The following is a 57671-nucleotide window of genomic DNA, read 5'->3' as shown; positions in this document are numbered from 1 at the left end:
GGGGCAGTTCACCTGGACCGACGGCCAGGGCCGCGACCTGTTCGTGCGCAACATGGCGATCCTGCTGAACGGCCGGTACCACATCATCCAGGTCCGCGGCCCGGAGTCCCAGCGCGACGCGGTGACACAGTTCTACGAGCAGGCCACGGCGACGTACCGCTACACCGGTTGAGCGCCCCGTATACCGGTTGACCGATCCCGGCCGATTCGGGCGGCGACAACCGTCACAGTGCTGTCACCTTGGTACCCCGCCGGTTCCCTGTTGCTCGACCGGTCCTTAGTCTGACCCTGTCAAGAGCATTGCGGGGCAACGTGAATCAGATGCAGGGCCTGCTCGTAGCGGGCCGCTACCGGCTCGCCGATTCCATCGGCAGCGGCGGCATGGGCCGGGTATGGCGCGCCCACGACGAGGTGCTGCACCGGACGGTCGCCGTCAAGGAGTTGACCGCCGCGCTCTACGTCTCCGACGGCGACCGGGCCGTGCTGCTCGCCCGCACCCGGGCCGAGGCCCGCGCCGCCGCGCGTATCAACCACTCCGCCGTCGTCACCGTGCACGACGTCCTGGAACACGACGGCCGCCCGTGGATCGTCATGGAGCTGGTCGAGGGCAACTCGCTGGCCGACGCGGTCAAGGAGCGGGGGCGGATGGAGCCCGGCGAGGCCGCCCGTATCGGGCTGTGGGTGCTGCGGGCGCTGCGCGCCGCGCACTCCGCCGGGGTGCTGCACCGGGACGTCAAGCCCGGCAACGTCCTCCTCGGCGCCGACGGCCGGGTCCTGCTCACCGACTTCGGCATCGCCCAGATCGAGGGCGACTCCACCATCACCCGCACCGGAGAGGTCGTCGGCTCGGTCGACTATCTCGCGCCCGAGCGGGTGCGCGGCCACGACCCGGGCCCGGCCTCGGACCTGTGGGCGCTCGGCGCCACGCTGTACACGGCGGTCGAGGGCCGTTCGCCGTTCCGCCGCACCTCACCGCTGAGCACCATGCAGGCGGTCGTGGAGGAGGAGGCCGACGAGCCGCGCCACTCCGGTGCGCTCGGTCCCGTCATAGCCGCCCTGCTGCGCAAGGAACCGGAGCGCCGGCCGAGCGCGGAGGAGGCGGAGCAGATGCTCGCCGAGGCGGCGGAGGGCCGCCGCCCGCACGCGGCACAGGCGTTCATCCCCACCCAGAGCTCGGGCCTGCACACCGGCGGCACGGGCACCCCGCCCCGACCGGGTTACGGCCCCACCGCCCACGCGTCCGGTTACGAGCCCGGCGGGACCGTCCCCGGTTACGAGCCCGCAGGAACCGCCTCCGGCCACGGCCCCGCCGCGCCGGGCGGCCCGGGCCGTTCCATGACCGGGCCGACGGCCGTGGCGCCCACGCCCCCGGGTCCGGCCCCCGTACGGCCCCGGCCCCGCCGCCGGCTGCGCACCCTCGTCCTGGTCGTCGCCGTCGCGGCGGTGCTCGGCGGTGGCGCGGCGGTGGCCTTCCAGGAGTGGGGCGGCGGCTCGGCGCAGAACGCCGGGTCGAGCGGCGGCGCGGGCCCGGCCACGCCCTCGCCCTCGGCGAGCGGCAGCGCCACGCGGGGCTCCGACGGCACCGTGCCCGCCAGCTGGGAGTCCTACCACGATCCGCTCGGTTTCAGCCTCTCCCTGCCCAAAGGCTGGAAGCGGACGGTGTACGAGCTCAGCGGCGGCCTCAAACAGATCGACTACAGCCCCGACGGCGGCTACCACTTCGTCCGCATCGCCATCAACAGCTCGCCCGACTTCGCCGACGCCCACCAGCACCAGGTGGATCTGGAACAGCAGTTGCAGCGACTGGTCGACTACAAGCGCGTGGCCTTGAAAGCGAACATCTACCGCGACCGCAACGGTTCGCTGTGGGAGTACACCTGGACCGCGCTGAAGAAGGACCCGCCGCACATCGCCGGTCCGCGCCACGCGATCGAGGAGACGTACTACTCGCGTTCCGGTACCGAGTACGCCATCTACATGTCCACGCCGGAACAGGACTGGGCGAAGACCAGCAAGCAGTTCAAGTGGGTGCTGCAGGGCTGGCAGGAGCCGCCCGCCGGCTGACGGCTGACGGCGGCCGGTGCCGCCGTACGACAGCTGATACGGCCGAAAATGGCTGGTCGATCGGCCCTGCTTGGCCGATCGGCGCCCCGGAGCGGGCGGGTCCGGTGAGGCATGATGGGGCTCATGGGGACCGAGGGCGCCGACTTCCGGGTGATCGCGGGCCGTTACCGTCTGGAGGCACGCATCGGGCGCGGCGGCATGGGCGTCGTGTGGCGGGCCGTGGACCAGGTGCTGGGCCGGCGTGTCGCGGTCAAGGAACTCCTCCCGGACGACTCCCTCTCCGAGGGCGACGCGCGGCGCCGCCGGGACCGTACGTTCCGTGAGGCACGGGCGGTCGCCCAGCTGCGGCATCCGCACATCATCGTCGTGCACGACGTGGTGGAGCAGGACGAACGTCCCTACCTCGTCATGGAGTTGGTCGACGGCGGCTCGCTCGCCGACCGCATCTCCCGGCAGGGCCCGGCCGACGCCGCCGAGGCCGCGCGGATCGGCATCGCCCTGCTCGGCGCGGTCCGCACCGCGCACGAGGCAGGCGTGCTGCACCGGGACATCAAGCCCGCGAACGTGCTGATCGAGTCCGGCACCGGCCGGGTCGTGCTGACCGACTTCGGTATCGCGCAGGTCGAGGGCGCCACCACGCTGACCGAGACCGGCTCCTTCGTCGGCTCGCCCGAATACACCGCGCCGGAACGGATGGCGGGGCTGCGCACCGGCCCGGAGTCCGACCTGTGGTCGCTGGGCGCGCTGCTGTGCACGCTGCTCAGCGGCGAGTCGCCGTTCCGGCGCGACTCGCTCGGCGGCATCCTGCACGCCGTGGTCGCCGCCGAGATCCGGCCGCCCGCCGAGGCCGAGCCGCTGCTGCCGGTCGTACGGGGGCTGCTGGAGCGTGACCCCGACCGGCGGCTCGGCGCGGCCGAGGCCGAGCAGATGCTGCGGACGTTCCTGGAGACGGGCCGGACCCCGGAGGCACCGGACCCGTCCTCCGGCCCCACCGCCACCGGCCGCGCGCACCGGATCACCGGCGGCTGGACCACGAGGCCCGGTGCGACGGGGAGTCGTACGGCGAAGTCGGGTGCGCCGGGGGGTCGTACCACCAAGCCCGGTACGGCGGGGAGTCCGGCGCCGGAGGCCGCGGCGCCGTACTCGCCGACCCAGCCGGACCTCCCGCACAGCGGCCCGCAGCCGCCCGCCGCGGCCGGGTCGGCGGCGGAGCCCCGGGCCCGCTCGTCCGCCACGCGCGGGGTGCTGGTCGCATCCCTGCTGGTCGCCGCGCTGGCCGGGGCAGGCGTGTCGGCGGCACTGCTGCTGCACCGGGACGGGGGCGGGGGCGGCGGCAGCCCGGGCGGTACGGCGACCTCCCCGGCGACCGGGACCGGTAGGGGCGCGACCTCCTCGCGGACCGCACCCCCGGCACCCACCGCCTCCGGCCCGGCGGCCACCGCGACAAGCCCCTCGGCCACCGACTCGGGCTCGGCGGGCCCGCGCACCGCGCCCTCCGGTTACCGCACGGCCCGGGACCCGGCCGGCTTCTCCCTCGCCGTACCGGAGGACTTCACCCGCAGCCCGCAGGGCGAGCGCGTCTTCTACCTCTCGCCCGGCGGCACCTTCCGGCTCGGCGTCAAGGCGGCCGATCCCCAACCGGGCGGCCCGCAGGCCGTGATGGCCCGGTCCGCTGCCAAGGGCCCCTCCACCAACCCCGGTTACCACGACGGCCGGGTCACCCCCACCGAGCACGACGGACACCCGGCGGCGCTCTGGGAGTTCACCTGGAACGGCTTCAGCGCCGCGGAGGGCCCGCGCCACACCTACGACCTGTGCTGGGAGGAGGCCGGGCGGATGTACGACGTGTGGGTGTCGGCGCCGGTCGGCAAGGTGCGGGAGGCCCGGGAGTACTTCGACGTGGCGGTCGACACCTTCCGGGCGGGGTCCTGAACGGCCGCTCGGTCACGGGTCTGTGACCGGTTCGGCTTCCCGGTGGCTGTGGGGGCCGGTGGCGCGATATGGATGACGCATGAGCAGTGACGGGGGAGTCGGTCACGGCACCGACGACACGACGAGTTTTGTTCTGCAACCGCCGCATCCGCATCCGCAGCCGCAGCCGCAGCCGCAGCCACGGCCGGACGCACAGTCGCACCCCATCCCGGCTCAGCAGCAGGATCCCGGCGCCGGGCGGTTGGTCGCCGGCCGGTACCGGCTGCTCGGCAAGCTGGGCCATGGCGGGATGGGCACCGTGTGGCGGGCCCAGGACGAGACGGTGGACCGGGAGGTCGCCGTCAAGGAGCCGCGCGTACCGGACCACCTTCCCGAACGGGAACGCGCCAACGCCTTCGAGCGCATGCGCCGCGAGGCCCGCGCGGCGGCCCGTCTCGACCACCCGGCGGTGGTGAACGTCCACGACGTCGCGGTCGTCGAGGGACGGCCCTGGATCGTGATGGAGCTGGTGCGCGGCCGCGCCCTCGGCGACGTCCTGCGCGAGGGCACGCTGGACGCGCGCGAGGCCGCCCGGATCGGCCTGCAGGTGCTCGGCGCGCTCCAGGCGGCGCACGCGGCGGGCGTCCTGCACCGGGACGTCAAGCCCGACAACGTCCTGCTCGGCCGGCACGACCGGGTGGTCCTCACGGACTTCGGGATCGCGCAGATCGAGGGCGACACGCGGCTCACGGACACCGGCGGCTTCGTCGGCTCGCCCGAGTACATCGCGCCGGAGCGGGTGCTGGGGCAGCGGCCCGGCCCGGCGAGCGATCTGTGGTCCCTGGGCGTGCTGCTCTACACGGCCACCGAGGGCGTCTCGCCGTTCCGCCGCAGCAACACCCCGGCCACCCTCCAGTCGGTCCTCAACTCCACCCCGGCCCCTCCCGCGTCCGCCTCCGGCCCGCTGGCCGAGGTCATCAACGGGCTGCTCCACAAGGACCCGGCGCACCGGCCCCAGGCGGACCGGGTACGGGCGCTGCTTCAGGAGGCGGCCAGGCCCCCGGCGCCGCCGGTGCCCACCCAGCCCGTCCAGGTGGTCGCCCCCGCCCAGGTCAGGCGCCTCGGCCGCAAGGCGTGGCTCGGTGCGGGCGCGGGGCTGGTCGTGGCGGCGGTGGCGGCGTACCTGGTCCTGGCCGATCCCTTCGCGGGCCCGCTGCCCGGCGGCTGGGCCGAGCGCCCGGTCCCCAAGCTCGGCGCCACGCTCGCCGCCCCGGCGGACTACCAGGTGATCATGCCCGGCAAGGACGACCAGGACCAGAACCGGGTGACGTACGAGGACTGGAGCGGCGGCGTCTGGATCACGCTGGAGCTGGCGAAGAAGTCGCAGGACTCCCTGGGCGAGATCAAGAACACCGCGCGGTCCCAGATGTACGCCGACGACGAGAAGTTCCGCGGCGAGGGCGACTACTCCCTCGACATGCCCGGCGGTGCGAAGACCCACCCGGACGACACCGCGACGTACCACGGCAAGGAGGCCGCGAAGAACACCGTCGTCTTCAAGACCAACGACGGCGCGCACCCCAGCCCGCGCGAACTCCAGATCTTCTACTACCGCACGAGCGGCGGCGACCTGTACAAGCTCACCGTCGGCTACCCGAACAAGGGCGACTTCACCGCCCGCGGCCGGGACGTGGCCAGGGCGGCGATCGCGAACCTGGACATCAAGAAGCTCTGACTCCCGGGTGCCGCGACGCGCCCTGGCCGCTTCGCTGTGCCCCGCTTCGACAAGGGCATGGTGCGCACGGTACTCATGTGACATGACTGGAGACGGCGAACTCCCGCCCGACGCACGTCTGATCGGCGGCCGGTACCGGCTGGCCGGACGCCTCGGAGCCGGGCCCACCGGAACCGTCTGGCGGGCCCTGGACGAGCAGCGGCCGGGCCGCCCGGTCGCCGTGAAGGAGCCGCTGCTGCCCGGCGATCCGGCCGACGACGAGGACAGCCGCCGTATCGCCCACCGGCTCTACCGGGAGGCCCGCGCCGCGGCCCGGGTGCGCCATCCCTCGGCCGTCACGGTGTACGACGTCGTCACCGAGGGCCATGTCCCCTGGATCGTCATGGAGTTGGTGGCGGGCGAGTCGCTGCAGGAGGCCCTGCGGCGCGGCCCCGTCCCGCCTGCCGAGGCCGCCAGGATCGGGCTCGCCGTCCTCGGCGCCCTGCGCGCCGCGCATGCCGTCGGCATTGTGCACCGGGACGTCAAACCCGCCAACGTCCTGCTGGAGTCAGGCACCGGGCGGGTGGTCGTCACCGACTTCGGGACCGGTGACGGACATCCCGCGCACGCGCCCGCCGGTTTCGTCGCCCCCGAGCGCGCCGCGGGCCCCGGCGCCGGCCCGGCCTCCGACCTGTGGTCCCTGGGCGCCCTGCTCCGCGCCGCCCTCGCGGACACGGACCCCGGCCCGCTGGGCCCCCTGCTGGAGCGGCTGCACGCCGACGAGCCGGCGGCCCGCCCGGGCGCGGAGGAGGTCACGGCGGCCCTGCGGGACCTCCTCGGGCTCACGCCCGTACCGGACACGGCACCCGAAGTACCCGATGCACGCAAAGTCTCCGAAGCGACCGGAGCCCCCGAAGCCGCACCCGAGCCCCCGTCGCCCCCGCCCTCCGACCGCCCTCGCCGCACCCCGAGGACCGCGCTGGGGCTGCTTCTCGCGAAAAAAGCGGGACTCGGTTGATCCTTCCGTCCGCCACCGTGTCAACGCCCTGATCAGCACATTCACTGCCAGTGATCACTGGCAGTGTGTGAGCACTCGGTGAATGCCCGTTACCGACGGGTACACAAAGCCTGCGCCGCGGCATACCCTGCGCGTCATGACGGACACGCAGGCCCCGGACAGCACCGGCACCAACCCGCTCGCGCCCGCCCCCGAGGGCGCCCGCACCGCCGCCGACGTGGTCACCCCGGAACTGGTGGCCCAGCTCACCAAGGGCGTCGCCGGCTCCGGCCGCACCGCCAACCACACCCCGTTCACCGGCGAGAAGCTGGCCGACCTGCCCGAGTCCACCCCCGAGGACGTACGCACGGCCTTCGAGGCCGCCCGGGCCGCACAGGCGGTGTGGGAGAAGACCCCCGTACGGCAGCGGGCCGCCGTCCTCCTGCGCTTCCACGACCTGGTGCTCGAGCGGCAGGCCGAGGTGCTCGACCTGATCCAGCTGGAGACCGGCAAGGCCCGGCTGCACGCGCACGAGGAGGTGCAGGCCGTCGCCGTCGCGGCCCGCCACTACGGCCGCAAGGCCCCCGCCTACCTGCGGCCCAAGCGGCACACCGGCGCCGTCCCCACGCTCACGAAGGTCACCGAACTGCGCCACCCGCGCGGCGTCGTCGGCCAGATCGCCCCCTGGAACTACCCCCTGGAGCTGTCCGTCGGCGACGCGCTGCCCGCGTTCGTCGCCGGCAACGCGGTCGTGATGAAGCCGGACACCGAGACCTGCCTCACCGCGCTGTGGGCGCGTGACCTGCTCATCGAGGCCGGGCTGCCCGAGGGCGTCTTCCAAGTCGTGCTCGGCGAGGGCCCGGTCGTCGGCCCGGAGGTCGTCCGGCACGCCGACTACGTCTCCTTCACCGGCTCCACCCGCACCGGCCGTGAGGTCGCCCAGGGCGCCGCCGCCCGCCTCGTCGGCGTGTCCCTCGAGCTCGGCGGCAAGAACGCCATGCTGGTGCTGGACGACGCCGACATCGAGAAGGCCGCCGCCGGCGCCGTACGCGCCTGCTTCTCCTCCGCCGGACAGCTCTGCATCTCCATCGAGCGGCTGTACGTCCACGAGTCGGTCGCCGACGCCTTCCTGGAGCGCTTCGCCGCCCGCACGAAGGCCATGCGGCTCGGCAACTCCCTCGCCTACGGCGCCGACATGGGCTCGCTGGTCGGCGAGCGCCAGCTGAAGACCGTCGAGCGGCACGTGGAGGAGGCCGTCGCCAAGGGCGCCAAGCTGATCGCGGGCGGCAGGGCCCGCCCCGACATCGGCCCCTACTTCTTCGAGCCGACCATCCTCGACGGCGTCGAGGACTCCATGGCCGTGTGCGAGGAGGAGACCTTCGGCCCGGTCGTCTCGGTCTACCGGTTCAAGAGCGACGACGAGGTGATCGAGCGCGCCAACGCCACGCCGTACGGCCTGAACTCCTCCGTCTGGACGAAGAGCGCCGCGCGCGGCCGGGACGTCGCCGCCCGCCTGCGCACCGGCACGGTCAACGTCAACGAGGGCTACGCGCCCGCCTACGGCAGCGTGCAGTCCCCGATGGGCGGCATGAAGGACTCCGGCCTCGGCCGCCGCCACGGCTCCGAGGGCATCCTCAAGTACACCGAGGCCCAGACGGTGGCCCAGCAGCGGTTGCTGCCGATGGCTCCCTCGCTGGGCATGACGGACGAGGGGTACGCCCGGTTCATGAGCACGAGCCTCCGGCTGATGAAGGCATTCCGGTTCCGCTAGAAACACCCGTTCTCGACGAGGAGAGCACGTGTCGCAGGAGAAGTCTGTCCAGACCCGGGACGAGGACGGGTACGACTACGACGTCATCGTGGTCGGATCGGGGTTCGGCGGTTCGGTGTCCGCCCTCCGCCTGACGGAGAAGGGATACCGGGTCGGTGTGCTCGAAGCCGGCCGCCGCTTCACCCGGGACTCCCTGCCGAAGAACTCCTGGGACCTCAAGAACTACCTCTGGGCCCCCAAGCTCGGCATGTTCGGCATCCAGCGCATCCATCTGCTGGGCAATGTCATGGTGCTGGCCGGCGCGGGCGTCGGCGGCGGCTCGCTCAACTACGCCAACACCCTCTACGTACCGCCGAAGGCCTTCTTCGAGGACCCCCAGTGGCGGCACATCACCGACTGGCAGGAGGAGTTGAAGCCGTACTACGACCAGGCCCAGCGCATGCTCGGCGTACGGCTCAACCCGACCATGACCCCCTCCGACGTGCACTTGAAGGCGGCGGCGCAGCGGATGGGCGTCGGCGACACCTTCCACCTCGCCCCGGTCGGCGTGTTCTTCGGCGACGGCAAGGACGCGGACGGGAAGGCGAAGGCGCGGGCCGGCGAGCAGGTGGACGACCCGTACTTCGGCGGCGCCGGTCCCTCCCGCAACGCCTGCACCGAGTGCGGCGAGTGCATGACCGGCTGCCGGCACGGTGCGAAGAACACCCTGAACGAGAACTACCTCCACCTCGCCGAGAAGGCGGGCGCGGTGGTCCACCCCATGACGACGGTCGTGTCCGTCACGGACGACTCACGGGGCGGGTACGCGGTGGCGACCCTGCCGACGGACCGGAAGAAGAAGGGCGAGGGCCGGCTCTTCACCGCGCGCCGGGTCGTCCTCGCGGCCGGCACCTACGGCACGCAGACCCTGCTGCACCGGATGAAGGCCGGCGGCCAGCTGCCGTATCTCTCCGCCCGGCTCGGCGAGCTGACCCGCACCAACTCCGAGGCGCTGGTGGGCGCGCAGACCGACAACCGCCGCTACCGCAGGGCGACCGGCGAGGACAGGGCCGACTTCACGCGGGGCGTCGCGATCACGTCCTCGATCCACCCCGACGAGAACACCCACATCGAGCCGGTCCGCTACGGCAAGGGCTCCAACTCGATGGGCGGCCTGTCGATCCTCCAGGTGCCCTACGCCGAGGGCTCCTCGCGCGCGCTGGCCTGGCTTGCGAACGCGGCCCGGCATCCACTGCTGGTCCTGCGCTCGCTCTCCAACCGGCGCTGGTCCGAGCGGACCATCATCGGCCTGGTCATGCAGTCGCTGGACAACTCCCTGACGACGTACCTGAAGCCGGGCGGCGTAGGAAAGGGCCTGCTCACCGCCCGCCAGGGTCACGGTGCCCCCAACCCCAAGCAGATCAAGGCCGCCACGGAGGCCGCCTCCGCGCTCGCCGCCGAGATCAACGGCTTCGCGGGCAGCAACGTCGGCGAGCTGATGGGCACCCCGCTCACCGCGCACTTCCTCGGCGGCTGCCCCATCGGCGACTCCCCGGAGACCGGCGTGATCGACCCCTACCACCGCCTCTACGGCCACCCGGGCATCTCGGTCGTGGACGGCGCCGCGGTCTCGGCGAACCTGGGAGTGAACCCGTCGCTGACGATCACCGCGCAGGCCGAGCGCGCGATGTCCTTCTGGCCGAACCGGGGCGAGGACGATGCGCGTCCGGCGCAGGGCGCTGCGTACGAGCGGCTGAAGCCGGTGGAGCCGCAGGCCCCGGCGGTACCCGCGGAGGCGTTCGGCGCGCTGCGCCTGCCGTTCCTGGGGATGCCGGCGGTACCGCCGAAGAAGTAGTGCGGGCATGCCGAAGGGGCCTGCGCCCCCCTCCTGGCGCAGGCCCCTTCGGTCGTACGAGCGTGCTTGCGCGGCGGTGCCGCTGGTGTGGCGGCGTCGCCTACATCGCCTACACGGCGGCGTCGCCTACGCGGCGGTGCCCGAACCGGCGCCCTTGCGGCGGCGGACGGCGAACACAGCTCCGGCGCCGACGACGACGGCGACACCGCCGACGAGACCGATGGTCGGCAGCATGGAGCTGGAACCGGTCTCGGCGAGCGAGCCGGTGACGTCCTGGGTGTTGGTCTTGCTCGGCTTCTGCGCGGGAACCGGGACCTGGCCGCCCTCCTGGGGCTTCGTCCCGCCGGTGTCGGTGCCGGCCTTGACGATCTTGATCAGGTAGCTGGCCTGGTCCGCGCCGATGCAGTTCTCCTCGTCGTCGAAGTACATGCCGCCACCGATGGTGAGGCCCTCCCCGACGGGCGCGTTGGCCTTGACGTTCAGCCGGAGCTGGTAGTCGACCGTCTGTCCGGCCTTGATGTCGGCGAGGTCGAGGTAGCCGTTGGAGTGGCCGGCGCCGTCCTCGACGTCGTACCAGGCTCCGTCGTACTTCACCTGGAGCTGGACCTGGCTGGTCTTGAACGCGTACTGGGCGTTGGGGTCGCTCGGGCCGACACCGGCGTAGAAGATGACGTCCTTGAGGTTGCTCGACGTCGGGTTCTTGACGCTGAGCGTGAAGGGGTGCCAGCCGCTGCCCACGGCGATCTCGCCGGGCAGGCCGCCGAGCGAGGCGTGGATCTTCGACTTGTAGGTGGCGTCGTCCTCCTCGCAGATCCCGGACGGCGTGCTCGGCTCGTCGCTGGGCTCGGCGCTCTCGCTGGGGCTGGAGGACGCGGACGCGGAGGCGGAGGCGGATGCCGACTCGGAGGCGGATGCGGAGGCGGACGCGGACGTGCTGGCGCTCGCCGACCCGGAGGCGGACGGGCTGTCCGACGACGGGGCGGCGGACGAGCTCTGGTCGGCGGCCGGGCTGGTGCTCGGGTCGGCCGCGGGAGACGTCTCGGTCGCGGCCGGGCTGCTGACGGAGCTGCTCGGGGACTCGTCGGCGAACGCGGCCGGGGCGGAGACCAGTGCGAGCGGCGCGAGGGCAGCCGTCGCGGCCGCGGTCATCATGGCGCGGCGAAGCTTCATTGAGGACCTCTTGTGGGGCTCGCGTGCTGCCGCGCGGCAGCACGTGGTCGGAGGCCTCCGTGTGTGGGGCACGGTCGTGGCCGTTGGTTTGCGTAGGTGAGACCCGTGACCTGTGAGGAGGGTTGTGCGTCCCCCGACGCGCGGGAGCTGTGAAGTGAGTCACATTCCCCGGGTATGTCGAAGGGCCCCGCGGGACGGAGAGGCCGCGGGGCCCTTCTTCTGGTCAGCACCGACGTCAGGGCAGCGCCGGTGCCTGGGGCGGCGCCGGGGGGCTGCGCCGCTGGTTCACGGTCCCGGCCTCGGGTCGTGCTTCGGCGAGCCGAGGCGGCCGGAGTGCAGCAATGCCATTGACTGCGCGGGGACTTGGGGCAGTTCGTATGTGGTTTTCCGCCGGTCGGCCCCGGGCGTCCCCGGAGCCGACCGTTCTCTTGGGTGACCGGGCTGCTGTCCCCTGCCGTCCGGTCACTTCCTGGAGCGAGGTCCCACGGCGTACGGCACGACCCGTACGCCTCATCGCTCCAGCGAGCCACGCGTGGTTCTGTCGGGCCCGCCCCTGGCTGGCACGGACACCCCGCTCAACGAAGCGCCGCGCGAGCCGGTCACGCGCCGTACGGGTGAGACGGCGTTCGCACTCAGATACGACCCCGGCACAGTTCGAGCAGGGTCATGGCGAGGCCGGTGCCCGGCTTGCCGAGGGCCTCGCGGTAGCGGCCGAGGATCTCCATCTCCCGGGAGAGGTGCACCCGGCGTCCGCCGGAGGCGATGCGGGTCTGCTGGACGACGGCGGAGACGGCCATCCGCTCCTGGATGAGACCGATGATCCGGTCGTCGAGCACGTCGATGCGCTCACGGGCGTCGGCGATGGTCTCCTCCGGGGTGGTGGTGGTCTCTTCCGGGGTGGTGGTGGTCATGTAGGGGCTCCTGGTGAGGTGACCGGACGCCCCGGACCGGCAGGACCCGAAAACGACAGACGCCCCGGGCCTTGTCGGCCCGGGGCGCCTGGGAAGTCGCTTGGCGTTGCGCTCAAGCAGCACGACCGTGGCAGCCGGCGGGCCGGATGCCATAGGTAAAGAGGAAGGTCGAGTGCACGAGCATGGCGCCAGTATGCCACGCCCCTGACACACACGGTGTCCAGGCGCGGAGCCTCCGGTGGCGGGAGCTGTCCCACCGGCACCCCGTTAGAATCGGTACTACCAGACCCCCGCCCCACCGCCGGAAGGCAAGGCACCCCGTGTCATCAGCGACCCCCGCTGCCGCCACCCCCGACACCGTCCTGGTCGTCGACTTCGGCGCGCAGTACGCCCAGCTCATCGCCCGTCGCGTCCGCGAGGCCCGGGTCTACAGCGAGATCGTGCCGAGCACCATGCCGGTGAAGGAGATGCTCGCCAAGAACCCCGCGGCGATCATCCTCTCCGGCGGCCCGTCCTCCGTGTACGAGGCGGGTGCCCCCCGCCTCGACCGCGGGATCTTCGAGGCCGGCGTCCCCGTCTTCGGCATGTGCTACGGCTTCCAGCTGATGGCGCAGTCCCTCGGCGGCACCGTGGACAACACCGGCGCCCGCGAGTACGGCCGTACCGACCTGCACGTCTCCAGGACGTCCTCCACCCTCTTCGAGGGCACCCCGGACGAGCAGCACGTGTGGATGTCGCACGGCGACGCCTGCTCCGCCGCCCCCGAGGGCTTCACGGTCACCGCGTCCACGGACGTCGTCCCGGTCGCCGCGTTCGAGAACGACGAGAAGAAGCTCTACGGCGTCCAGTACCACCCCGAGGTCATGCACTCCACGCACGGCCAGCAGGTGCTGGAGCACTTCCTGTACCGCGGCGCGGGCCTCAAGCCGAACTGGACGACCGGCAACGTGATCGAGGAGCAGGTCTCCGCGATCCGCGAGCAGGTCGGCGACAAGCGCGCCATCTGCGGCCTGTCCGGCGGCGTGGACTCCGCCGTCGCCGCCGCGCTCGTCGCGCGCGCCATCGGCGACCAGCTGACCTGCGTGTACGTCGACCATGGGCTGATGCGCAAGGGCGAGACCGAGCAGGTCGAGAAGGACTTCGTGGCCGCGACCGGCGTCAAGCTGGTCGTCGTGGACGCCGAGGAGCGCTTCCTGACCGCGCTCAAGGGCGTCTCCGACCCCGAGGAGAAGCGCAAGATCATCGGCCGTGAGTTCATCCGCGTCTTCGAGCAGGCGCAGGCCGACATCATCGCCGACGAGGGCCCGGCCGTGGAGTTCCTGGTCCAGGGCACCCTCTACCCGGACGTGGTCGAGTCCGGCGGCGGCACCGGCACCGCCAACATCAAGTCGCACCACAACGTCGGCGGCCTCCCCGAGGACCTCGAGTTCCAGCTGGTCGAGCCGCTGCGCAAGCTGTTCAAGGACGAGGTCCGCATGGTCGGCCAGGAGCTCGGCCTGCCGGACGAGATCGTCCAGCGCCAGCCGTTCCCCGGCCCGGGACTCGGCATCCGCATCGTCGGCGAAGTGACGAAGGAGCGTCTGGACCTCCTCCGCGATGCCGACGCCATCGCCCGCGAGGAGCTGACCGCGGCCGGCCTCGACCGTGACATCTGGCAGTGCCCGGTGGTGCTGCTCGCGGACGTCCGTTCCGTCGGCGTCCAGGGCGACGGCCGCACCTACGGCCACCCGATCGTGCTGCGCCCGGTGTCCTCCGAGGACGCCATGACCGCCGACTGGTCCCGGCTGCCGTACGACGTCCTGGCCCGCATCTCGACCCGGATCACCAACGAGGTCCGGGACGTCAACCGGGTCGTCCTCGACATCACCTCGAAGCCGCCGGGCACCATCGAGTGGGAGTAGGCCCTAGGTGCGCTTGAGCGTGCGCAAGGGCATACCGGGCTTCCAGACCTGGACGACGAGGTACGTCTCGTCCTCGACGTAGGTCCGCACGACCTCCGTCAGCTCGGTACGGAAGAGGTGGAACGGCTCCGGCGGTTCCACCTCTTTCGCGTAACCGGACTTCCGCTCGCCCTCGACCTCGTACGCCCGCCCCGCGATCCGGACGTCTCCGCCGCCCGTCCCCGTGCCCTCGCCCGGGTTCGCCTGCAGCGCGAAGCGGGGATCGCGCCGCAGGTCGAGGGCCTTCAGCGAGCCCGCCATCATGCCGAGCCACAGCTCGCCGCCGCGGAAGTCGGCCTCCAGAGCGGAGGTGCGCGGCGAGCCGTCCTTGCGCAGGGTGGCGAGGACGTGATGGCGGAAGGCGCCGAAACGCTCCTCGACGAGACGCGCCGGCCCGGGTTCGGCGGCGGCGAAGCCCGCCCAGTTCACAGATGTCATGCGCGCCAGTCTCACCGGCAAACCCGACATCCTCTGTCCTGTATCCGTCGCGTACGTCATCTTTACAAAACAGCTCTGCCCTTTTGCGCTGACCGGCGGTAACTTCCGGCGCGTACGGCAATCCCAGTGCTGGAGGACCTATGCACGGGCCCACCCCGCCCCTGCCGCTGCCCACCGATCAGCTGCGCTTCGCCATGCCGCCGATGTTCGACTCGGTGGAGGACGAGCGCCGGCACCGGAAGGAGCGGCTCGCCGGTGCGCTGCGGATCTTCGGGCGGGCCGGGCTCGAGGACGGGGTCTCGGGGCACATCACCGCCCGCGACCCGGAGTTCACCGACTGCTTCTGGGTCAACCCCTTCGGGATGCCGTTCAAGCACGTCACCGTCAGCGATCTCGTCCTCGCCAACCAGGACGGGCAGGTCGTCGAGGGCCGCTACCACGTCAACCAGGCCGCCTTCACCGTGCACGCCCAGGTCCACGCCGCCCGCCCGGACGTCGTCGCCGTCGCCCACTGCCACTCCGTGTACGGCCGTGCCCTCGCCGCGCTCGGCGAGCTGATCGACCCCATCACCCAGGAGAGCTGCGCCTTCTACGAGGACGTGGCGCTCTACGACGCCTACACCGGCGTCACCGTCGACGTCGAGGAAGGCCGCCGGATCGCCGGGGCCCTCGGCTCCCGCAAGGCGCTCGTGCTGCGCAACCACGGACTGCTCACCGTCGGCGACTCGGTGGACGCCGCCGCCTGGTGGTTCCTGTCCATGGAGCGTTCCTGCCAGGTGCAGCTGACGGCGAAGGCGGCCGGACGCCCGGTCCTCATCGACCACAAGCCGGCCGTCGCCACCCGCGAGCAGCTCGGCGGCGACCTGGTGGCCTGGATCAACTACCAGCCCCTGTGGCAGGACATCAGCCGCAGCGAGCCGGACCTGCTCAGCTGACGCGAAGCCCCGGCGGGCAGGCCGGGCCCGCTCAGCCGAAGCCTCTGAGCACTGCGGCCTTGGTCATCGCGAACTCCTCGTCCGTGAGCACCCCGTCCCGGTGCAGCTCCCCCAACTCCCGCAGCCGGCGCAGCAGCACGTCGTGGTGGTCGGCCCGCTCCGGTACGGCCGAGCGCTGCCGGTCCCGGCCGCCGTAGGCGCCGCCCGTGCGGGTGGAGGGATGCGGCAGCCGGGCGGTGACGGCCGTCGCGACCAGCGCGGTCAGCAGATCGCGCCGCACGCTGCCCCACAGGTCCAGGGTGTACGGGTCCCGCTCGGGCGGCAGCTTGGAGAACACCGTCTCCGGGGTCACGAACCGCAGGAAGCCGTCCTCGTACCCGGAGTTGGGCAGCCACTCCACCTGCACCAGGTCGCCGAGGGCGATGATCCGCGGGCCGGTCGCGCGCTTGACCCGGTCGGAGGTGTCGGCCCAGTCGATGCGCACCTGTGTGCCGTCGAAGGACACCGTGCCGTCGGAGGACCGCACGGACACCGGCACCGGCGGACCCGGCAGCAGATAGGCGGCCGTGGGTTCCTTGGGGATCCGGTCGAGGAGCAGGGCGTGCCGGATCTCCTCGGCGACGTACTCCGCGACGCCGCCGCGGTCCGCGTCCACCGTCAGCCGGTAGGGGTCGGCCGGGTCCGGCAGCCGCCCGCCCGTCGCCTGCAACAACGGGTCGGCGCCCTCGCGCAGCCGCATCCGCAGCCGGCCACGCCTGCGCTCGGGCTCCCAGACCACCTCCGAGACCGCCTCCAGCGGCACGGAGATCTCCCCGTACGTCTGCCGGAACAGCGGAACGCAGCGATGCAGTCCGGGGGTGATCCGGATCGTGCTGCCGTCGAAGGCCCAGGTCCCGTCCCGCTGGATGATCTCGGCCATACGGAAATTCTCGCAGCCGGGTCAACACGGCGGCCCGTACTTCACCCGCCGTGACCCGGTCCGAGGACCCCGGACGGCCCGGCGTAGGGCACAATTCGCTTTCGACGCAGGGCAGTTGCGCGGCGGCGAGTCCTTCCACCGAGGGCCCGTCCGCCGTGCCGGAAGGTCGTGGGGAAGGCGGGCGCCGGTCGTGGCGGTGCAGGAGGCGAGACAGGGCACGGGTGCCGAGGGGATCCACGAGGGCAGCTGCACCTGCGGGGACTGCCCGCACGGCGCCCGGGAGGGGCACCGGCGGGCCGTCGCCGCGTTCCTGCGCCGACGGGACGAGTTCGCGGCCGGGCAGGGTCTGCCGGCGGCCGTGGCGCACTCGGCCTCGGCGTCCCGCCAGTGGGTCTCCGAGGAGCTGACCCAGCGGGCGGAGGCCGTCGCCGCACGCGGCCGTGCCGAGGGCGAGGCCTGGCTCGCCCGCCTGTGGCTGCGCACGGTGTGCGTCGTGTGGGGCGCGGTGGTCGCGCTGCTGCTCGGTGAGGCGCTCACCGCGGTCGGCGCGGGCTGGACCGGCGCCCGCACCGCGGCCCTGGCCGCCGCGCTCGCCGTCGCCGGTGTGCTCAGCGCCGCCTCCTTGCTGCACCGGGCGCGCGGCGGGGCGCTGGCCCCGGTGATCGGCGAGGACAACCGGATGTCCACCTCCCGTACGGTCGCCACCTGCTGGGTGCTGTTCGTCGGCTACGCCGTCCTGCTGCTGGCCGTCCGCCTGGCAGCCGCCTCCGACCACGCCGAACGCGACGCCCTGATCTCCGGCCTCGACCTCGCGCGCGGCGCGGGCGTGGTGACCGTCCTCGCCGTGGTGTGCGGCATCGCCGTGCTGGTCCGCCGGGTCGTGGGTCTGCGCATCCTGGCGCAGCGGCTGCAGAAGGTGCCGGCGCACCGGCCGCGCGCAGCCGACCTGCTCACCGACGACTCCGGGCGGGGCGCCTTCACCGACATCCAGTACGTCGCCATCAGTGCCGTCGCCCTGCTGTTCGCCGCCGTGCGGCTGGCCCGCCGCCCCGACCAGCTGCCCGACCTGCCCTGGGGGCTGGGCGTGGTGGTGCTGATCTCGGCTCTGACCTACCTGGCCGGCAAGTACACCGAGGGCGGCCGTCCGGTCGTCCTCTCCGTGGTCCGCGCCCGTGAACCCGGCGACCTGGACGGGCCGATCCGTACCGGCGACGACATCGAGATCCGTGGCGCCGGTTTCGTGCCGCCCGGCGCCCACAGTGCCGACCGGCTCTCCCGCATGGTGGTCCGCATCGGCAGCGTCGACGTGCACGTCCCGCTGGTCCCCGTCACCGGCGGCTTCAGCAACCCCACCGACAGCGCCCTGACCGTGCCCGTACCGGCCGAGGTCGAGCCCGGCGCGGTGGAGGTGCAGGTGGTCACCGCGGCCGGGGTGGCGACCAACCGCTGTATCGTCCAGGTCACCGAGTGAGCGGCGGGGGAGCGGCCGGCCGGTGAGCGGCAGAGTCCTGGCGGTGATACCGGCCGCTCCGCACCGGCAGCCGCCGCCGGACGCCGGGAAGCGCCCCGCAGCCCCAGTCCTCCTGGAGCTGCTCTCCGGCTCCTCCACCCCCGAGTGGTAGCGGCACCTGCTCGACGCGTACGACGAGCACGGCCACGGCCTGCCCAGCCTCAACATCACCACCCCCTCCTGGCCCGCATCCGGACAAGATCCGACGGCCCTCTCCGGCCTCTTCCCACGAGGTGCCGAAATCCGGAAAAACATCCGGGTTGGGATTGAACTGCGCCCTCTTGCCGTACGTATGGTCAAGTGAGGGGCGGGACGGCGGGCGAGAGGGCGGTTTACGACGATGACTCACGGCATTCGTACGGACACGCACATGAACCGGCTGAACGGCCCGGGCGGCTGGCGGGACACCGCCGCCCACTACGCCCTGCTGCCCCTGCGCGTCTTCCTCGGCGTCACCTTCATCTACGCCAGCCTGGACAAGCTCACCAGCAGCTCCTTCCTGAAGTCCGGCGGGGCCGGATCCATCGGCGACACCATGCGCTCGGCCCGCGACTCCGCCGCCATCCCGGCCCTGGTCGACCTGGCCCTCAAGGCCCCGGTCGGCTTCGGCTACGCCATCGCCCTCGGTGAACTGGCCGTCGGCATCGGCACTTTGCTCGGTCTGCTCGGCCGGCTGGCCGCGCTCGGCGGCGCGCTGATCTCGTTCAGCCTGTGGATGACGGTGAGCTGGTCGACGACCCCCTACTACTACGGCAACGACCTCGCCTACTTCATGGCCTGGATCCCCCTGATCCTCGCCGGCGCCCCCTACCTCTCCGTGGACGCGGCCTGGCGAGCCCGCCGCGGACAGCGACTGGGCGGCTACCGCTGAGCGCTCCGCGACAGCGCGGTGATGATCCCGCGGGCCGAGCGGGGGCGCCACCGCCACCGCTCGGCCGACGGCCGGACCTCACCGATGGCCGGACACCCACCAGCCCGCCGGACCGCGAAGGTCAGCCGCTCTCGGCGTCGCCCCGTCTGCGTATGCCCCGGGCCACGGCTGCCGTGGCACCGGCGAGGAACAGGCCGCCCACGATCAGCGGCACGACCGCGAACCACGGCGTCTCCCACAGGCCGCCCGCATCCCCCGCGAAGACCACCCCGGTGGCGGTGAGGAAGAGCCCGGCGACCAGCTTCCCGGGCTGGAACTCATGACGCAGCACGATCGACCTCCACCTGTCCCGCACCGACCCTCAGCGTGAGGTCCAGCGTGCCGGCGTCCTTGGCACCCTTGGCCGGCGCCAGCGTCACGTTCTTGAGCCTGCGCGGCTGCACGTCCACGTCCTTCCTGCTGTCCCCGGGCAACCGGATGTCGCCGACGCCCACCTCGATGTTCATCCGGACGGTCGCGTCCGCCGGCACGATCACCTTCAGCTGTCCCGCACCCACGTGGGCGTCCGTCGCGACCGTCCGCCCCTTGCCCGGACGCACCCGGCTCAGGTCCAGCGTGCCGCGCCCGGTGCCCAGGTCGTACGCCGGCCGTACCTGCGCCGTCGCGGCGGGCGTCCAGGAGGTGTCTCTCCAGTGGGTGGTGATGTCCTTGGGCATGGCCGCCGCTCCGGCGAGCAGCGCGGCTGTGACGATCGCCAGGAAGACTGTCCCGGCTCCCGTCCGGCCCAGGAACGCGCTGATCATGACGCCCAGGCCGAACACCGCCAGCGCACACGCCAGACCGGTCTGCAGACTGGTGCCCAGCGGGTGCGTGTCCCAGGTCAGCCGGGTACCCAGGCCGCCCGCCACCAGGGCGAGCAGGAACACCCAGCCGCCGATCCAGCGCGGGCCGCGCGGTCTCGGGGGCGCACTGGGCCGCGGCTGTATGGAGCCCTGGTGGCCGGGGTGGGTCCAGGGGGTGGCGATGCCGACGTCGACCACCGAGGTGAGGTCCCGGTCGCGGGCGTCGCCGGGCCCCCACAGATAACCGGTGCCGCCGACATGGCTGCCGTCCTTGACGATCGGGTCCCGCCACCACGACGGGTAGACGGTGACGACCGGCGGCGCCTGGGCCTCCGGCGGCGCGTCGGCCGCGGCCTGGGCGGCGAGCGGGTCGGGGTCGGTGGCGCCGCGGCGCCGCGACCAGTACCCGGCGCCGGCCAGCAGCAGGGAGAGCACCACGGCGAAGGCCAGCACCCCGCCGTTTCTCAGCATGGTCAGCAAGATGCCGCAGCCGACCAGGGCGAACAGCACGGCGGCCAGCGCCTGGCCGTCGACCCGGCCCGTCAGCAGCTTGCGGACCTCGTTCTCCTCCTTGTCCTCGTACGGCACCAGCAGCCAGGCGAAGCCGTAGAAGATGAGGCCGATGCCGCCGGTCGCGGACAGCACGGCCAGGGTGATCCGGAAGATCACAGGGTCCATGTCGGTGTGCCGGCCCAGGCCCGCGCACACGCCCGCGATCATCTTGTGCCCGCGGTCGCGCCGGAACCGCTCGGGGGCTCCGGCGGCGGGCTGCTGCTCCTGATCCTGCTGCTGTGCGTCGGCGGGTGTGCCGACGCCGGCCGCTCCCGTCCTCTGTGTCGCGGCGGGCGCGGCATCCGTCGGCCCGGTGCCCGGTGCCGGGCGCGGGCCGGTGCCGGGTCCCGGACCCGTCGCGGCGTGCTCGTGATCCGTCATGCGTCCATGGTGACGGCCCGGCCGCCGCCGCGGCAGTCGGGACGACCCTGGCCGAACCCTGAAATCGGCCCTGAGACGAGGCGGGGAACCGTTCGAGCCGCACGCAACCACCCCCGCCCGGCGCTCCCCGACCCGCCCCCGAGGAAGATCAGGGGCGTCTCGGGGGCCGACCCTGATGCCTGGCCCCGCCGGGCATGTGACCATCGTTGGCATGCCGGAAGCCGCAAGCCTGCCAGCCGACGACCCGCGGCCGCCGCGCAAGCTCTACCGCAGCAGCGACGGACGCTGGCTCGGCGGAGTGGCGCGGGGCCTCGCCGGGCATCTCGGGCTGCCCGTCATCTGGGTCCGGCTCGCCTTCGTCGGCCTGTTCATGGCGAACGGCCTCGGCGCGCTGCTCTACGCGGCGTTCTGGTTCTTCGTCCCGCTCGGCGTCGGCGGCGTCGGCGGGCACAAGCCGCCGTTGGTCGCCACCGAGACCGCGCCGGGCGGCCGCCGCAGACTCGTGGCCCGCAAGCCGGACCGCGGGCAGATCGTCGCGCTGCTCCTCATGGTCGTCGTGTCCGTCGTGTTCGTGGGCAGCGTGAACCTGACCAGTGCGGCCAAGGCCTATCTGCTGCCCGCCGTCCTCGTCGCGGCCGGTGTCGCGCTCGTCTGGCGCCAGGCGGACAACGCCCGCCGGGCCCGCTGGGTCGAGGTCGGACGCCGGCGCCGCACCCTCACCCTGCTGCGCGCGGCCGGCGGCGTCCTGCTCGTCACGGCCGGTGTGTCCGCCGTCTTCGTGCTGCAGGGCTCGGCCGCCCATCTCGGCGCGGTCCTCCAGGCGGCCCTCGCCGTCATCGTCGGCATCACGCTCCTCGCCGGCCCGTATCTGGTCCGCATGACCCAGGACCTGTCCGAGGAACGCCTGATGCGCATCCGCGCCCAGGAGCGAGCGGAGGTCGCCGCCCACGTCCACGACTCCGTGCTGCACACCCTCACGCTGATCCAGCGCAACGCCGACAACGCGGGCGAGGTGCGCCGCCTCGCCCGCGCCCAGGAGCGCGACCTGCGCACCTGGCTGTACAAGCCGGAGGGCACCGGCAAGGACGAGGCCGACGAGCCGGACACGGTCGCCGAGGCGGTGCGGCGCAACGCCGCCGAGGTGGAGGACAAGCACGGTGTGCCCATCGAGGTCGTCATAGTCGGCGACTGCCCGCTGGACGAGAGAACCGGCGCGCAGATGCAGGCCGCGCGTGAGGCGATGGTGAACGCCGCCAAGTACGGTGGCGAGGGCGGTGCCGTGCAGGTCTACGCCGAAGTCGAGGGGAGGACGGTCTTCGTGTCCGTACGCGACCGCGGCCCCGGCTTCGACCTCGACTCGATACCCGCCGACCGCATGGGCGTCAGAGAATCGATCATCGGCCGCATGGAGCGCAACGGCGGCACGGCCCGGCTGCGGTCGGTGCCGGGCGGCGGCACGGAGGTCGAGCTGGAGATGGAGAGGGCGGAGAAGACGTCATGAGCGAGGCGAACGGCACGGCGGGCACCCCCGAGGGGGCCGGTTCCGGGGCTGCCGACGGCGGCGCGGGCGGACGGCACGTACGGGTGGTGCTGGTGGACGACCACCGGATGTTCCGCACCGGTGTCCAGGCCGAGATCGGGCAGACCGCCGAGACCGGTGTCGAGGTGGTCGGGGAGGCCGCGGACGTCGATCAGGCGGTCACGGTCATCACCGCGACCCGGCCCGAGGTGGTCCTCCTCGACGTGCACCTGCCGGGCGGCGGTGGCGTCGAAGTGCTGCGCCGGTGCGCGGCGTTGATGGCGGACGCCGAGCGGCCCGTGCGTTTCCTCGCGCTGTCCGTGTCGGACGCGGCGGAGGACGTGATCGGTGTGATCCGCGGCGGCGCCCGCGGCTATGTCACCAAGACCATCACCGGCACCGACCTGGTCGACTCGATCTTCCGTGTCCAGGAGGGCGACGCCGTCTTCTCCCCGCGCCTGGCCGGGTTCGTCCTGGACGCCTTCGCCTCCACCGACGCCCCGCCCGTGGACGAGGACCTGGACCGCCTCACCCAGCGCGAGCGGGAGGTGCTCCGGCTGATCGCCCGTGGCTATGCCTACAAGGAGATCGCCAAGCAGCTGTTCATCTCGGTGAAGACGGTCGAGTCCCATGTCTCGGCGGTCCTGCGCAAGCTCCAGCTGTCCAACCGCCATGAACTGACCCGCTGGGCGGCGGCCCGCCGGCTGGTCTGATCCCTGCGGGCCCGCCCCTAGGCCACCCGGGTCGCCCCGGCGAACGGCATCAGGTCGAGCGGGGCCAGCCGGACCGGTGCCGAGGGGTTCGGGGCGTGGATGATCTGCCCGTTGCCCACGTAGATCCCGACGTGGCTGATCCCGGAGTAGAAGAACACCAGGTCACCGGGCTGGAGTTCGGATCGGGAGACGCGCCGGCCCGCGTTGATCTGGGCGTAGGTGGTGCGGGGCAGGGAGATGCCGGCGGAGCGGTAGGCGGCCTGGACCAGACCCGAGCAGTCGAAGGAGTTCGGGCCTGCCGCGCCCCACACATAGGGGCTGCCGAGCTTGGCGTAGGCGTAGTCGACGGCCGCCGCGGCGCGCGCGTTCGAAGCGGTGGCCGACCCGGCCTGCTCCAGGGCGTCCCGGGTGTCCGAGGCCGAGCGGGAGGCACGTCCCGGCGCGGTGCCGCCACCGGTGACCTCGGTCCGCTGCTGCGGAGGGAGCAGCGCCAGCAGCCGCCGGGCCTCGTCCAGCTTGCCGGTGATGGTCTTCTTCCGGCGTCGCAGCTCGGCCTGCCGGGACCGCAGCGACTTCAGCTCGATGCGTGCCGCGCCCCGCAACTGCTCGATCTCCCGCAGCTGTCCGCGCACCTGGGACACGGCGTCGGCCTGGCGGTCACCGGCCCGCTCCACGAACGCGGCGTCGTCCAGGTACCGGTCGGGGTCACCGGACAGGGCCAGCTGCCAGGTCGGTGCGAAGCCGCCCGCGCGGTACTGCGCCGCCGCGAACGAACCCAGTGCGTTCCGGGCGGTGTTGAGCCTCTGCTGCTTACGGGCGGTCTCGTCCCGCAGCGCGTTCAGCTGCCGCTGCTCCGCGTCCGCCATCTCCTTCGCGCCGTCGTACTTCTCGGTCGCGGCCTCGGCCTCCTGGTACAGCTTGTCCACCTCGGCCTTCACCTGGGTCGGCGTCAGCTGTGGCTCGGCGTGTCCCGTTCCGTCGAACCCCGTCGCGGTGGCGGCGCCCGCCAGGGCGATCGTGGCGGCCGTCCGGCCCGTATGGCCGCCCAGCGAACGTTGCCGGGGCTTGCGGTGCGCTGCCACCTGGACCGTCACGTCCTTCCGTACGACTCGCACGACCGCGCGGTCCGTGCGTCCGGCGGCGGCCCGCACAGGGGAAGCGGGCCACCGCCGGACCCTTCTCGGCGGTGGTGGCCGACGGCCGCCCCTGGCCCGGGCGGCGGTGGGGAGCCGGTCACCTGGGGGAGGACGCTAGGCCCGAGTGTGACGAGTGGGTAACGCAGTGTACGGAACTGGCCTCGACGGACCGGAATGTGACCGTAAGTGACCGCATGGTCGCTCCGGGGACGTCGCCTTTACGCAGCGTGGTGACCGAAGCGCGGAAAGCTGGACGGACGGGAGGTCTGCGGTGCTATGGGGCGCATATATGCAAGAACTGCAGCGTGCTCGCCGACCGCTGCCACCGGGGCCGGTGGCAGGAGGCTGCGGGGCCCTGGTTAGGCTCCGGCCCCATGGACGTACTCATCCATCTCTTCGTCGGCCTGCACATCATCGGCATCGCCGCGCTGCTCGGCGGTTTCCTCACCCAGATGAAGGCGATGGGCCAGGGCACGGCCCGGTTCGTGCCCGGGATGCTGCACGGCGCGCTGACGATGCTGGTCACCGGCGTGGCCCTGGTCGGCTTCAACCAGGCCGACCACCACCACGTCAACACCATCAAGATCGGCGTCAAGCTGGCGCTGCTGATCGTGATCCTCGGGCTGGTCTACGTCAAGCGTGACGAGGAGAAGATCGACAAGAGCCTGTTCGGCGTGGTCGGCGCGCTGACCATGACGAACATCTTCATCGCCGTCCTGTGGACCTGACGGTCATCCGTCCCTGCCGCCGGCGCGGGCCGCGCGCACCGCACCGGCGGCGACCACCAGCCACAGCGCCACCGCCGCCCACAGCAGCACCCGTCCCGGCCGGTCGAGCCACGGGACGCCGAGTGCGGTGCCGACGGACAGCGCCGCCACCGCCGTCATCCCCATCGGGAACACCGTCGCCCACCGCAGCACGTGGTAGCCGGGCCGGGGCCGCGCCGCCTCGGCGGCCAGCAGTACCGCGTACCAGACCAGATCCAGCACGAGCAGCGCCACCGTCACAGTGCGCAGCACATCACGGTCGTCGTCGTTCCACAGGTACATGCCCCTGTCCCCGGCGATGAGCAGGTCCGCCCCGGCCAGCGCCGAGATCGCGAGCGCACCACCCGCGATCCAGTGGTCGCCCGCCCCCTCCAGCACCTGCCGCATGTCGAAGCGGACCAGCGCCAGGCCGTAGAGCACCAGGCCCAGCCAGAACAGCACCAGCGCCGTGTGCGCGAGCCACGCCATGCGCTCGGCCGCGGCGAGCGTGGCGCCCAGTACGGCGAGGCTCTCTGTGGCCACACAGCACAGGAACACCGCCCCCGGCATGCGCGGCCTCCAGCGCCGTACGACCAGGACCAGCAGCACCGGCCACAGCAGCGCGGCCAGCGCGAGCAGCGCCTCGGCCAGGGTCTGCCGGCCCAGCGCCGAGATCCGGTTGCCGAGCACCGCGGTCGCGGCGACGGAGGTCAGCGCGCCCGGGCTTTCCGCCTCGGTCACCCAGCGCTCCCGCTCGCCGACGAGCCGCAGGACGAATTCTGCGGCCAGCGCGATCCAGGAGACGCACGCCATCGCCAGCGCCACCCGCGAGACCGACTCGGCTCCGGTCATGTGCAGCCCCACCGACACCACACCGGTCGCCATCACGGCGGCCCCGGCCGCGGGGGACCGCTCCGCCCACCACGCGCGCAGACCTGAGATGCCGGGCATGGGCCCGATGCTAGGGAGCCGCGGCGCCCCTGCCCGGAGGGCACGCGCGCGTGGAGAACAAAAACGCCGGTACGCGCGTGGAGGCGGGCCGGATGTGTGCGTGGGGACGGGCCGGACGTGTGTGTGGGGGCAGGGGAGGCGGTGCGTGGGCGTGGGAGCCAGCGGCTCGTGCGGGAGGCCGAGGGCGCTGGTACGCCGTGCGTGAGCCTGTGCGTCGGCGTCCCGTACGGCGAGGCCGAGGGCGCCGGTATGCCGTGCGTGAAGCCCGTGAGCCCGTGAGCCCGTGAGTCGGCGATCCGTGCGGGGAGGCTCAGGGTGCCGCAGGCCGCCCGTGGACAAGGTGATTCAGCGACCCCGGGCTCGGAGCCCGTGACCCCGTACGCGCGCGTGCACGGGCAATTCGGCGGCACGCGCGCGTGGAGCGGGCAGGGCAGGGGCGCGCCCGCGCCCGGGGGGTGTCAGCCCGGTCGGACCACGCTGTGGATGATCGACTCACCGCCGTAGTAGATCGACTCCTCACGGACGTACGCGCCCGGCTTCGGGGCATGGATCATCATGCCGTTGCCTATGTAGACGCCGACGTGGCTGATGTCGTCGTAGAAGAAGATCAGGTCCCCCGGCCGCGCGTCGGCGAGCGAGACCGTGGTGCCCACATTGACCTGGTCGTACGTGGTGCGCGGGAGCGTGACGCCGGCGGCCCTCCACGCGGCCTGGGTGAGGCCCGAGCAGTCATAGGAGTCCGGCCCGGTGGCGCCCCACACATACGGCTTGCCGATCTGCGCGCGGGCGAAGGCCAGCGCCTTCTCGGCCTTCGTGTCGTACGAGCTCGTCGTCGTGGACCCGGTCGAGCCGGAGCCCGTCGAACCGGATCCGGAGCCGGACCCCGTGGGCGATGACGACGAGGAGGACGACGATGAAGACGATGAGGCAGCCTGTTGCGCAGCCGCCTGCTGCTTCGCCAGCTCGGCCGCCTTGCGCGCCGCCTCCTGCTGCTTCTGCCGCTCGATGGCGGCCAGCCGCGCCTTCTCCTGGACCGTCAGCTGCGAGAGCAGCTCGCGCGCCGAGGCCAGTTTCCTCTGGACGGTGGTCTTGGCGGTCTGCAGGTCGTGCTGTGAGTCGGTCAGCGTCTGCAGGCTCTCCGCTGCCTCCCGCCGCTTCTTCATGGTCGCGGCCTGCTCGCCGATGTAGTCGTCGACCGCGCGCTTCTCCCGTGAGGTCAGCCGGTTCATCAGCTGGGTCCGGTCGAAGTAGTCCTGCGGGTCGTTGGCCAGCAGGAAGGTGGCCGTGTCGGGAGCGGCGGCACCGGTGCGGTACTGGGCCGCGGCGAAGGAGCCCAGCTCCTCGCGGGCCTTGTTGAGACGTGCGGTGCGCCGGGCGACGTCGTCGCGCAGGGCGTCGACGCGGCCCCGCTGTCTGCCGGACCGCTCCTTGGCCGCGTCGTACTTCTCGGTCGCCGACTCCGCCTGGCGGTAGAGGTCGTCGACCTTCTTCTCTACCTCCTCCAGGCTCGGCTTGGCGTGATCGGTCCGGGGGGCGGCCTCTGCGGTCTGTGAGAGCACGGCCATGGAGGTGAGGGCGGCGGTGGCGAGGGCGGGGGTGCGAAGGCCCGATCCGATGGTTCCGCCGGGGCGCGTCTTGCGGTGCGACGCCAAGGGAGGCGACTCCTTCCAATGGGCCGCCTACCGGGTTAGCTGTCGGGTTCGGGCGGTGGTTCGGAAGGGTTGCCCTACGGCGGCGTCCCGGGTGGGAGCCGGCCGATTCACCCCAAAGGTCGGTGGGTCCCCGGCTCCGGACGCCCTGAGGGGCGCGCCGGACTCGGCGGAGGCCGCGCGGCCCGGCGAGGTTCGCCGGTAGGGGTCGTACGGCCCGGACGCACGCTAGCCAACTCGTGTGACTCCTGTGAAGGTTGGTGCGTGATATGTCCGATACATTTTCGTGACCTGAGGCGGGTTTCGCTCCTGTGTCATCGGACGGTTCCGTTGTGTGAGCAGGCGGCGGGTCATTCGGCGGCCAAGATCAACCCCCTTCCGGAACCGGCCATGTTCCGGGGACGGCGACCGGTTGTCCGTGGGGCGCCCTAGACTCGGAGAGCGATGAGCAGCCTCTTTGACGACAGCTTCCTGGCGGACCTCCGGACCCCTCGCGGGCACGAGGAGGAGCCCCCGCCCCCGCCCGAGGACGATCACGCTCCGGAGCAGCTTCCGGACGATCTGTTCGGCGGGAAGTTCGACGTGCCGCCGGACCGGGACGCGTACTACCGCGACGGCGCCCCGCGCCCCGCGATCGACTCGGCGGCGCTGTTGCAGGGGCTGAACGACAACCAGCGCGCCGCGGTCGTGCACGCCGGCTCCCCGCTGCTCATCGTCGCCGGCGCCGGCTCGGGCAAGACGCGTGTGCTCACCCACCGCATCGCCCATCTGCTCGCCGAGCGGCATGTGCACCCGGGCCAGATCCTCGCGATCACCTTCACCAACAAGGCCGCGGGCGAGATGAAGGAGCGCGTCGAGCATCTCGTCGGCCCGCGTGCGAACGCGATGTGGGTCATGACCTTCCACAGCGCGTGCGTGCGCATCCTGCGCCGCGAGTCGAAGAAGCTCGGCTTCACGTCGTCGTTCTCGATCTACGACGCCGCCGACAGCAAACGCCTGATGGCCCTGGTCTGCCGCGACCTGGACCTCGACCCCAAGCGCTTCCCGCCGAAGTCGTTCAGCGCCAAGATCAGCAACCTGAAGAACGAGCTGATCGACGAGGAGGACTTCGCCGCCCAGGCCACCGACGGCTTCGAGAAGACCCTCGCCCAGGCCTACGCGCTCTACCAGTCGCGCCTGCGCGAGGCCAACGCGCTCGACTTCGACGACCTGATCATGACGACGGTCAACCTGCTGCGCGCCTTCCCGGACGTCGCCGAGCACTACCGCCGCCGCTTCCGGCACGTCCTGGTCGACGAGTACCAGGACACCAACCACGCCCAGTACGCGCTGGTAAGGGAACTCGTCGGCACGGGGGAGCGCTCCGCCGAGGAGGTCGGCACCCCGCCCGGCGAGCACGACCTCCCGCCCGCCGAACTGTGCGTCGTCGGTGACGCGGACCAGTCGATCTACGCCTTCCGGGGCGCGACGATCCGCAACATCCTGCAGTTCGAGGAGGACTACCCGAACGCGACGACGATCCTGCTGGAGCAGAACTACCGCTCCACGCAGACCATCCTGTCCGCCGCCAACGCGGTCATCGAGCGCAACGAGTCCCGCCGCCCGAAGAACCTGTGGACCAACGCGGGCGCCGGCGCGCGGATCACCGGTTACGTCGCCGACACCGAGCACGACGAGGCCCAGTTCGTCGCCGACGAGATAGACCGCCTGGTGGACGCCGGCGATGCCAAGGCCGGCGACGTCGCCGTCTTCTACCGCACCAACGCCCAGTCCCGTGTCTTCGAAGAGGTCTTCATCCGCGTCGGCCTGCCCTACAAGGTCGTCGGCGGTGTCCGCTTCTACGAGCGCAAGGAGGTCCGGGACGTCCTGGCCTACCTGCGCGTCCTCGCCAACCCCGAGGACTCGGTGCCGCTGCGCCGCATCCTCAACGTGCCCAAGCGGGGCATCGGCGAGCGCGCCGAGGCGATGATCGACGCCCTCGCCCAGCGCGAGAGGATCAGCTTCCCGCAGGCGCTCAAGCGCGTGGACGAGGCGTACGGCATGGCCGCGCGCTCCACCAACGCCGTCAAGCGGTTCAACACGCTGATGGAGGACCTGCGTACGATCGTCGAGTCCGGCGCGGGCGCCGCGACCGTCCTGGAGGCGGTGCTCGAACGCACCGGCTACCTGGCCGAGTTGCAGGCCTCCACCGACCCGCAGGACGAGACCCGTATCGAGAACCTCCAGGAACTCGCGGCCGTGGCCCTGGAGTTCGAGCAGGAGCGCGGCGGAGGCGCAGTGGCACCGGGGGCCGCCGCCCCGGGCGCCACGCTGGCCGACTTCCTGGAGCAGGTGGCGCTGGTCGCCGACTCCGACCAGATCCCCGACGAGGACGAGGAAGGCTCCGGCGTCATCACCCTGATGACCCTGCACACCGCCAAGGGCCTGGAGTTCCCGGTCGTCTTCCTGACCGGCATGGAGGACGGCGTCTTCCCGCACATGCGCGCCCTCGGCCAGACCAAGGAACTGGAGGAGGAGCGGCGCCTGGCGTACGTCGGCATCACACGCGCGCGGGAGCGGCTCTACCTCACGCGGTCCACGATGCGCAGCGCCTGGGGCCAGCCGTCGTACAACCCGCCCTCCCGCTTCCTGGAGGAGATCCCGGGCACCCATGTGGACTGGAAGCGGACGGGCGCGACGGCGCCGGTGTCCTCCGGGCCTGCCTCGGGGATCGCGGCCTCGCTGTCCTCTACCCGCTCGCGGTCGTCGGCGTCGGGCGCGTCCGGGTTCGCCACGCGGCGCACCGCGGAGAAGCCGGTGGTCGCGCTGAGCGTCGGGGACCGGGTCACCCACGACCAGTTCGGGCTCGGCACGGTCGTCGCGGTGAAGGGCACGGGTGGGAACGCGGAGGCGACGGTCGACTTCGGCGACGCCAAGCCGAAGCGACTGCTGCTGCGGTACGCGCCGGTGGAGAAGCTGTAGGGGTCCGGGGGTGAAAGCCCCCGGGTTCTACGTCGGGTCGAGCCCGTGGCTGCGCAGCCACGGCAGCGGGTCTATGGCCGCCCCGCCCGCGGGCCGTACCTCGAAGTGCAGGTGCGGGCCGGTGGAGTTGCCGGAGTTGCCGGAGTAGGCGATCGGCTCACCGGCCTTGACCGACGTCCCGGCGGGGACGCGGTAGCTGGACAGATGGCAGTACCAGGTCTCCGTGCCGTCCTTCGCCGTCACGATCATCATGTTGCCGTAGGCGCTGTTCCACTTGGTGGAGACGACGCCGTCGGTCGCGGCCATCACCGTGGTGCCGTACGAGACGGGGAAGTCGATACCCGTGTGCACGGACATCCAGTTCACCCCGGCCTGGCCGAAGTAGGCGCTGAGCCCCCGCTGTGTGACCGGCAGTACGAACTTGGGGCGCAGCCGCTCCTTGAGCGCGGCCGCGGCAGCCGCCTTCTTCTTCTCCAGCTCCTGCTGGTTCTTGAGGTCGAGCCGCTCCTGCGTCCGGCTCGCCCGGTCGGCGAAGTCGTGGGCGCCGGCGGACAGGGTGTTGAGCTGGGTGTCCAGCTTGCTGTTGGCGGCCGAGGCCTTGACCGTGTGCGCGTCCGGGGCGGAGGCGGAGGTGTCCTGGCCGTCGTCGGTCAGCGCCCCGACCGAGGCGGCGGCGATGCCGGCTACGCCCATCACACAGGCCGAGGGCACGGCGACGGTCAGCAGCGCGGAGCGCTTGGGGGTGGTACGACGCCGGGAGCGCGCGGCGTTGCGCGCGCCGGCGCGGGTCGTCGGCGCGCTCTCTTCCTGGTCGTCCAGCAGGCCGGGCCCGGCGGGCGGTTCGCCCGTGGCCCCCGACTCGTCGTCCCCGGCGTGCTGTTCGCCGAACGCGGTGTCCTCGTACGGCGCCTCGTCCTCGTACGGGCCCTGCTGGTACGGCACCTGCGGGAAGGCCGCGGTCGACTGCGGGTCGCCGAGCTGGTCGAAGACGGTGGTGGCCTGCTGGCCGAACGGTTCGCCGGCCTGCTCGGCCGCCGCCGGCACTGCCTGGCCGGCGGAATTCCACTGCGTGGCGTCGAACGTGCCCGACTCGAAGGTCTGGGTGCCCCACGCCCACTGCTGGGTCGGTTCGGCGATGCCGGACTGGTCGGGCTGCAGCCAGGCGCTCGCGTCCCACTGGCCGCTGATGTCGTTGCCCGTCGCCTGGGCGGGGATGGTCCAGGCGGTGGAGTCGTACACGCCGGAGTCGTAGGCGGCGTGGTGCTGGGCCGCGTACGGGTCGTAGTTCAGGGTCTGGCCGGTCTGCCACTGCGTGCTGTCGTACGCGCCGGTGTTCTGCTCGCCGGGCAGGCTGCCGAACAGCGGGTCCGCGGAGAAGGTGCCGGTGCCCTCCGGAAAACCGGTGGTGCCGTAGCCGCCGTACGTGGTGAAGTCACCGTAGGGGGCTCCATGCGTTCCGTACGGCGCGTAGTGCGCGTCGGAGGCGTCGGAAGCCGGGGCCGGGGTGGTCATGGTCCCCGACGGGTGACGGTCGTTCACCAACTTCTCTTTCGCCTCGACAACAGGGGCTGCCAGAGCAGTGCGGTGACTGTACCCGCCGGTACCTGGGCGCGACAATCTTCGGCTGGTTTCGCGCCCGCCGTAAACGGGCATTCGGCGGCGTTTCGGGGGGCGCCAGACACGAGTTTGGCCGAGAGTTCGATTGGCGTTCGATGTGCGGTGACTGTTTGTCACCTGTCCGTCACTCCACCGCCGGGTATGTCACGCCACCGTCAGATCGCCAGGAACCCGGTCCCCGGGGTGCGGGGTGTCGAGGGCCTCGCGTATCCCGGCCGCGACGGCGGGGTGCACGGGCAGGGCGAGATGCCCGATGCCGGTCACCCGGACGTTCTGCGCGTCGAGGTCGGGGTGCTCCAGGCAGGCCGTCTGCAGCGGCACCATCACGGAGTCCAGGTCGCTCCAGAAGCTGACGAACCGGGTGCGGCAGCCGGGTGCGGGCCGGGTCAGCTCCTCGATGACCCCCGAACCGGGCCGCATCTGGCGCACGATGGGATGTGCGTTGGCGAGAGGTGCCGCGCTGGTCCCGGAGTGCGGTGTACCCAGCGTGACGAGGGTGCGCACCCGCAGGTCACCACCCAGACACTGAACGTAGTAGCGGGCGATCAGTCCGCCGAGGCTGTGCCCCACGATGTCGACCCGGTCGCTGCCGGTGCGTTCGCAGATCTCCTCGACGTGCCGGCCGAGCAGCTCGGCCGCGGCGCGGATGTCGCAGGTCAACGGGGAGTAGTTGAGCGAGACGACACGCTGCCTGCCGTGCTGGGCGAGGTTGCGGCGCAGTAACACGAACACCGAGCGGTTGTCGATGAAACCGTGCAGCAGCAGCACCGGCAGGCCGGACCGGACCGGCAGCTGGGCGGTGCCGTCGTCGGTTGGTTGGGCGGGGCAGCGGCGCTCCTGGGTGAGGCCGGTCGGATACAGCAGGAGATGGCCGGCCAGGATCGCGGCCTCGAGGGCGGTCGCCTTCAGCAGCGCCACGGAGATTCCGGCGATTCTGCCGGGCCACAGGCGCCGGCAGAACGGGAGGAAGAGTGGCAGTACCCCGGTGACCTTCATGGGCCGACCTCCTGTCGGCACGCCGGAGGACGGCTCTATCCCCCGTGTGCCCTGATGTCCCACCATGTGATTTCCCCCTCGCTGCGCACCGTAAAACTGCCGGTTGCGGGATGCTGGAGATAACGTTCGTTCACTTCGCGACGGGTGGCGGAACGCGCCAAAAGTGCGGTACTTGTCGTTACGGACGGAAGCGATCGCTTCCGTGGTCGTTTGATGGAGGCAGTGATGGGTGTGGCAGCCGGTCCGATCCGCGTGGTGGTCGCCAAGCCGGGGCTCGACGGCCACGATCGAGGGGCCAAGGTCATCGCGCGGGCCCTGCGCGACGCCGGCATGGAGGTCATCTACACCGGGCTCCACCAGACGCCGGAACAGATCGTGGACACCGCCATCCAGGAGGACGCCGACGCGATCGGCCTGTCCATCCTCTCCGGCGCGCACAACACGCTGTTCGCGGCGGTGATCGACCTGCTCAAGGAGCGTGACGCCGAGGACATCCTCGTCTTCGGCGGCGGCATCATCCCGGAGGAGGACATCCCGCCGCTGAAGGAGAAGGGCGTCGCGGCGATCTTCACGCCGGGCGCGACGACCGCGTCGATCGTGGAGTGGGTGCGGGAGAACGTCCGTCAGCCGGCTGGGTCCGGCGGCTGAGCGGCTGCCCCCGGTGACTGAGCGGCTGCCTCCGGCGGTTGAGCGGTGGCATCCGGCCGTTGGGTCGGCGGCTCGGTGCGGTCGTTGAGCGGGGGCCGCTCCGGGGTGAGTTCCGCGGCCATCTCCGCCCGCAGCCGCAACGTGGTCACCAGACGCTGGAACGCCTCCGCCCAGTAGCCTCCGGCTCCCGGCGCGGCGTCCTCCCGTTCGTCCGGTATCGCCAGCAGCGCCTCGAGCCGGGTGGCCTCCGCGGGGTCCAGGCAGCGCTCGGCCAGCCCCATCACCCCGCTGAAGCTCCAGGGGTAGCTGCCCGCGTCCCGCGCGATGTTGAGCGCGTCCACGACCGCCCGGCCCAGCGGCGCCGCCCAGGGCACCGCACACACCCCGAGCAGCTGGAACGCCTCCGACAGCCCGTGGGTGGCGATGAACCCGGCCACCCACGCCGCCCGTTCCGCCGGATCCAGGGCGGCCAGCAGCTTCGCGCGTTCCGCCAGCGACACCGCGCCCGGCCCGCCGGCCTCCGGCGCCGACGGTGAGCCGAGCAGCGCCCTCGACCACTCGGCGTCCCGCTGGCGCACCGCCGCCCGGCACCAGGCCGCGTGCAGTTCGCCCTGCCAGCCGTCCGTCACCGGCAGCGCCACGATCTCCTGCGCCGTCCGTCCGCCGAGCCGTCCCGGCCACGTGCCCAGCGGTGCGGCCTCCACCAACTGCCCCAGCCACCATGAGCGTTCCCCTCTCCCCGTGGGAGGTGTGGCCGCCACACCATCGCGCTCCATGCCGGAGTCGCACTCGAGCGGCGCCTCCACCACGATCGCCGGCGGGTTCCCCGTGCGGTCGAGGGCCACACACGCCGCGGCCCGTACGGCCATGCGCGCGGCGAGCGCCGAAGCGGGCAGCGCCGAGAGCAGTTCCGCCGCGGTCGCCCGCACATTGCGGCTGCGGTCACCCAACGCCTGCTCCAGGAAGGGTTCGTCCGCGGCGGACAGGCCCGTGCGCAGCGAGTCGAGGAACATCAGCCGGTCCTCCGCTCGCTCCGTCGGCCAGGTCGACGCGAGCAGTTCGCGCGCGAGCGCGGGTGTACCGGCGCGCAGGGCGCCCAGCAGGGCCACCCGCTCGGCGAACAGTCCCTCCTGCCACAGCCTGCGCACCGCCTCGGTGTCGCCGGGCTCGGGCAGCGTGGCGCCACCGCCGGGTGCCGCGCGCAGCGCGAAGCGCCAGTCCGCGTTCAGCCGGGCCAGCCACAGCGCCCGCGGGCCCGCGAACGCCAGCGCCGCCGGGCGCAGGTCCGTACGGCCACGGGCCGCGTCCAGCAGCGCGGGGAGCGTCTGCGGGGGTGCCGCGTACCCGTGCGCGTTGGCCGCCGCCAGCCACTGCGGGAGCAGCTCCATGAGGTCCGGCGAGCTGCCCCGGCGGCCACCGCTTCCGCCACCGGAACGGTCGGCCAGCAACGTGGTGAGTCTGCGGGCCGCAGCGGGAGGCAGGGCCGGACGGGGATCCTCGGGCGCCGGGTCCGGCCGGCGTGCCGAGCGCGCGGGACGCAGCCCGGCCCGCCGCCGTACGGTCGCCACGGCGGCCTCGTCGAGCAGCGCCAGGGGTGCCTCGCGGCCGGACCCGGCGTCCGCCACGGGGCGCCGGTCGGTACCGAGAAGAGCGGTGGTGACCAGGTCTTCCCAGGAGCCGGCCGGGGCCCTGCTGTCCAGGTCGGCCGGGGTCGTCGTCCCGTTCATCGCTTTCCCTTCCCTGCGAGTGCCCGAGGAGTGCCGGTGCATTCTGCGTTCCGGCACGCCGGTCAGCACGGCGGTGTTGCTTCGGTGGGGTGTGCCCAGTGGTGTTGGCGCGGTACCGGTGGTTGGTCCGTGGCACCGGTCCGGCTCGGTGTGTGCCTGGCCGTGCCGTCATTGCCCTGGCAGGTCGTTTGGCCGTGTCGGCTCGGCTGGGTGCGCCTGGCCGCGTTGGCGCGGTGCGGACGGGTTGGCCGGTGCGCCGGGCCGGGTCGGTGTGTCCGGACGTGCCGGTGTCGGGCCGGCAGGCCGGTCAGCACAGTGGAACCGGCTCGCCCGTGCCGCTCGGCCAGGCCGTGAGCGGGGTGAAGCCGCGGTGGCCGCACTCGCCGAAGACCGTGACCGGGGTGCCGCCCGACAGGGCGACCAGCCGCCACAGGCCGGGGCGGGAGCGGGCGGCCCGGGTCAGCGGCAGGGCGGAGTCCGTGTCGGCGTCGGCCAGCTGCCACTCGTCGCCGTCCGGGACCGGTATCACCCGGCCAAGCGTCACCGGGACCGACTCCAGCCAGGGGTCGTCGCGCAGCGCCTCGCCGTACCGGGCCGCCGCCTCGGCCGTGCTCGTGCCCGGCGGACGGAAATCGGCTGGTGCCGGAGGGGCGAACCGCTCGCCCAGGGCGGACCGGGACCGGCCTGCCCCCGGATAGGCGGACAGCTCCGCGTCCAGGGCCAGTCCGACCGGCAGGGACAGCTCCGGAGCCCGGCCCGCCGCGCCGTAGGACAGCAGCAGCCGGGTCCGGCCCGAGGTGGCGCCGTGCAGCCATATCCGGCGGGTCGTCAGTTTCGGGTCCGCCGTGTCGTACTGGGCGAGGACCAGCCAGCGGTCGCGCAGCGGCGTGCCGTCCGCCGTGGCGGGCAGGCCCAGCCGGGAGCGGACCGTGGCCGCGAGGGCGTCCGGCAGGCGGTCGCGGCGCAGCCAGCCCTGGTCGAGCAGATGCAGCAGCGCGCACTCCTCCAGCAACCGGGCCGGCCAGCCCGCGCCCGATGCCGGGACGGCCCCCAACTCCCGTACCTGGGAGGCCAGTCCGGGGGCCTGGGCGTCGACCATGCGGGCCGCCGTCTCGTCCCACAGGCCGTACCCCGCCTGTTCGGCCGCGGCCAGGCCGCCGCGCAGCAGGTCCGCGAGCCGCTGCTCCAGCTCCGTCGCGCCCGCGGTGACCCGCTCGGCCCGGCGCTCGGCCCGCCGCCGAGCCGCCTCGGGATCGGCGGACCCGCCCCCGGAACTCCCCTCGCTCGGGCCCTGCTTGGTCTCCGCGCGTCTGCGTCTGCCCGCGAGCCACTGCTCGGCCCAGTCCGGCGGCTGCGCGGAAGCCGGCACCGAGCCGTCGTCACCCGCCCACAGCAGCAGCAGTCCGAGCGCGTGCTTGCACGGGAACTTACGGCTCGGACAACTGCACTTGTACGCCGGTCCGCCCACGTCGGCGAGATCGACCACCGTCTGGTACGGCCTGCTGCCACTGCCCTTGCACAGTCCCCACACCGTCCCTTCTCCGCTCCCCGCCTCGGACCACGGACCGGCCGTGCCGAGCTTGCCTCCCGCTTTGCGTGACGCGGCGTCAGGCGCCAGTGACAGCACCTGCTCCGCGGTCCAGCGCACCCCCTGCTCAGTCATGCCTCCGACGGTAGGCCCCGCCACTGACAATCCGTCCGGAGCGGGCGTTCGTGCAGGTCAGAGCGATTGTCAGTGGCGTGGTGCACGGTGGATGCCAGATCCGAACCGGCCGAGCTGGAGGGGGCCTCAGCCATGTCAGCCATGTCTGCGTCCGTGCGACCGACGACCGCCGAACCGACCGACGACGAGAGCGCATCCGAGAGCGCACAGGCGCTCCGACCGCACGCCGAGCAGGCCTTCGCCGCCGAACTCGCCTCACTCGCCGCGCAGGACGACCGCCCGCGCCCGGCCCGCTGGAAGCTGTCGCCGTGGGCGGTGGCGACGTACCTGCTCGGCGGCACCCTGCCGGACGGCACGGTGATCACACCCAAGTACGTGGGCCCGCGACGGATCGTCGAGGTCGCCGTCACCACCCTCGCCACCGACCGCGCCCTGCTCCTGCTCGGCGTGCCCGGCACGGCCAAGACCTGGGTGTCGGAGCACCTGGCGGCCGCCGTCAGCGGTGACTCCACCCTGCTGGTGCAGGGCACGGCAGGTACCCCGGAGGAGGCGATCCGGTACGGCTGGAACTACGCGCGGTTGCTCGCGCACGGACCGAGCCGCGACGCCCTCGTGCCCAGTCCCGTCATGCGCGCCATGGCCGAGGGCATGACGGCGCGCGTGGAGGAGCTGACCCGTATCCCGGCCGATGTGCAGGACACGCTGATCACGATCCTGTCCGAGAAGACCCTGCCCATCCCGGAGCTGGGTCAGGAGGTCCAGGCGGTCCGCGGGTTCAACCTCATCGCCACCGCCAACGACCGGGACAGAGGGGTCAACGACCTCTCCAGCGCGCTGCGCCGCCGCTTCAACACCGTGGTGCTGCCGCTGCCGGAGAGCGCCGACGCCGAGGTGGACATCGTCACCCGCCGGGTCGAGCAGATCGGCCGCTCCCTCGACCTGCCGGCCGCGCCCGACGGCATCGAGGAGATCCGCCGGGTCGTGACCGTGTTCCGCGAGCTGCGCGACGGCATCACCGCCGACGGCCGCACCAAGCTGAAGTCGCCCAGCGGCACGCTGTCCACGGCCGAGGCGATCTCGGTCGTCACCAACGGCCTCGCTCTGTCCGCCCACTTCGGCGACGGCGTGCTGCGCCCGGGCGATGTCGCCGCCGGCATCCTCGGCGCCGTCGTGCGCGACCCGGCGGCCGACCGGGTCGTCTGGCAGGAGTACCTGGAGACGGTCGTCCGGGAGCGCGAGGGCTGGACGGACTTCTACCGCGCCTGCCGGGAGGTAAGTGCATGACCGACGACGACAGCCGCTGGCCCAAGGCGCACGGCTCCGGACCGCTCCTGCTGGGCGTGCGGCACCACGGCCCCGGTTCCGCCCGCGCGGTGCGCACGGCCCTGGACGCTGCCCGGCCTGCCGCCGTCCTGATCGAGGGCCCGCCCGAGGCCGACGCGCTGATCCCGCTGGCCGCCGACCCGGACCTGCGGCCCCCGGTCGCCCTGCTCGCCCATGCCGTGGACGAGCCAGGCCGCTCGGCGTTCTGGCCGTTCGCCGAGTTCAGCCCCGAGTGGGTGGCGATTCGCTGGGCCCTGGCACACGGCGTCCCGGCCCACTTCATCGACCTGCCGGCCGCGCACACGCTCGCGTGGGAGGAGAAGAAGGAGAAGGAGAAGGACCAGGACCAGGGGGACGCCGATGACGGCCGGGGCAGCGGCGAGCAGGTCCGGATCGATCCGCTCGCCGCGCTCGCCGAGGCCGCCGGACACGACGATCCCGAACGCTGGTGGGAGGACGTGGTCGAACACCGGGGCCCGGGGGAGCGGGACCCGTTCGCGCCCTTCGCCGCGCTGGAGGAGGCGATGGGCGCACTCCGCGAGCGGTACGGCGTCGGCGGGCACTCCCGGGACCTGGTCCGCGAGGCGCACATGCGGCTCCGGCTGCGTGCCGCACGCAAGGAGTCCGGTGACGAGGTGGCCGTGGTCTGCGGGGCCTGGCATGTGCCCGCGCTGCGCGAGAAGACCACCGTCACCGCCGACCGGTCCCTGCTGAAGGGGCTGCCCAAGGTCAAGGCGGACCTGACCTGGGTGCCCTGGACCCACCGCAGGCTCGCCCGGTCCAGCGGGTACGGCGCGGGCATCGACTCGCCGGGCTGGTACGGCCATCTGTTCCACGCCCCCGACCGGCCCGTCGAGCGGTGGCTGACCAAGGTGGCGCGGTTGCTGCGCGAGGAGGACCGGATCGTCTCCTCCGCCCACGTCATCGAGGCCGTCCGGCTCGCCGAGACCCTGGCGGCACTGCGCGGGCGCCCACTGCCGGGGCTGGGCGAGACCACCGACGCGGTGCGGGCGGTGATGGGGGAGGGCTCGGACGTGCCCCTGGCGCTGGTGCACGACCGGCTGGTGGTCGGGGACGTCCTCGGCGAGGTCCCGGAGTCGGCGCCCGCGGTGCCGCTGCAGCGCGACCTGGCCCGGCAACAGCGTTCGCTGCGGCTGAAACCCGAGGCGCTGGAGCGCGAACTGGAGCTGGACCTGCGGGGTGACACCGACGCCGGCCGCAGCAGGCTGCTGCACCGGCTCCGGCTGCTAGGCGTCGGCTGGGGCGAGCCCGCGCGGTCACGAGGGAGCACGGGCACGTTCCGGGAGACATGGCGGCTGCGCTGGGAGCCGGAGTTGTCGGTGCGGGTCGCCGAGGCGGGCGTGTGGGGGACGACCGTACTGGGCGCGGCGCAGGCCAGGGCCGAGGCCGACGCGACGGCCGCGGGCACCCTCGCCGACGTCACCGCGCTCGCCGAGCAGTGCCTGCTGGCAGGGCTGCCGGACGCCCTGCCCGTGGTCATGCGGGTCCTCGCCGACCGCGCCGCGCTCGACGCCGACGTGGGCCATCTCGCCCAGGCCCTGCCCGCCCTGGTCCGCTCCCTGCGCTACGGCGACGTGCGCGGCACCGACACCGGCGCGCTGGCCGGCGTCGCCGCGGGCCTCGCCGAACGCATCTTCGTCGGCCTGCCCCCGGCGTGCACCGCACTCGACACGGACGCGGCGGCTGAGATGCGCGCCCATGTGGACGCCGTGCACACGGCGGTGGGTCTACTGACGGAGACGCTGGCCGCGGCGGGCGCGGGTGGGAGCGCGGGTTCGGGAGCGGACGAGCACGCCGGTGCCGGTGCCGGTGAGAGCGCCGGTGAGACGGGTGGCCCTGGTACGGGGGCCGGTGCGGGCGAGCGTGCCGGTGTCGGTGGCCCGGCCGGCCCGGGTGCGGGTGCCGATCAGGGTGTTGGTGTGGATGCCCGCGGTGGTGGCGGGGCCGGCGTCGTCGGGGCCGGCGATCCCGGCGCGGATGCTGGAGCGCGTGCCGGGGTCGGTGCGGGTGGCGTTGGTCTCGTCCGTGCCGGACGCGGTGATCTGCGTGACCGTTGGCGAGCGGTGCTGCGGACCTTGTCGTCGCGCGACAGCGTGCCCGGTGTGCTGCGCGGGCGGGCAGTGCGATTGCTGCTGGACAACGGTGAGTTGGGGTCCGACGAGGCGGCCCGGCTGATGGGGCTCGCGCTGTCGCCGGGGACTCCGCCCGCCGACGCCGCCGCCTGGATCGAGGGTTTCGTCGGCGGCGGGGGCGGACTGCTGCTGGTGCACGACGAGCGGCTGCTCGCCCTGGTGGACAGCTGGCTGACCGGGGTCTCGGCGGACGCGTTCACGGACGTGCTGCCGCTGCTGCGCCGCACGTTCGCGGCGTATGAGCCCGGGGTGCGCAGAACGCTCGGCGAACTTGTCCGGCGCGGACCGGGAGACCGGTCGGCCGGCCGGGCGGCCCCCGGGGCCATGACACCCGGCTTCGCCGCCGAACCGGACACCGAGCGCGCCGATGCCGTACTGCCGGTGCTGCGCCTGCTGCTCGGCCTGACCGACCCGACCGACCGGGACCGGACCGACCGGGACCGGACCGAGCGGGACACGGCCGACCACGACACGGCCGACCACGACACGGCCGACCGAGACCCGACCGACCACGACACGGCCGACCACGAAACGGCCGAGCGAAAAGCGGTCCGGGGGGAAACGGCCCAGCAGGAAACGGCTCCGCGGTCATCGGCCGAGCGTGCCCCCGTCAGGCGTGGCCCGACCGAGTGCGAGCCGCCCGCGCGGGGGATTTCCGGGACGGGGACACCCGAGGCGGGAATTCCGGGGATGGGGAAGGCCGAGACGAGGACGGCCGAGCCGGGTACCGCCGAACGAGCCGGGTGTCAGGCGGCCGGGCCCGGCACGAGCGGGTGTGACAGGACCGGGCCCGGCACGAGCGGGTGTGACACGCGTGGGTGTGGGGCGGCCGAGGACAGCAGCCTTGCGGGGGTGGGTGTATGACGGGCGAAACGGTGTCGTTGGAGGTCGACGGGCCGACGCGGGAGCGGTTGCGGCGCTGGCGGCTGGTGCTCGGCGGGGATCAGGCCGACGGGACCGGATGCGCGCTGTCCGGAAGGGACGCGGCGATGGACGGCACACTCGCCGCGCTCTACGGCAGGGGCGACAAGCCGCAGGCGGGACGGGACCGTTCGGCGGGGCTCGGGGCCTCGGCGCCGTCGGTGGCGCGCTGGCTCGGGGACATCCGCACGTACTTCCCGTCCTCCGTCGTCCAGGTCATGCAGCGCGACGCCATCGACCGGCTCGGCCTCGCCTCCCTGCTGCTGGAGCCGGAGATGCTGGAAGCGGTCGAGGCGGACGTGCATCTGGTCGGCACGCTGCTCTCGCTGAACAAGGCGATGCCGGAGACGACGAGGGAAACGGCACGCGCGGTCGTGCGCAGGGTCGTCGAGGACCTGGAGAAGCGGCTCGCGAACCGTACGCGGGCCACACTCACCGGCGCCCTCGACCGCAGCGCGCGAATCAGCCGCCCACGGCACCACGAGATCGACTGGAACCGCACCATCGCGGCCAACCTCAAGCACTACCTCCCCGAATACCGCACGGTCGTGCCGGAACGGCTCGTCGGATACGGGCGGGCCGCCCAGTCCGTGAAGAGGGAGGTCATCCTCTGTATCGACCAGTCCGGGTCGATGGCCGCGTCCGTGGTCCACGCGTCCGTGTTCGGCGCGGTCCTCGCCTCCATGCGGTCGATCGGCACCCGGCTGGTCGTCTTCGACACGGCGGTGGTCGATCTCACCGACCAGCTGGACGACCCGGTCGACGTCCTCTTCGGCACCCAGCTCGGTGGCGGCACGGACATCAACCGGGCGCTGGCCTACTGCCAGTCGCGGATCACCCGGCCCGCTGAGACCGTGGTCGTGCTGATCAGTGACCTCTACGAGGGCGGCATCCGCGACGAGATGCTCAAGCGGGTGGCGGCGATGAAGGCGTCCGGGGTGCAGTTCGTGGCGCTGCTGGCGCTGTCGGACGAGGGCGCGCCCGCCTACGACCGGGAGCACGCGGCGGCGCTCGGCGCGCTCGGTGCACCGGCCTTCGCCTGCACGCCCGATCTCTTCCCCGAGGTCATGGCCGCCGCGCTGGAGAAGCGGCCGTTGCCGATACCGGACACCGTGTGACGCCGGACACGAAAGAGGCGAGAACCGGACACGAGAGAGGCCAGAAAAGGGACATGACTACCTATCGGTAACAGCGGGCTTGCGCGGCCTCGGGCGCGCCGTGCAAGGATCGGCGGAGCCCATGTCGTGCCGAGCCGAGGATGTCCAGCTCCTTGACCTTCCCAGCAGCCCTTCTTGGTACCACCGTGCGCGCGCTGCGTACGGCGGCCGGGCGGCGTGCGCTCCAACTGGTGCTGCTGGTGGGCGGACTCTTCGCGCTGGGTTTCCTCTGTGGCGAACAGGCACACGCGGCCGACGGGACCCTGGTGCCGGCGCAGGCGACGTCGGTGCGGTCCGCGGGGACCGCCGCGCAGGGAGAGGGCGCGGTACAGGCCGTAGAGGCGGTCCGTACGGCGACCGGGCGGGTCGTCGGCCGGGTCCACACCGTCGGCGAACGGACCGTCACCCCCGTGCGCGACGTGCTCGACACCGTTTCCCGGACCGTCGAGACCACGGCCGCCCAAGCCGTGGCCGACGAACCCCGGACCTCGGCGCCCTCCCTGCCGCTGCCCGACGTCACCCAAGTCGCTGACGTGCCCGGCCGACCGACGCCGGAGCCGAAGTCCACGGCACCCGTCCCGCAACGGCACAGCGGTGCGGCGGCGCCCGCTCCGGTGGAGCGGCAGAAGCAACGGCACGCCCGCGCCCATGGCCGTACCGCCGTCGGCGCACCGGCGCCGGTCGCCGTGTACGGCCCCGAGACCGCCGCCGTGCCGCGGCCCGTGATGCACACCTTCGCGCGCCACGGCTCCGCCGCCCTCGGCGTCCCCGGCCGGCCCACGCCCACCGGAGACTCCGACGGCGTGCTCGGCAAGCAGGCCGCCGACGGCGGCGCGTCCCGCCACGGTGACGCGCACGCCGTCACCCTCGACGACCGGGCGCCCCTGCGGCTCGCGCCCGGCGCCGCCGCGCGCGTCGACGCGCCCCATACCCGGGACCGGCACCGGGACATCCCCGTCTTCCCCGGCTAGGCAACAGGGCCGACCTCCCCGCCACGGACCTGTCGCGCGGGGGCGGAACAGGTCTGCCCCGTCCGTCCGGACCCTTCCAGCGATCAGCGCTGCGGCCGTCGACGCGTTCAGCGCGACCGGCGGTCAGCGGTCTCCGGACGGCACCCCCAGCCGATTCCAGACGTTCCAGACGTTTCCAGCCGTTTCCGAAGGGCTTGACGCACGCCATGAACAAGAACATCCGTCGTTCGATCGTGATAGCCGCCGGTGTCACCGGTGCCTGGGCGCTCGGCTCGACCGTCGCCAGCGCCGACGAGCTGTCCGCCACCTCCGTCACCGTGCCGGACGCGGGCACCGCGGCCGACGGCGTCACCGACTCCGTCGCCGGGACGGTCGACGGCGTCCTCACCGGCGTCCACGACACCGTCTCCGGCGTCCGGAACACCGTCACCAGCACGGTCACCGACACGGTCTCCGGCCTGACAAGCACGGCCGGCTCGGCCGCCTCGACCGCGAAGACCGGCACCGGTACCGGCACCGGCACCACCGACCAGGCCCGCCGCTACGTCGACGCCAAGGTCCCGACCGCCGCGAGGATCCGGGGTGCAGAGGCCTTCCAGGGCGCTCAGGCGGCCCGCAAGGCGCGGGTGCACATCCAGGCCGACGGCGCACAGGTCGACAGCGCGCACGTCGGCGGCACGCACCTCGACGGCGGCGTCGCCCATGCCGCCCACACGGCCGCGCATGCCGCCTCGACCGCGTCCCGGGCCGTTGCCCAGGGCGCTTCCGAGGACGAGATCGACTACCTCTTCGGCCCGCTGTCCTCCTTCGCTCCCGAGGTGGAGGAGGCCCTGGCCGCCGTCCAGAGCAAGCTCCAGGCCACCCAGGCGGCCGCGCGCCTGAAGGCGCGGGGCGTCGAGGGCGTCGTACGGACGACGGCCCAGCAGACCGTCGTCGCGGCGCAGGGCCGGACCTCCGGTGCCACGAACGCCGTGCGCGGCACCGCGGCCGGGGCGGTCGGCGCGGGCGAGGCCTCCGTCGCCGGTGTGCCCGCACATCTCACCGGTACGGCCACCGGCGCCGAGGAGCGCGTCGTCGGCACGGTCCGGGCCGTGCCCGGCGCCGTCACCCCGGTGGTGGACGAGACGACCGCCGCGGCTGTCCCGCCGGTGGCCGCCACGGCGGTGAACGGCGCCGTGCCGGTCGCCGGCCGGGCGGCGACGGGCGTCCGGGGCACGGCCGGGCACGCGGTGGCGGGTGGGTACGGAACCGCCCAGGGCACCGTCACCGCCGTGCACGGGGTCGCCGGGGGCGCCGTCGCCGGGGCGCTGGGCGTCGCCGAGGGATCCGTGTCCGGTGGGTACGGAACCGTAGAGGGCGCCGTCCACGGCGTGCACGGGGTCGCCACGGGCGCCGTCGGCGATGTGCGGCCGGTGGGCGCGGGTGCGACGGCGTACGCCGGTGGGCCGGCCGGGCAGGTCGGGCGGGACGCCATGGACGCGGTGCTGCCGCCGGTGGCCGCCGGTGCCGTGCACGGGGTCGTGCCGGTCGCCGGGCAGGCCGTCGTGGACGCGGGTGCCCTCGGTCACGGCCTGGCCGGTGACGTCCCCCCCTTCGCGGGCGGCATCGTCGGCGCCGTACCCCCGCTCGCGCACGGTGTGACCACGCAGACCGGAGCCTTCGCCGAGGGCGCCACCGCCCAGCTGCCGCCCTTCACGGCCGGGGTCACCGGTGCGACGGCACCGCTCACCGGCACCGCGACGTACGCCGCCGCACAGACGGCGGACACGGCCACGGGGACGGTGCACCAGGCGGCCGGCACTGCGACGGGTGCTGCCCACCAGACGGCGGACACGGCCACAGGGACGGCGTACCGGGCGGCCGGCACTGCGACGGGTGCTGCCCACCAGGTGGCGGGTACGGCTGCCGGGAGGGTGTACCAGGCGGCCGGCACCGCGACGTACGCCGCCGCACAGACGGCGGACACGGCCACGGGGACGGTGTACCAGGCGGTCGGCACTGCGACGGGTGCTGCCCACCATGTGTCCGGCACCGCCACCGGAACCGTGGCGCCCCTGGCCGGTCAGGTCACCGGGGTCGTGCTGCCGGTGGCCGGTGGGGTCGGCGGGAGCGCCGGCGGGCTGGGCCGTGGTGTCGCGGGCGAGGCCGGGGCCTTCGCGGCCGGTGTCGCCGGTGCGGCCGCGCCGGTCGGCCGGCAGGCCGGAGGCCTCGCCCACGACGTCCACGGCACCGTCCGGGACGCCGGTGGCTCGCTCGCCGGGCACGCCGTCGGCGGGGCCGAAGGGGTCGCCCGTCCGGCCGTACCCCTGCGGGACTTCCGGGACGGGTACGGCGTGCGGGGCTCCGCACAGGGCATCCCGTACCAGGGCTGAGCTCCGAACAGGGCTGAGAGCCCCAATCGCTCCGCGGGGTGTCCGGACCCGGATGGCCGAATGCCGTCGGCCCGTCCGGCCGGGGCCCCGCGGCCCGGGCGGGTGGTCCCCATTGGGGTGGGGATCAACCGCCCCGGCCCCGGTGCCACCGGGGCCGCCCCAGAGGCCTCACCGGGTCAACCCCAGCCCGGTGAGGCCTCGCACATCGCCACCAAGGCCGCCCCTCTCGGCACGCCGTGCCAGGAAACCAGGCATCATGTGACAGGTATCACCGCTCGTGTGTGACCCTCGATTTAGGGCGCCCCCGCAAGCGGCGATAACCTGCGAGACGGACATGCCGCGCGCTCGGACACCGTGTGCGCCTCCCTTGTGACAAGCGGACGTCACGTTGCCCTTCGCGGCACGCCCACGCATCCAACGAACCGCGAGATCACTGATAGGGACGGAAGCGCGTGGACCTGTTCGAGTACCAGGCGAGGGACCTCTTCGCCAAGCACGATGTACCGGTGCTGGCCGGTGAAGTCATCGACACGCCTGAGGCGGCGCGCGAGATCACCGAGCGTCTGGGCGGCAAGTCCGTCGTCAAGGCGCAGGTGAAGGTCGGTGGTCGCGGCAAGGCCGGTGGCGTCAAGCTGGCCGCCTCCGCGGACGAGGCCGTCGCCCGCGCGACGGACATCCTCGGCATGGACATCAAGGGCCACACGGTCCACAAGGTCATGATCGCCGAGACCGCTCCGGAGATCCTCGAGGAGTACTACGTCTCCTTCCTCCTCGACCGTGCCAACCGCACCTTCCTCTCCATCGCCTCCGTCGAGGGCGGCATGGAGATCGAGGAGGTGGCGGCCACCCGTCCGGAGGCCGTCGCCAAGACGCCGATCGACCCGATCGACGGTGTGGACGAGGCCAAGGCCCGCGAGATCGTCGCGGCCGCGAAGTTCCCGGCCGAGGTCGCGGACAAGGTCGCGAACGTCCTCGTCAAGCTGTGGGACACCTTCATCAAGGAGGACGCCCTCCTGGTCGAGGTGAACCCGCTGGCCAAGGTCGCCTCCGGCGAGGTCATCGCCCTCGACGGCAAGGTGTCGCTCGACGACAACGCCGAGTTCCGCCACCCCGACTTCGAGGAGCTCCACGACAAGGCCGCGGCCAACCCGCTCGAGGCCGCCGCCAAGGAGAAGAACCTCAACTACGTCAAGCTCGACGGCGAGGTCGGCATCATCGGCAACGGCGCCGGTCTCGTCATGAGCACCCTGGACGTCGTCGCGTACGCCGGTGAGAAGCACGGTGGCGTCAAGCCCGCCAACTTCCTGGACATCGGCGGCGGTGCCTCCGCCCAGGTCATGGCGAACGGCCTGGAGATCATCCTGGGCGACCCGGACGTCAAGTCCGTCTTCGTCAACGTCTTCGGTGGCATCACCGCCTGTGACGAGGTCGCCAACGGCATCGTGCAGGCCCTGAAGCTCCTGGAGGACCGCGGCGAGAAGGTCGAGAAGCCGCTCGTCGTCCGCCTCGACGGCAACAACGCCGAGCTGGGCCGGCAGATCCTCACCGACGCCAACCACCCGCTGGTGCAGCGCGTCGACACCATGGACGGCGCGGCCGACAAGGCCGCCGAGCTGGCCGCCGCCAAGTAAGCACTCAGGACGAGGACACCAACACACCATGGCTATCTGGCTCAACAAGGACAGCAAGGTCATCGTCCAGGGCATGACCGGCTCCACCGGCATGAAGCACACCAAGCTCATGCTCGGTGACGGCACGAACGTCGTGGGCGGCGTGAACCCGCGCAAGGCGGGTCAGACCGTGGACTTCGACGGCACCGAGGTACCCGTCTTCGGCTCCGTCAAGGAGGCCATCGACAAGACCGGCGCCAACGTCTCCGTCATCTTCGTGCCGGAGAAGTTCACCAAGGACGCGGTCGTCGAGGCCATCGACGCCGAGATCCCGCTGGCCGTCGTGATCACCGAGGGCATCGCCGTGCACGACTCGGCGTCCTTCTGGGCGTACGCCGGCAAGAAGGGCAACAAGACCCGCATCATCGGCCCGAACTGCCCCGGCATCATCACCCCGGGCCAGTCGAACGTCGGCATCATCCCGGGCGACATCACCAAGCCGGGCCGCATCGGCCTGGTGTCGAAGTCCGGCACGCTGACGTACCAGATGATGTACGAGCTGCGCGACATCGGCTTCTCGACGGCCGTCGGCATCGGTGGCGACCCGATCATCGGCTCCACCCACATCGACGCCCTGGCCGCGTTCCAGGACGACCCGGAGACCGAGCTCATCGTGATGATCGGTGAGATCGGCGGCGACGCCGAGGAGCGCGCCGCGGCGTTCATCAAGGAGAACGTGACCAAGCCGGTCGTCGGTTACGTCGCGGGCTTCACGGCGCCCGAGGGCAAGACCATGGGTCACGCCGGCGCCATCGTCTCCGGCTCCTCCGGCACGGCGCAGGCCAAGAAGGAGGCCCTGGAGGCCGCGGGCGTCAAGGTCGGCAAGACCCCGACCGAGACGGCGAAGCTCGCCCGCGAGATCCTGGGCGGCTGAGCTTCTCGGTCGACCGTTGGCAGGCCCGTCCCGTCGGCCGGGGCGGGCCTTCCGGCGTTTCGCGTGCCGCACCGCAGCTCCCCAGGGGCGCGGGGAACCGCACGATCAGCCACCATGCCCCCGCGCCCGGCCACGGGTGAGCACCCCCACGGCGGCCGGCCCTATCGTGCCTCCGCAGTCAGCCGGTCCGGCCCCTTCGCGGCAGCGCTCCGCAACTTCGCCCGCAACGCCTGTTGTTCGCGCGACAGCGGCCCCATCACCCCCACCGGCGGAACCCCCTGCACCGCCTGCGCCGGCGCGATCGGCGCCTCGTAGTGCGTCGGTGCCGACCGCACCGTGAGCGTCGTCGCGCCGATGATCGCCACCGTGAACGCGATCGCCGCGCGCGTCCAGAACACGTTCCGCCGTTCGCTCTCCCGGCGTACCGGCTCCGGCCCGGCCGCCGGCAACCGCTCCGCCGAGGCCAGCACCAGCAGCCGGCGATGCAACTCGGCGGGGTCGGCCAGTTCCGGCAGCCGCGCGGCCAGCGCGTCGCGGGCGTGGGTCAGCCGGCTCGCGGCGGCCGGCGTGCTCGCCTCGGTCTCCGCCGCCGTCTCCGGCAGGTCGAGGCCCACACCGTCGTACAGGACGAGCGTGCGCCGGTACGTCGGCGGCAGCTCCAGCAGGGCCCGCAGCAGCGCCCGGTCGGCCGGGTCGGTGGGCGCCGGCTCCGGGTGCCGGTACCGGGGCCGGAAGGGGTGCCAGGGGGAGAGCGCGCAGTCGTGCGCCGCCGCCCGCACCCAGCCGCCCGGATCCCGGTCCCGGGCCACCTCGGGCCAGCGCTGCCAGGCCAGCTGGAACGCCCGCTCCACGGCCTCGCGGGCCAGCTCCCGGCGTCCGGTGAGCAGATAGGTCTGGCGTACGAGGGCGGGGGCGCAGAACGCGTAGAGCGCGTCGAAGGCCTGAGCGGGCGTCAGCGGATCGGGAGCGTCCGCCAGAGGGGTCTCCGGGCCGGGGTCCGGTTCGACGGCTGTCGCCCTCTCGACGGTCTGCTGGAGGACGAACGTCGTCAGCAGCCGGGCGTACGCCTCGCCCTCGTCGCCCCGCGGGACGCGGCGGCCGGCTTCCCACGCGCGCAGCGTCGAGCGGCTGACGCCGACCCGGGCGGCGACCTGAGCCCGCGTCAGCGACCGGGAGCGGCGCAGGCGTCGGCGCTCCGGCGGCGGTGGCAGCGGACTGGCAGCATTCTGCGTCGTCACCGTACGCCCTTCCGTGCGGAAAAGAACATAAACGTATATTGAGCGACACTACGGCGGTTCGCCTGTTACGACGGGAATGTGTGTGCCGTTGGGAGCATGGCGTACGTGAATCTGATGACCGCTCGCCGACCCTCGCTGTCGCCGTTGCTGACCCGGATGCGGGACCGCGAGCCCGGACTGGCCGCGAGCCTGCTGGGCGGCGCCGTCGCCGCCGGACTCGGCTTCGCCTCCTTCGCCGCGCTGCTGATGGTGCTGTGGGTCAGCTCGCCGTATCCCGACAGCGGTCCGGGCGGCGCACTGCATGTCGCCGGGGCGCTGTGGCTGCTGGCCCACGGCGTCGAACTGGTCCGCACCGAGACGCTCTCCGGCGCGCCCATGCCGGTGGGGGTGACTCCGTTGTTGCTGCTCGTGCTGCCCGTGTGGCTGGTGTACCGGGCGGCCAGGGACGCGGTGGACGCGCCCACCGAAGCCGACGGCCCGCCGCCGGTACCGGCGCACACGGCGTGGACCGGGGTCGTCCTCGGCTACCTCGGCGTCGGCGGCGCGGTCGCGCTGTACTGCTCGGGCGGCGAACTGCAGCCCTCCTGGTCCTGGGTGACGGTGTGTCTGCCGCTGGTCGCGGCGGGCTCGGCGGCGGCCGGGGTGTGGTCGGCGTACGGCCGTCCGCGCGAGCCGGTGCTGAGCGCGCTGGGCGTGCTGCCGGGGCGCGTGCGGCGGGTGCTGTTCGGCGCGGACGAGCGCGCCCGGCTGGGTACGGCCGTACGCGCCACCGGTGCCGCCACGGCGGTGCTCCTCGGCGGCGGGGCGCTGCTGCTCGGGGTGTCCCTGGTGTGGCACGGCGGAGTCGCGCGGGCGTCCTTCGTCCAGCTGACGGAGGGGTGGACGGGGCGGTTCGCCGTGCTCCTGCTCGGCGTCGCGCTGATCCCCAACGCGGCGCTGTGGGCCGCGTCCTACGCCCTCGGCCCCGGTTTCCTCCTCGGCGTCGGGCATGTGGTGCAACCCTTCGCCTCCGACCCGGCCCCGCTGCTGCCGCCCTTCCCCCTGCTGGCGGCGGTGCCGGACGCCGGAGCCGGTACGCCGCCGAACTGGGCGGCGGGGCTGGTGCCGGTGGCGGCCGGGATGACGGCGGGGTGGTTCGTGGCGCGCGGGGCGGTAGGACGGCCGGAGGGTGCACCGGCGTCGGCCCGCTGGTCGGTCGCCGGTACGGCCGGGGTGGTGCTGCTGACGGCGACGCTCTGCGCGGCCTGCCTCGCCCTGCTCGCCGACCTGGCCGGCGGCCCGCTGGGCGTGTCCGCGCTGGCCCGCTTCGGGCCGGTGTGGTGGCAGACCGGGGGAGCGGCGGGGGCGTGGACGGCGCTGTTCGGGATGCCGGTGGCGCTGGTCGTACGGGCGTGCCGGCTGTGGGCCGGGCGCGCGCGGGGCGGGCAGATCCCGGCGCAGGGGACGGGGACGGAGACCTCCGGGAGCGGAAAGGAACAGGGGAGGACGACACAGGCGGCGAAGGCGCAGGAGAAGCAGGAGAAGCAGGAGAAGCAGGAGAAGACCACCACCGCCGAGGCCGAGAAGGCGGGTCGGGAGGAGGAGGCGACCAAGGGAAAGGAATCAGCCAAGGCGAAGGAGCCGGGCAGGACCAAGGACTCGGGCAGGACCAAGGACTCGGGCAGGACCAAGGACTCGGGCAGGACCAAGGAGTCGGGCAAGGACAGGACCCCCGCCCCCCGGCCAGTGGTGGCCGTTCCCGACGAAGAGGAGATGTACGACTTCCTCCCGGCCGACGACGCGTTCCCCACGGACTGGCACGACGACCTCGCCCGCGCCTCACGCTGGGCGGCCCTGCGCGAGGCAGCCGCCCCCTGCGACCTGCCCGAAGCCTGGGCAAGCCCCGCAGCCCCTCCAGCGTCCTCCACGGAATCGACGGATCCGGCCGAGCCGCCGCCAGGCGCGGAGTCGACGCCCGGCGCGGAGCCGACGCCACGTGGGGAGTCGATGCCGCGTGCGGAGTCGATTCCCCCGGCAGAGTCGAAGACCACGGCAGGCTCAACGCCCATGGCGGATTCATCGGCCACTGCAGGCTCGCCCACTGCAGACCCCACGCCCACGGCAGGCTCGGACCCCACCGCAGACGCAACGCCGCAGCCGGAGCCTCGACCCGACCTCACCGGCCCGTCGCCCGGCGCCCAGGAACCCCCTGACACGGCGACGGCCCGTTGACCGACCGGCGTGCGCCGAGCGGAGCCTCAGCTGTTGCCGACGCCCAGGACCCCCCGCAGCTCCTTCGGCAGCAGCTGCTGGCAGGACTGTTTGGCCTCGTGGGTGAGGGCGTCGTTCACGCACGTGTAGTAGTCGCGGTAGACGAACTGGACCGTGAATGTCGAGGCCACGAGGACCAGGGCCAGCGACGCGGTGACCAGGCCGCCGACGGCTGCCGTGATCTGGGGGCGGCCGCCCGCGGGAGCCGCGGTGTTCGGGTCGGGTGTCCGCGGCTTGGCGCGCAGGGCGCTGACGCCCCAGTACAGGGCGAGCGCGCCCAGCAACAGGGCCACGTACGGCCAGCTGAACAGGGCGAAGAAGACGGCCCACATGCCGGACAGCAGGGCGTAGCGCGCGCGGCGCTGGGCGGGGTCGGTCGGGTCCCAGCGCATGCCGCCGGGGCCGGCCGGCCCGCTCGGACCCTGGGGGCCACCGCCGGGCCGCTCGCCGAAGCCGCCGGGGGAGCGCCCGGGCTGGCGGTCGCTCCACTGGTCGCCCCACGGCGAACCGCCGCCGTGACCGGAGCCGTTCCCCTGGCCTTGACCGGAGCCCTGCCCCTGTCCGTGTCCGTGCGAGCCCTCGGGGTGGCGCGGCTGCCAGGGCCGGTCCGGCGCGCCCTCGGGCGGCGGCGCGAAGGGATTGTCGTCCTGCGGCCCGCTGCCCCGTCCGTCACCGTCACGCCCGCCCTGGGGCGCCTCCGGCGGCGAGGCCGGCCGCTCCCGCAGCAGTACGGCACGACGCTCGCCTCCCTGGGCCGGGCGCAGAGGGAACGTCAGGAGTCGCAGGCTGCGATCGGGCATCAAAAGAGCGTCTTCCCCTAGGTCAATACGGCAGTCCGACGTGAGCTTCCACCCCGTGAACGCGCCGCATGACGACCGCGTTCCCGGGGCTGCCGGAGACAGCCCCCTTCTTGATTCCCCACGAACGCTACCTTCCGGCCACGCCCCCGTCCCGTGGGGGCCTTCCCGTGTGCCGGTATCGTTGCTGACGGTCGGCCGCTTCGTAGACTTCCCTGTATCGAGGGGCGTGACGCATTCGTACGAATGTACAAAGCGCTGGCCGGAATCGTCGCCACCCCAGAAAGGGCCCCATCGTGGCCGCCACCCCCGCTGGCCCAGCGGTCAAGCGCCTCGTCGTGCTGGTCTCCGGATCCGGCACCAATCTGCAGGCGCTCCTGGACGAGATCGAGCGCACCGGAGCCGAGCGGTACGGCGCCCGGATCGTCGCCGTAGGGGCCGACCGCGCCGGCATCGAGGGGCTCGCCCGCGCCGAACGGGCCGGGCTGCCGACCTTCGTGTGCAAGGTCAAGGACCATGCGAGCCGCGAGGAGTGGGATGCCGCCCTCACCGAGGCCGTGGCCGCGTACGAGCCGGACTTCGTGGTCTCCGCCGGGTTCATGAAGATCGTCGGCAAGGAGTTCCTCGCCCGGTTCGGCGGGCGGTTCGTGAACACGCACCCCGCCCTGCTGCCCAGTTTTCCGGGGGCCCACGGCGTCCGTGACGCGCTCGCGTACGGCGCCAAGGTCACCGGCTGCACCGTCCACTTCGTCGACGACGGCGTCGACACCGGCCCGGTCATCGCCCAGGGCGTGGTCGAGGTCCGGGACGAGGACGACGAGAGCGCGCTGCACGAGCGCATCAAGGAAGTCGAGCGAAGGCTGCTCGTCGAGGTCGTGGGGCGGATCGCCCGCAACGGCTATCGCATTGAGGGACGAAAGGTAGTTATCCAGTGACCGCCGAGAGCATCGAGAGCGGCAAGCGGGCCATCCGTCGCGCGCTCGTCAGCGTCTACGACAAGACCGGGCTGGAAGACCTCGCGCGCGGGCTGCACGAGGCCGGTGTGGAGCTGGTCTCCACCGGGTCCACGGCCGGCCGTATCGCCGCCGCCGGCGTCCCCGTCACCAAGGTCGAGGAGCTGACCGGCTTCCCCGAGTGCCTGGACGGCCGGGTGAAGACGCTGCACCCGAGGGTGCACGCGGGCATCCTCGCCGACCTGCGGCTGGAGAGCCACCGGCAGCAGCTCGCCGAGCTCGGCGTCGAGCCGTTCGACCTCGTCGTCGTCAACCTCTACCCCTTCCGCGAGACCGTAGCCTCGGGCGCGAGCGACGACGAGTGCGTGGAGCAGATCGACATCGGCGGCCCCTCGATGGTCCGCGCCGCCGCCAAGAACCACCCCTCCGTCGCCGTGGTGACCAGCCCCGAGCGGTACGCCGACGTGCTCGCGGCCGTGAAGGACGGCGGCTTCGACCTCGCCGCCCGCAAGCGGCTGGCCGCCGAGGCGTTCCAGCACACCGCCGCCTACGACGTGGCCGTCGCCTCCTGGTTCGCCTCCTCGTACGCGCCGGTGGACGAGTCGCGGTTCCCCGACTTCCTCGGCGCCACCTTCGAGCGCAAGAACACCCTGCGCTACGGCGAGAACCCGCACCAGCCGGCCGCCCTGTACGTCGACGGCAGCGGCGGGCTCGCGGACGCCGAGCAGCTGCACGGCAAGGAGATGTCGTACAACAACTACACGGACACGGACGCCGCCCGCCGTGCCGCGTACGACCACGACGAGCCCTGCGTCGCGATCATCAAGCACGCCAACCCCTGTGGTATCGCGGTGGGTTCGGACGTCGCCGAGGCGCACCGCAAGGCGCACGCCTGTGACCCGGTGTCGGCCTACGGCGGCGTGATCGCCGTCAACCGGCCGGTGAGCCGGGAGATGGCCGAGCAGGTCGCGGAGATCTTCACCGAGGTCATCGTCGCGCCCGACTACGAGGAGGGGGCCCTGGAGGCCCTCGCCAAGAAGAAGAACATCCGGGTCCTGAAGGCCCAGGGCGCGCCCTGCAACCGGGTCGAGGCCAAGCAGGTCGACGGCGGTGTCCTGCTCCAGGTCACCGACCGGCTCCAGGCCGACGGCGACGACCCGGCGAACTGGACGCTGGCCAGCGGCGAGGCGCTCTCCCCGGAGGAGCTGAAGGAGCTCGCCTTCGCCTGGAAGGCGTGCCGCGCGGTGAAGTCCAACGCGATCCTGCTCGCCAAGGACGGCGCCTCGGTCGGCGTCGGCATGGGCCAGGTCAACCGGGTCGACTCCTGCAAGCTGGCCGTCGAGCGGGCCGGTGAGGAGCGGGCGCGCGGTTCCTACGCCGCCTCGGACGCGTTCTTCCCCTTCCCCGACGGCCCGGCGATCCTCATCGAGGCCGGCGTGCGGGCGATCGTCCAGCCGGGCGGCTCGATCCGTGACGAGCAGGTCGTCGAGGCCGCCAAGGAGGCGGGCGTGACGATGTACTTCACGGGCACGCGCCACTTCTTCCACTGAGCCGACACCTGAGCTGACACCTGAGCCGACACCTGAGCGCCGGTACCTGAGCCGGCACGCGGTGTCGGCTCAGGTACCGAGTTCGTCCAGGTGACGCACGTTCCGCAGCGGTGAGCAGAAGACGACGAGCCAGCCGGCGGCGATCAGGACGGCACCGCCGCAGATCGCGGCGCGGACCCCGGCGAAGGTCCCGATGAGCCCGGCCAGCAGGGCACCGACGGACAGCGCCCCGGTGAGCAGGAACCGGAACGTGGCGTTCATCCGGCCCAGCATCGCCGCCGGGGTCACCCGCTGGCGGGTGCTTACCGCGAGGACGTTGGCCAGGCCGGTCTGGACGAGGGTGACCGTCCAGCCGGCTGCGCCCACCCACAGCATGGGCCCTCGGGCCATCAGGGCGGTGAGCAGGGCGAACGGACCCGTTACCGCGCCGACGAGCCACAAGGCCCGGCCGTGCCCGAGGCGTCGGCCGGCCGCCGACGCGGCGAGTGCGCCGAGAAATCCACCGACGCCTCCGGCCGACAGCAGCAGCCCCAGCAGCCCCGCCGACAGGTGCAGTTCCTCCGTGAACAGCACCACGAACGACACCTGGCACAGCTGGATCGCCAGGTTGGCCACGGCCCCCTTGACGGCGAGGGCGCGCAGCACCGGATGGCCGAGCACGAAGCGCAGCCCCGCCGCCGTCTCCGCCCAGAGCCGGGGCCCGGCCGTACGCCGGGCCGGGGCCGGCTCGACGGCCCGGATCCGCGCGATCCACCACGCCGACCACAGAAAACCGAGCGCGTCGACGACGACGGCCGCCGCCGGCCCGAGCAACTGCACCACCAGCCCGCCGACGCCGCGTCCGGAGACGTCGGCGGCCTGGTTCAGCCCGGCGAGCCGGGAGTTGGCGGCGACGAGCCGGTCCGCGCCGACGAGGCAGGGGACGTACGACAGATGCGCGACGTCGAAGAAGACCGTCGCCACCCCGGTCAGGAACACGACCACGTACAGCTGCTGGAGAGCCAGTACGCCGCAGGCCCAGGCCACGGGTATCGAGCCCATCAGCGCGACCCTGCTCAGGTTGGCCGCGACGAGCACGGTCCGCTTGGGCATGCGGTCCACCCACGCGCCCGCGGGCAGGCCGACGATCAGGAAGGCCACGGTGCCGAGCGCGGACAGCACGCCGACCTGTGCCGCCCCCGTGTGCAGCACGGTCTGCGCCAGGACGGGGAGCGCCAGAAAACTGACCTGCGCGCCGAGCCTGCCGGCCGCGTCCGCCGTGTACAGGAGCCGGAAGTCGCGGTCGGCGAGGACGCCGCGGTGCCGCCGGTTCGCGGCGGGAGGTGCGAGGAGTGTGGGAGTCATGGCGCCCGAGGCTGGCGGGCGGACCGCACCGCCCGCCATGAGTTCAGAAATACCTAAACTCGACGGGTGCTTGAGCTGGAGTTCACCACCGAGGACCTCGCGCTGAGCCGTCTGGCGATCTCGCCGCTGTGGGAGACGATCGCGAGCCTGCGCGTCCTTTCCGACACCGACGGCCACGATGGTCACACCCTGCACGGCCCATGGCTCACGGCCGTACGCCACCGCCTGGCGCGGGCGCGGCTGGACCTGCGGCCGGTCACCGAACTGCTCACCCCGAAGATCGCCGCATTCGTCGCACCGGCCCCGCTGACCTCGGCCCCGGACATCCGGCTCGAACTCGCGGCGCTGCGCGCGCACCCGGTGGAACGGATCCACGCCGACCTCGACACCCTGGGCCTGCCCCGGTACCCGGATCCCGCCGTGGCCGTCGACCGGGTGGTGACGACCATCGAGGCGTACTGGGAACTGGCGGTGGCACCGTACTGGCCACGCATCCGCGCGGTCCTCGAAGCCGACGTACGGCACCGGGCCCAGCTGCTCTCCACCGGGGGCAGCCGCCGGCTCTTCGCCGACCTGGACCCTGGCCTGAGCTGGGAGGACGGCAGACTCGGGGTGCGGCTGCGCAGCAACCGCACCGGCACCTTCGAACTGGGCGGACGGGGCCTGGTCCTCGGCCCGTCCGCGTTCGCCTGGCCCCGCGTGTGGCTGCTCGCCACGCCTCCCTGGCAGCCGCTCCTGCGCTACCCGGCGCGCGGGACCGCGACGATCTGGGAGTCACGCCCGGCCGCTCCCTCGGACGCGCTCACCCGAGTGGTCGGCCGACCGAAGGCGCGTCTGCTCACCCTGCTCCGGGAACCGGCGACCACCACCCAGCTCGCCGCGCTCGCCGGGCTCACGGTGGGCGGCGCGTCACAGCACCTCACGGCACTCCGCGACGCGGGCCTGCTCCGCACCACCCGGCTCGGCCGCAGCATCCTGTACGCCCGGACCGAGACGGCCGAGGCGCTGGTGG

43 protein-coding genes, 1 pseudogene and 1 riboswitch (2 of these 45 only partly in view) are annotated in these 57671 nt (G+C 72.9%); of the genes and pseudogenes, 28 read left to right on the top strand and 16 right to left on the bottom strand.

Annotated elements, in window-relative coordinates; genetic code table 11:
• The 7 genes from LMU33_RS16650 to LMU33_RS16620 form a co-directional block, all read left to right on the top strand.
• Nucleotides 1-172 carry the final stretch of a serine/threonine kinase C-terminal domain-containing protein gene (locus tag LMU33_RS16650; RefSeq protein WP_228621174.1) on the top strand. Its footprint begins 2726 nt before the window's first position, so only the last 172 of its 2898 coding nucleotides appear in the window; its start codon lies off the left edge, out of view; its stop codon occupies nt 170-172.
• Between the two features lie 149 nt (nt 173-321).
• Complete coding sequence (locus LMU33_RS16645) at nt 322-2064, top strand: serine/threonine-protein kinase (protein WP_228621173.1); 1743 nt, start codon at nt 322-324, stop codon at nt 2062-2064.
• A 123-nt stretch (nt 2065-2187) separates the two neighbouring features.
• Nucleotides 2188-3996 (top strand): serine/threonine-protein kinase, encoded by a 1809-nt coding sequence (locus LMU33_RS16640; RefSeq protein WP_228621172.1) that lies wholly within the window; start codon nt 2188-2190, stop codon nt 3994-3996.
• A 79-nt stretch (nt 3997-4075) separates the two neighbouring features.
• A complete protein-coding gene (locus LMU33_RS16635; RefSeq protein ID WP_228621171.1) occupies nt 4076-5710 on the top strand; it encodes a serine/threonine-protein kinase in 1635 nt (544 codons plus the stop codon).
• Nucleotides 5711-5792: 82 nt separating this feature from the next.
• Nucleotides 5793-6707 carry a serine/threonine-protein kinase gene (locus LMU33_RS41415; RefSeq protein ID WP_283844151.1) on the top strand — a complete coding sequence of 305 codons (915 nt, stop codon included), beginning with the start codon at nt 5793-5795 and terminating at the stop codon, nt 6705-6707.
• Between the two features lie 136 nt (nt 6708-6843).
• Complete coding sequence (locus tag LMU33_RS16625) at nt 6844-8457, top strand: succinic semialdehyde dehydrogenase (RefSeq protein ID WP_228621170.1); 1614 nt, start codon at nt 6844-6846, stop codon at nt 8455-8457.
• Between the two features lie 28 nt (nt 8458-8485).
• Entirely contained in the window at nt 8486-10291 is a 1806-nt protein-coding gene (locus tag LMU33_RS16620; protein ID WP_228621169.1) for a GMC family oxidoreductase N-terminal domain-containing protein, read from the top strand.
• Nucleotides 10292-10417: 126 nt separating this feature from the next.
• Here LMU33_RS16620 and LMU33_RS16615 read toward each other — a convergent pair whose 3' ends face one another.
• Nucleotides 10418-11461, bottom strand: a complete 1044-nt coding sequence (locus tag LMU33_RS16615; RefSeq protein WP_228621168.1) for an LAETG motif-containing sortase-dependent surface protein — start codon at nt 11459-11461, stop codon at nt 10418-10420.
• Between the two features lie 632 nt (nt 11462-12093).
• Nucleotides 12094-12372 carry a chorismate mutase gene (locus tag LMU33_RS16610; RefSeq protein WP_228621167.1) on the bottom strand — a complete coding sequence of 93 codons (279 nt, stop codon included), beginning with the start codon at nt 12370-12372 and terminating at the stop codon, nt 12094-12096.
• 320 nt (nt 12373-12692) lie between these two features.
• Between LMU33_RS16610 and guaA the strand changes: the two genes are divergently transcribed.
• Nucleotides 12693-14273, top strand: a complete 1581-nt coding sequence (gene guaA, locus LMU33_RS16605; protein WP_228621166.1) for a glutamine-hydrolyzing GMP synthase — start codon at nt 12693-12695, stop codon at nt 14271-14273.
• Between the two features lie 3 nt (nt 14274-14276).
• On the opposite strand, the gene LMU33_RS16600 is transcribed toward guaA, so the two are convergent.
• A complete protein-coding gene (locus LMU33_RS16600) occupies nt 14277-14750 on the bottom strand; it encodes a pyridoxamine 5'-phosphate oxidase family protein (protein ID WP_228621165.1) in 474 nt (157 codons plus the stop codon).
• Nucleotides 14751-14890: 140 nt separating this feature from the next.
• On the opposite strand from LMU33_RS16600, the gene LMU33_RS16595 reads away from it, so the two are divergent.
• Nucleotides 14891-15685: a class II aldolase/adducin family protein gene (locus tag LMU33_RS16595; RefSeq protein ID WP_228621164.1), complete on the top strand. Its 795-nt coding sequence runs from the start codon at nt 14891-14893 to the stop codon at nt 15683-15685.
• A gap of 31 nt (nt 15686-15716) precedes the next feature.
• Here the strand turns inward: LMU33_RS16595 and LMU33_RS16590 are convergent, their stop codons facing one another.
• The gene (locus tag LMU33_RS16590; RefSeq protein ID WP_228621163.1) at nt 15717-16604 is read right to left on the bottom strand and encodes a DUF4429 domain-containing protein; all 888 of its coding nucleotides are present in this window, start codon (nt 16602-16604) and stop codon (nt 15717-15719) included.
• Between the two features lie 190 nt (nt 16605-16794).
• On the opposite strand from LMU33_RS16590, the gene LMU33_RS16585 reads away from it, so the two are divergent.
• The 3 genes from LMU33_RS16585 to LMU33_RS16580 all read left to right on the top strand — a co-directional run bounded on the left by LMU33_RS16585 (nt 16795) and on the right by LMU33_RS16580 (nt 18985).
• Nucleotides 16795-18075, top strand: a complete 1281-nt coding sequence (locus LMU33_RS16585) for a hypothetical protein (RefSeq protein ID WP_228621162.1) — start codon at nt 16795-16797, stop codon at nt 18073-18075.
• A gap of 22 nt (nt 18076-18097) precedes the next feature.
• The gene (locus tag LMU33_RS41410; RefSeq protein WP_283844150.1) at nt 18098-18226 is read left to right on the top strand and encodes a hypothetical protein; all 129 of its coding nucleotides are present in this window, start codon (nt 18098-18100) and stop codon (nt 18224-18226) included.
• Between the two features lie 228 nt (nt 18227-18454).
• Nucleotides 18455-18985 (top strand): DoxX family membrane protein, encoded by a 531-nt coding sequence (locus LMU33_RS16580; RefSeq protein ID WP_228621161.1) that lies wholly within the window; start codon nt 18455-18457, stop codon nt 18983-18985.
• A gap of 121 nt (nt 18986-19106) precedes the next feature.
• Here the strand turns inward: LMU33_RS16580 and LMU33_RS16575 are convergent, their stop codons facing one another.
• Nucleotides 19107-19316 carry a hypothetical protein gene (locus LMU33_RS16575; protein ID WP_228621160.1) on the bottom strand — a complete coding sequence of 70 codons (210 nt, stop codon included), beginning with the start codon at nt 19314-19316 and terminating at the stop codon, nt 19107-19109.
• Complete coding sequence (locus LMU33_RS16570) at nt 19303-20760, bottom strand: PspC domain-containing protein (protein ID WP_228621159.1); 1458 nt, start codon at nt 20758-20760, stop codon at nt 19303-19305. Before LMU33_RS16570 ends, LMU33_RS16575 begins: the two co-directional genes overlap by 14 nt.
• Nucleotides 20761-20971: 211 nt before the next feature.
• Between LMU33_RS16570 and LMU33_RS16565 the strand changes: the two genes are divergently transcribed.
• Both LMU33_RS16565 and LMU33_RS16560 read left to right on the top strand, forming a co-directional pair.
• Entirely contained in the window at nt 20972-22261 is a 1290-nt protein-coding gene (locus LMU33_RS16565; protein WP_228621158.1) for an ATP-binding protein, read from the top strand.
• Nucleotides 22258-22992, top strand: a complete 735-nt coding sequence (locus tag LMU33_RS16560) for a LuxR C-terminal-related transcriptional regulator (protein ID WP_228621157.1) — start codon at nt 22258-22260, stop codon at nt 22990-22992. Before LMU33_RS16565 ends, LMU33_RS16560 begins: the two co-directional genes overlap by 4 nt.
• Before the next feature lie 17 nt (nt 22993-23009).
• On the opposite strand, the gene LMU33_RS16555 is transcribed toward LMU33_RS16560, so the two are convergent.
• The gene (locus LMU33_RS16555; RefSeq protein ID WP_228621306.1) at nt 23010-24074 is read right to left on the bottom strand and encodes a C40 family peptidase; all 1065 of its coding nucleotides are present in this window, start codon (nt 24072-24074) and stop codon (nt 23010-23012) included.
• 428 nt (nt 24075-24502) lie between these two features.
• Between LMU33_RS16555 and LMU33_RS16550 the strand changes: the two genes are divergently transcribed.
• Nucleotides 24503-24856 carry a hypothetical protein gene (locus LMU33_RS16550; protein ID WP_228621156.1) on the top strand — a complete coding sequence of 118 codons (354 nt, stop codon included), beginning with the start codon at nt 24503-24505 and terminating at the stop codon, nt 24854-24856.
• A 3-nt stretch (nt 24857-24859) separates the two neighbouring features.
• Here the strand turns inward: LMU33_RS16550 and LMU33_RS16545 are convergent, their stop codons facing one another.
• Nucleotides 24860-25825, bottom strand: a complete 966-nt coding sequence (locus LMU33_RS16545; protein ID WP_228621155.1) for a tellurite resistance/C4-dicarboxylate transporter family protein — start codon at nt 25823-25825, stop codon at nt 24860-24862.
• 458 nt (nt 25826-26283) lie between these two features.
• Nucleotides 26284-27477 carry a C40 family peptidase gene (locus tag LMU33_RS16540; RefSeq protein ID WP_228621154.1) on the bottom strand — a complete coding sequence of 398 codons (1194 nt, stop codon included), beginning with the start codon at nt 27475-27477 and terminating at the stop codon, nt 26284-26286.
• Between the two features lie 7 nt (nt 27478-27484).
• A riboswitch (cyclic di-AMP (ydaO/yuaA leader) is annotated at nt 27485-27656 on the bottom strand.
• 262 nt (nt 27657-27918) lie between these two features.
• Here LMU33_RS16540 and pcrA point away from each other — a divergent pair.
• Nucleotides 27919-30435, top strand: a complete 2517-nt coding sequence (gene pcrA / locus LMU33_RS16535) for a DNA helicase PcrA (protein WP_228621153.1) — start codon at nt 27919-27921, stop codon at nt 30433-30435.
• 27 nt (nt 30436-30462) lie between these two features.
• On the opposite strand, the gene LMU33_RS16530 is transcribed toward pcrA, so the two are convergent.
• Both LMU33_RS16530 and LMU33_RS16525 read right to left on the bottom strand, forming a co-directional pair.
• The gene (locus tag LMU33_RS16530; RefSeq protein WP_228621152.1) at nt 30463-31974 is read right to left on the bottom strand and encodes a peptidoglycan DD-metalloendopeptidase family protein; all 1512 of its coding nucleotides are present in this window, start codon (nt 31972-31974) and stop codon (nt 30463-30465) included.
• A 222-nt stretch (nt 31975-32196) separates the two neighbouring features.
• A complete protein-coding gene (locus LMU33_RS16525; protein ID WP_228621151.1) occupies nt 32197-33048 on the bottom strand; it encodes an esterase/lipase family protein in 852 nt (283 codons plus the stop codon).
• A gap of 225 nt (nt 33049-33273) precedes the next feature.
• On the opposite strand from LMU33_RS16525, the gene icmB reads away from it, so the two are divergent.
• Entirely contained in the window at nt 33274-33696 is a 423-nt protein-coding gene (icmB, locus tag LMU33_RS16520) for a coenzyme B12-dependent isobutyryl CoA mutase small subunit (protein WP_228621150.1), read from the top strand.
• On the opposite strand, the gene LMU33_RS16515 is transcribed toward icmB, so the two are convergent.
• On the bottom strand, nt 33672-35423 hold the full coding sequence (locus LMU33_RS16515; protein WP_228621149.1) for a DUF5691 domain-containing protein: 1752 nt from the start codon (nt 35421-35423) through the stop codon (nt 33672-33674). The genes icmB and LMU33_RS16515 overlap by 25 nt on opposite strands.
• 307 nt (nt 35424-35730) lie before the next feature.
• Nucleotides 35731-37086: an SWIM zinc finger family protein gene (locus LMU33_RS16510; protein WP_228621148.1), complete on the bottom strand. Its 1356-nt coding sequence runs from the start codon at nt 37084-37086 to the stop codon at nt 35731-35733.
• A gap of 141 nt (nt 37087-37227) precedes the next feature.
• On the opposite strand from LMU33_RS16510, the gene LMU33_RS16505 reads away from it, so the two are divergent.
• The 7 genes and pseudogenes from LMU33_RS16505 (at nt 37228) to sucD (ending at nt 48527) form a co-directional block, all read left to right on the top strand.
• Nucleotides 37228-38370 carry an ATP-binding protein gene (locus tag LMU33_RS16505; protein ID WP_228621305.1) on the top strand — a complete coding sequence of 381 codons (1143 nt, stop codon included), beginning with the start codon at nt 37228-37230 and terminating at the stop codon, nt 38368-38370.
• A pseudogene (locus LMU33_RS16500) lies at nt 38367-40973 on the top strand (DUF5682 family protein); the annotation flags it as partial. The gene LMU33_RS16505 and the pseudogene LMU33_RS16500, both read left to right, overlap by 4 nt.
• Nucleotides 40974-41422: 449 nt before the next feature.
• The gene (locus LMU33_RS16495) at nt 41423-42601 is read left to right on the top strand and encodes a VWA domain-containing protein (protein ID WP_228621146.1); all 1179 of its coding nucleotides are present in this window, start codon (nt 41423-41425) and stop codon (nt 42599-42601) included.
• Between the two features lie 152 nt (nt 42602-42753).
• Complete coding sequence (locus tag LMU33_RS16490) at nt 42754-43611, top strand: hypothetical protein (RefSeq protein WP_228621145.1); 858 nt, start codon at nt 42754-42756, stop codon at nt 43609-43611.
• A 206-nt stretch (nt 43612-43817) separates the two neighbouring features.
• Nucleotides 43818-45983 (top strand): hypothetical protein, encoded by a 2166-nt coding sequence (locus LMU33_RS16485; protein WP_228621144.1) that lies wholly within the window; start codon nt 43818-43820, stop codon nt 45981-45983.
• 452 nt (nt 45984-46435) lie between these two features.
• Entirely contained in the window at nt 46436-47614 is a 1179-nt protein-coding gene (gene sucC / locus LMU33_RS16480) for an ADP-forming succinate--CoA ligase subunit beta (RefSeq protein ID WP_228621143.1), read from the top strand.
• A gap of 28 nt (nt 47615-47642) precedes the next feature.
• Nucleotides 47643-48527, top strand: coding sequence for a succinate--CoA ligase subunit alpha (gene sucD, locus LMU33_RS16475; RefSeq protein ID WP_228621142.1), 885 nt, complete (start codon nt 47643-47645; stop codon nt 48525-48527).
• A gap of 161 nt (nt 48528-48688) precedes the next feature.
• Here the strand turns inward: sucD and LMU33_RS16470 are convergent, their stop codons facing one another.
• Nucleotides 48689-49765: a transcriptional regulator gene (locus LMU33_RS16470; RefSeq protein ID WP_228621141.1), complete on the bottom strand. Its 1077-nt coding sequence runs from the start codon at nt 49763-49765 to the stop codon at nt 48689-48691.
• A 96-nt stretch (nt 49766-49861) separates the two neighbouring features.
• Between LMU33_RS16470 and LMU33_RS41685 the strand changes: the two genes are divergently transcribed.
• A complete protein-coding gene (locus LMU33_RS41685) occupies nt 49862-51976 on the top strand; it encodes a cell division protein PerM (protein ID WP_308280787.1) in 2115 nt (704 codons plus the stop codon).
• Between the two features lie 26 nt (nt 51977-52002).
• Here the strand turns inward: LMU33_RS41685 and LMU33_RS16460 are convergent, their stop codons facing one another.
• Complete coding sequence (locus LMU33_RS16460; protein WP_228621140.1) at nt 52003-52815, bottom strand: hypothetical protein; 813 nt, start codon at nt 52813-52815, stop codon at nt 52003-52005.
• 293 nt (nt 52816-53108) lie between these two features.
• On the opposite strand from LMU33_RS16460, the gene purN reads away from it, so the two are divergent.
• Both purN and purH read left to right on the top strand, forming a co-directional pair.
• Entirely contained in the window at nt 53109-53747 is a 639-nt protein-coding gene (purN, locus tag LMU33_RS16455; protein WP_228621139.1) for a phosphoribosylglycinamide formyltransferase, read from the top strand.
• The gene (gene purH / locus LMU33_RS16450) at nt 53744-55315 is read left to right on the top strand and encodes a bifunctional phosphoribosylaminoimidazolecarboxamide formyltransferase/IMP cyclohydrolase (protein WP_228621138.1); all 1572 of its coding nucleotides are present in this window, start codon (nt 53744-53746) and stop codon (nt 55313-55315) included. Before purN ends, purH begins: the two co-directional genes overlap by 4 nt.
• Nucleotides 55316-55384: 69 nt before the next feature.
• On the opposite strand, the gene LMU33_RS16445 is transcribed toward purH, so the two are convergent.
• Nucleotides 55385-56659, bottom strand: a complete 1275-nt coding sequence (locus LMU33_RS16445) for an MFS transporter (protein WP_228621137.1) — start codon at nt 56657-56659, stop codon at nt 55385-55387.
• Nucleotides 56660-56725: 66 nt separating this feature from the next.
• Between LMU33_RS16445 and LMU33_RS16440 the strand changes: the two genes are divergently transcribed.
• A protein-coding gene (locus LMU33_RS16440) for an ArsR/SmtB family transcription factor (protein WP_228621136.1) crosses the window boundary here: on the top strand, nt 56726-57671 show its 5' portion. It continues 11 nt past the right edge of the window; the window shows 946 of its 957 coding nt (coding positions 1-946); the start codon lies at nt 56726-56728; the stop codon falls past the right edge of the window.

It is taken from the genome of Streptomyces barringtoniae (assembly GCF_020819595.1).
Classification (GTDB): Bacteria; Actinomycetota; Actinomycetes; order Streptomycetales; family Streptomycetaceae; genus Streptomyces; species Streptomyces barringtoniae.
Note: the sequence above shows the minus strand (reverse complement) of the source record. Positions and strands in the feature narration are given on the sequence as shown.

Bases quoted from the DNA above. Each gene is read 5' to 3' on its own strand.
- LMU33_RS16645 (WP_228621173.1), top strand. From the start codon at position 322: ATGCAGGGCCTGCTCGTAGCGGGCCGCTACCGGCTCGCCGATTCCATC.
- LMU33_RS16640 (WP_228621172.1), top strand. From the start codon at position 2,188: ATGGGGACCGAGGGCGCCGACTTCCGGGTGATCGCGGGCCGTTACCGT.
- LMU33_RS16635 (WP_228621171.1), top strand. From the start codon at position 4,076: ATGAGCAGTGACGGGGGAGTCGGTCACGGCACCGACGACACGACGAGT.
- LMU33_RS41415 (WP_283844151.1), top strand. From the start codon at position 5,793: ATGACTGGAGACGGCGAACTCCCGCCCGACGCACGTCTGATCGGCGGC.
- LMU33_RS16625 (WP_228621170.1), top strand. From the start codon at position 6,844: ATGACGGACACGCAGGCCCCGGACAGCACCGGCACCAACCCGCTCGCG.
- LMU33_RS16615 (WP_228621168.1), bottom strand. From the start codon at position 11,461: ATGAAGCTTCGCCGCGCCATGATGACCGCGGCCGCGACGGCTGCCCTC.
- LMU33_RS16610 (WP_228621167.1), bottom strand. From the start codon at position 12,372: ATGACCACCACCACCCCGGAAGAGACCACCACCACCCCGGAGGAGACC.
- LMU33_RS16600 (WP_228621165.1), bottom strand. From the start codon at position 14,750: ATGACATCTGTGAACTGGGCGGGCTTCGCCGCCGCCGAACCCGGGCCG.
- LMU33_RS16595 (WP_228621164.1), top strand. From the start codon at position 14,891: ATGCACGGGCCCACCCCGCCCCTGCCGCTGCCCACCGATCAGCTGCGC.
- LMU33_RS16590 (WP_228621163.1), bottom strand. From the start codon at position 16,604: ATGGCCGAGATCATCCAGCGGGACGGGACCTGGGCCTTCGACGGCAGC.
- LMU33_RS16580 (WP_228621161.1), top strand. From the start codon at position 18,455: ATGACTCACGGCATTCGTACGGACACGCACATGAACCGGCTGAACGGC.
- LMU33_RS16570 (WP_228621159.1), bottom strand. From the start codon at position 20,760: ATGACGGATCACGAGCACGCCGCGACGGGTCCGGGACCCGGCACCGGC.
- LMU33_RS16565 (WP_228621158.1), top strand. From the start codon at position 20,972: ATGCCGGAAGCCGCAAGCCTGCCAGCCGACGACCCGCGGCCGCCGCGC.
- LMU33_RS16560 (WP_228621157.1), top strand. From the start codon at position 22,258: ATGAGCGAGGCGAACGGCACGGCGGGCACCCCCGAGGGGGCCGGTTCC.
- LMU33_RS16550 (WP_228621156.1), top strand. From the start codon at position 24,503: ATGGACGTACTCATCCATCTCTTCGTCGGCCTGCACATCATCGGCATC.
- LMU33_RS16545 (WP_228621155.1), bottom strand. From the start codon at position 25,825: ATGCCCGGCATCTCAGGTCTGCGCGCGTGGTGGGCGGAGCGGTCCCCC.
- pcrA (WP_228621153.1), top strand. From the start codon at position 27,919: ATGAGCAGCCTCTTTGACGACAGCTTCCTGGCGGACCTCCGGACCCCT.
- LMU33_RS16525 (WP_228621151.1), bottom strand. From the start codon at position 33,048: ATGAAGGTCACCGGGGTACTGCCACTCTTCCTCCCGTTCTGCCGGCGC.
- icmB (WP_228621150.1), top strand. From the start codon at position 33,274: ATGGGTGTGGCAGCCGGTCCGATCCGCGTGGTGGTCGCCAAGCCGGGG.
- LMU33_RS16515 (WP_228621149.1), bottom strand. From the start codon at position 35,423: ATGAACGGGACGACGACCCCGGCCGACCTGGACAGCAGGGCCCCGGCC.
- LMU33_RS16510 (WP_228621148.1), bottom strand. From the start codon at position 37,086: ATGACTGAGCAGGGGGTGCGCTGGACCGCGGAGCAGGTGCTGTCACTG.
- LMU33_RS16505 (WP_228621305.1), top strand. From the start codon at position 37,228: ATGTCTGCGTCCGTGCGACCGACGACCGCCGAACCGACCGACGACGAG.
- LMU33_RS16495 (WP_228621146.1), top strand. From the start codon at position 41,423: ATGACGGGCGAAACGGTGTCGTTGGAGGTCGACGGGCCGACGCGGGAG.
- LMU33_RS16485 (WP_228621144.1), top strand. From the start codon at position 43,818: ATGAACAAGAACATCCGTCGTTCGATCGTGATAGCCGCCGGTGTCACC.
- sucD (WP_228621142.1), top strand. From the start codon at position 47,643: ATGGCTATCTGGCTCAACAAGGACAGCAAGGTCATCGTCCAGGGCATG.
- LMU33_RS41685 (WP_308280787.1), top strand. From the start codon at position 49,862: ATGGCGTACGTGAATCTGATGACCGCTCGCCGACCCTCGCTGTCGCCG.
- LMU33_RS16460 (WP_228621140.1), bottom strand. From the start codon at position 52,815: ATGCCCGATCGCAGCCTGCGACTCCTGACGTTCCCTCTGCGCCCGGCC.
- LMU33_RS16445 (WP_228621137.1), bottom strand. From the start codon at position 56,659: ATGACTCCCACACTCCTCGCACCTCCCGCCGCGAACCGGCGGCACCGC.